A 57,374-nucleotide genomic window follows, 5' to 3' on the forward strand; every position below is an offset into this window, starting at 1 on the left:
GAGACCGTCGCCGCCGTCGAGGCGGCCGGCGGCCGGGCGATCGCGGTCACCGGGGACGTGGCCGACGAGGGCGCCATGGCCGACGCCTTCTCGGCGGTGGAAGAGGCGTTCGGCGGGATCGACGTCGTGGTCCACACCGCCGGTGTGATGACCCTGGCGCCGATCGCCGCATTCGATCTCGACGCCTTCGACCGGCTGATGCGGACCAACGTCCGGGGCGCCTTCGTCGTGGCCCGGGAGGCGGCGCGCCGTGTCCGCGAGGGCGGGGCGGTGGTCACCTTCTCCACCTCGGTGACCCGGCTGGCGTTCCCCGGGTACGCGCCCTACGCGGCGAGCAAGGGGGCCGTCGAGGCGATGACGCTGGTGCTGGCCCGTGAGATGCGCGGTCGGGACGTCACCGTCAACGCCGTCGCGCCCGGCCCGACCGCGACCCCGCTCTTCCTCGAGGGCAAGGATCAGGAGGCGATCGACCGCCTCGCCGCGCAGCCCCCGCTGGAGCGTCTCGGGACACCCGACGACATCGCCGAGACGGTGGCCTTCCTGGCGGGCCCGGGGCGCTGGGTCAACGGGCAGGTCCTCTTCGTGAACGGCGGCATCGCCTGACGCCTCGACTCACCCCGCCCGTCTCGCGCCTGCTCTGCCTCCCCGGTGGCGATCGGGAACACATCGCCCACGATTAAAGTACCAAACGCGCGGTTTATTTATGATCGCAGAGTGGAATGCTCTCCGTGTTCCGGGTCGGCGGGCCCGGTCCCGCGTCGTCCTGTACGGGGTGAGGGAGGGATGCCTGATGGGCACGCAGACGCGAGCGGTGCGCACACGCCGGTCTCTTGTCCGAGCGGCTGCCGAGTTGTTCGCCGCCGAGGGGTACGCGCGGGCTTCCCTTCCCGTCATCAGTGAGCGGGCCGGCGTCACTACCGGCGCCCTGCATTTCCACTTCGCGAGCAAGAGCGCTCTCGCCGGGGAGGTGGAGAGGGCGGCGGCGGACTCCGTGGCGGAACTGGCTGAGCGATGTCGCAGCACGACGGACACGCCGTTGCAGTCCCTGGTCCACACCGCGTGCAGCCTGCTCCTGGCAGTGGTCACCGATCCCGTGATCAGGGCGGGGTTCCGGCTCAGCGGTGATCCGTCCCGCAAGAACGGGACGCAGATACTGCAATGGTGGCGGGCGTGGGTGCACGACCTCATCGTCCAGGCGCAACAGGAGGGGGAGCTCGCCCCGGACGTCTCGGTCGACGCCGCGACAACCGTGATCGTGGCGGCGACGGCGGGGTTCGAGGCGTTGGGCGCGACCGACCGCGACTGGCTCTCGGCGGACCGCGTGACGCAGTTGTGGACCTTTCTCCTGCCATGGCCGACGGGCTCACCGGACCACGTCCCGTTGCTGTCGGGGATCGCTGAGTTCCTGGAGGAACCGTCCGAATAGCCCACGTCCCGTGCCCTGCGGGACGGCCGCTGCGCCGAGGCGGTCGGCCGGTCCGAGGTGGCCCGCCGGTCCGGCGGTGGCCGGCCGGCCACCGCCGGGGCGCGGGGCTGAAGTCGGCCCAGGTGGACGGCGGGTGCCCCCGCCACGTGCTGTTGCCTCTTCGCGTTGACGGCGGCCGCGGTGACGGCCGGCGCGGCGAGGAACATGACCGCGGTGATGGCGAAGGCCGCGGTGCAGCCGTGGGTCAGCGCCTCGCTCGGACTTCCGAGGGAAAGGTATTGCCGACAGTTTCCCGGGTTTCGCAAATCAAGCAGAGCTCTGATCTTCCTGTGCCGGACCGGCCCCCGGTGCGGCCCTTCGTCGACCAGGGGGACCCGGCCTGGATACCTGCTCGTCGTGCGAGCGCTGTCCGGCCGCAGGGGCCTTGACCTCCGCTGGGCGCTCAACCATGCTCGTTGCGGCACGCGAGATGCGTGTCGTAATGAGCAACATCAGTCGAGGTCTCGTACCAGCCGAGGAGTGGCCATGACGCACCAGGTCCGTGCTGTCGTCGCGCGGGGCAAGGGCGCCCCCGTCAGCCTGGAGACGATCATCGTGCCGGATCCCGGGCCGGGCGAGGCGCTGGTGAAGATCGAAGCCTGCGGGGTCTGTCACACCGATCTGCACTACCGCGAGGGCGGCATCAACGACGACTTCCCCTTCCTGCTGGGGCACGAGGCCGCAGGTGTGGTGGAGTCGGTGGGGGAGGGTGTCACCGACGTGGCGCCCGGCGACTTCGTCATCCTCAACTGGCGTGCGGTGTGCGGCCGGTGCCGCGCCTGCCGGCGCGGACGGCCCTGGTACTGCTTCGCCACCCACAACGCCGAGCGGAAGATGACCCTCGCCTCGACCGGGCAGGAGCTGTCCCCGGCGCTCGGTATCGGCGCGTTCGCGGAGAAGACGCTGGTGGCGGCCGGACAGTGCACCAAGGTCGACCGGGCCGCGTCGGCGGCCGCCGCGGGGCTGCTCGGCTGCGGGGTGATGGCCGGCATCGGCGCCGCCATCAACACCGGGAACGTCGGACGCGGTGACAGCGTGGCCGTCATCGGGTGTGGTGGCGTCGGGGACGCGGCGGTCGTCGGGTCGCGGCTCGCGGGCGCCGCGACGATCATCGCGGTGGACATCGACGACCGGAAGCTGGCCACGGCCAGGAGGCTGGGCGCGACCCACGCCGTCAACTCCGGGGAGTCCGACCCGGTCGAGGCGATCCGCGAGCTGACCGGCGGTTTCGGCGCCGACGTGGTCATCGAGGCGGTGGGCCGCCCGGAGACGTACCGGCAGGCCTTCTACGCCCGCGACCTCGCCGGCACGGTCGTCCTGGTCGGCGTGCCGACCCCGGAGATGAAGCTCGAACTGCCGCTGCTCGACGTCTTCGGGCGCGGCGGCACGCTGAAGTCGTCCTGGTACGGAGACTGCCTGCCCTGCCGCGACTTCCCCGTGCTCATCGACCTCTATCTGCAGGGGCGGCTCGATTTGGACGCCTTCGTGACGGAGACCATCGGGCTGGACGAGGTCGAGAAGGCCTTCGACCGTATGCACGGTGGCGAGGTACTGCGCTCGGTGGTGCTCCTGTGATGGCCGGCGCGCGCATCGAACGCCTGGTCACCTCCGGCACGTTCTCGCTGGACGGCGGCACCTGGGATGTCGAGAACAACGTGTGGATCATCGGGGACGACGAAGAGGCGATCGTCGTCGACGCCGCGCACGACGCCGGGGCCATCGCCGAGGCGCTGGGCGGACGCACCCTGCGGGCCATCGTGTGCACCCATGCCCACAACGACCACATCGACGCCGCGCCCGCCCTCGCCGCGCGCACCGGCGCCCCGGTCCTGCTCCATCCCGACGACCTGCCGCTGTGGAAGCAGACCCACCCCGACCGCGCGCCCGACGGCGAACTGGCCGAAGGGCAGGTCCTCGAGGTGGCCGGCGTCTCCCTGGCCGTGCTGCAGACCCCCGGCCACGCGCCAGGCGCGGTCTGCCTCCACGCGCCGGCGCTGACGGCGCTCTTCGGCGGCGACACCCTCTTCGCCGGCGGGCCGGGGGCGACGGGAAGGTCGTACAGCGACTTCCCCACCATCGTCGACTCGATCCGGGACCGGCTGCTCACGCTGCCCCAGGACACCGTCGTGTACACCGGGCACGGGGAGACGACCACGGTCGCCGCCGAGGCTCCGCACCTTCAGGAGTGGCTCGACCGGGGCTTCTGAACCCCCGGCAGACAGAGGGCGACGCGCCCGTTTCCTCGCCCGGCCCGGGGCGAGGAGGCGGGCCGCCTTCGTGTCCCCGGCGCGGGTGGGGGCGACCGCTCGCCGCGTTGCCTATCGCGCACCGCATTGCGTCAGAGGCAACGCCAGGTGCCGAGTTGTACGGCTCGTGAATGCCTTGACAAGGATTCGGGCCGACTTCAGACTGATGTTGCGCTTACCGCAATCCGTTTCGTTATACGCACCGAGGTGTCATGAAGATTCCCGCGTGCCGTCTCGCGGATCTCCCGCGAGGCGAGGCCTTCCGGCTCGACATCGATCCGCCGGTCTCGGTGTTCCATACCGACGACGGCGAGCTCTTCGCCATCGACGACACCTGCACCCACCAGGACGCGTCGCTCGCCGACGGCTGGCTGGAGGGCTGCGAGGTGGAATGCCCCCTGCATGCCTCGAAGTTCGACCTGCGTACCGGCGCCGTCGACGCCCCGCCGGCCAAGCTCCCGGTGCGCACGCACGAGGTCGTCGTCGAGGACGGCGTGATCCACGTCCGGGTGTCGACGGACGCCCCCAACCTGCCGCCCTGTGTCGCGTCCCGGCTCGCCGGGGGTACCGCGTGAGGACCGTGGCCGTGGTGGGCGCCTCGCTCGCCGGACTGTCGGCGGCGCGCTCGCTGCGGAAGCAGGGCTACGACGGACGACTCGTAGTCATCGGTGACGAGCTCCATCGCCCGTACGACCGGCCGCCGCTGTCCAAGGAGTTCCTGGCCGGCACCCTCGGCGAGGCCGACCTGGCGCTGGAGGCGCAGGACGAGGACCTCTGCGCGGAGTGGCTGCTCGGCACCCGCGCCACCGGCCTGGACCGTGCCGACCGTGCCGTGCGGCTGGCCGACGGGCGGGAGGTCCGCGTCGACGGCCTCGTCATCGCCACCGGCGCCGCCGCGCGCAGGCTCCCCGGCTCCGACGGCCTGGCCGGCGTGCACGTCCTGCGGACCCTGGACGACGCCCGCGCCCTGCGCGACGAACTGGCCCGGGGCGGGCGGCTGGTGGTGATCGGCGGCGGATTCATCGGCGCCGAGGTGGCCTCCACCGCCTACGCCCTGGGGCTCGACGTCACGGTCGTGGAGGTGGCTCCGACGCCACTCGCCGGGCCGCTCGGTGCGGCCATGGGCGCCATCGTCTCCGGCCTGCACGCGGATCACGGCGTACGACTGCTGTGCGGTGTGGGTGTCAAGGGGCTGAGCGGGGAGCGGCGTGTGGACGCCGTTCTGCTCGAGGACGGCCGCAGCGTCCCGGCCGACATCGTCCTCGTCGGCGTGGGTGCCTGCCCGGGTGTGGAGTGGCTCGCGGGATCCGGTGTCGAGCTCGACAACGGCGTCAAGTGCGGCGCCGACGGCCGCACCGCCCTTGCCGGGGTGGTCGCGGTCGGCGACTGTGCCAACTGGTACGACCCCCGCGCCGGCGCCCACCGCCGAGTCGAGCACTGGACCGGCGCGCGGGAGCGCCCCGAAGCGGCCGTCGCCACGCTGCTGGCGGGGGGCGCGGTGGCGCCGGGTGTGCCCCGGCCGCCGTACTTCTGGTCCGACCAGTACGGCGTCAGGATCCAGTTCGCCGGTCACGCGGCCGGCGCCGACAGCGTGACCGTCGAGGAAGGCGCCGCGGACGACCGCAACGTGCTGGCCGTCTACCGGCGTGCCGGAGATCCGGTCGCGGTGCTCGGCATGAACCAGCCGCGGCTGTTCACGCGCTGGCGCAAGCAGCTCGCCGCCCCGACGTCTTGACACCGCCCCTGTGGCATCCCCAAGCTGCGGTTGCATATGGCACGCAGCGTTGCTTCATGCACAACGCCGTCCGGAGTCGCTCTTCCCGGCGCGTGAATGTCCCCTCCATGACGTTTCCCGAGGAGTGCCCTGTGACCTCGACCAGTCTGCCGGACAGCCTGATCGCCACCCTCCCCGGCTCCTCCTACACGGATCCGGCGATCTTCGCCCAGGAGCAGGAGCGCATATTCGAGACCATGTGGTTCTGCGTCGCGCGCGCCTCGGAGCTGGCGAAGCCCGGTGCCTTCCGCACCGTCGACGTGGGCCGCGAGAGCATCCTCGTCACCCGCGCGCGTGACAACGCCGTTCGTGCCTACTTCAACGTGTGCCGGCATCGCGGCGCCAAGCTCTGCACCGAGGAGAGGGGCGAGGTCAAGCGCGCCTTCCAGTGCCCGTACCACGCCTGGACGTACGACCTGAACGGCAAGCTCGTCGCGGCGCCCAACCTCACCAAGATGCCCGACGTCGGGCGCACCGAGTACGGTCTGGTCGCCGTGGCGGTGCGCGAATGGCTCGGCTATGTCTGGGTGTGCCTCGCCGAGGACCCGCCCTCCTTCGAGGAGGCCGTCATCGGTGATGTCGTCGCGCGCCTCGGTGACGTGGAGTCGATCGAGCGCTACGGCATCGACCACCTCTCGGTCGGCCGGCGCATCGTCTACGACGTGAAGGCGAACTGGAAGCTCATCATCGAGAACTTCATGGAGTGCTACCACTGCGCCACGATCCACCCCGAACTCACCGAGGTACTGCCCGAGTTCGCCGACGGATACGCCGCGCAGTACTACGTCGGACACGGCGCGGAGTTCGGTGCGGAGGTCCAGGGCTTCACGGTCGACGGTTCCGAGGGGCTGGACCGCATCCCCGGGGTGGCGGACGACCAGGACCGCCGCTACTACGCGATCACCGTCAGGCCGCAGGTCTTCGTCAACCTCGTCCCCGACCATGTCATCTTCCACCGGATGTACCCGGTGGCCGTCGACCGCACGATCGTCGAGTGCGACTGGCTCTACCTTCCGCACGTCGTCGAGAGCGGCAAGGACGTCAGCCGGTCCGTGGAACTCTTCGACCGGGTCAACCGGCAGGACTTCGACGCGTGCGAGCGCACACAGCCCGGGATGAGCTCCCGGATGTACGCCAAGGGCGGGGTGCTGGTGCCCAGTGAGCACCACATCGGCGCGTTCCACGACTGGGTGAACGAGCGCCTGGGCGGCAGCCCCCGGTAGTCGGGCCGGTCAGCCCAGGTAGCCCATCCGGTGACTGATCTCCTGGGCGCCCTTGAGGAGCACCGGGGAGAGCTCGTGCAGCCGCTCCTCGGTGAAGCGGTACGCGGGACCCGAGGCGCTGAGCGCCGCGATGACCTCTCCGTCGCGGTTGCGGACCGGCGCGGCCATGGCGTGCAGGCCGATCTCCAGCTCCTCCAGGGTCCAGGCGTAGCCGCGCTCCCGGGCCTCGGCGAGGTTCTTCTCGATCTTGGTCTTCGCGGTGATGGTGTGGGGGGTGACCTTCTTCATCCCGGCCTCGGCCAGCAGCGCGGCGCGCTCCTTGGCGGGGAGGTGGGCCAGCAGGATCTTGCCGCTGGAGGTGGCGTGCAACGGGGTCAGCTCGCCGACCCAGTTGTGCGCGGTGACCGCGCCGGGGCCGCGCACCTCGTAGAGGTTGATCGCGTAGTGCTCCTGCATGACGGCGATGTTGACCGTCTCGCCGATCTCCTCGGCGAGACGCTCGCACACCGGGCGGCCCTGCTGGGTGATGTCGATGCGGCCGGTCACCGCACCGGCCAGGCGCACGATGCCGAAGCCGAGACGGTATTTGCCGCGCTCGCCCGCCTGCTCCACCAGGCCGCGTGCCTCCAGGGCGCCGAGCAGCCGAAACGCGGTGGACTTGTGCACGTCGATCTCGGCGGCCACCTCGCTGACGCCCGCCTCGCCGCGCTGGGCGAGGATTTCGAGGACGCTGATGGCGCGGTCCACCGACTGCACTCCGCCGGCCTGCGAACTTGTCGATTCGGTGTCTTGGCTGTGGTTGCTCACAGCACAACTATACGCGCAGTAAACAACTCGACCGCAAGCAACGAAGCCGAAACAAAGACCTTGCAAGTTGCGTCGTTCGCAACCTGGTGCGCATGACGCTACCTCTATTAGCATGCCTCGCGTATCTACGGCGCGAGCGAGACGAGGCACCATGGCTCCCCTGCAATACGACTTCGTCATCGTCGGCGGCGGATCGGCCGGCAGCGCACTGGCGAACAGACTCTCCGCCGACCCGGCGAACCGGGTGCTGGTGCTGGAGGCCGGGCGTTCCGACTACCCGTGGGATGTCTTCATCCATATGCCCGCGGCGTTGACCTACCCGATCGGCAGCCGGTTCTACGACTGGAAGTACGAGAGCGAGCCCGAGCCCCACATGGGGGGCCGGCGCGTCTACCACGCGCGCGGCAAGGTGCTCGGCGGCTCCAGCAGCATCAACGGCATGATCTTCCAGCGCGGCAACCCGATGGACTACGAGCGCTGGGCGGCCGACCCCGGCATGGAGACCTGGGACTACGCGCACTGTCTGCCGTACTTCCGGCGCATGGAGAACTGTCTCGCCGCCGACCCGGACGACGAGTTCCGCGGCCACGACGGCCCCCTCGTCCTCGAACGCGGTCCCGCGACCAACCCGCTCTTCGGCGCCTTCCTCCAGGCCACCCGGGAAGCCGGCTACGCACCCACCGACGACGTCAACGGCTTCCGGCAGGAGGGGTTCGCCAAGTTCGACCGCAACGTCCACCGCGGACGCCGCCTGTCGGCCTCGAAGGCGTACCTCAAGCCCGTCAGGAAGCGGCCCAACCTCACGGTCAGGACCCGCGCCCTCGTCACGCGGGTGCTCTTCGAGGGCAAGCGGGCCGTCGGCGTCGAGTACCGGCGCGGCAAGGGCGCACCCCGGCGGGTCCGGGCCGCCGAAGTCATCCTCTGCGGCGGGGCGATCAACTCCCCTCAGCTGCTCCAGCTCTCCGGCGTCGGCAACGCGCGTGAGCTGAGCGCCCTCGGCATCGACGTCGTCCACGACCTTCCGGGCGTCGGCGAGAACATGCAGGACCACCTGGAGGTCTACGTCCAGTACGCCTGTAGGCAACCGGTCTCCATGCAGCCGTACATGGCCAAGTGGCGCGCCCCCTTCATCGGGCTCCAGTGGCTCTTCCGCAAGGGGCCCGCCGCGACCAACCACTTCGAGGCCGGCGGCTTCGCGCGCAGCAACGAGGACGTGGACTACCCCAACCTGATGTTCCACTTCCTGCCGATCGCGGTCCGCTACGACGGCTCCTCACCGGCAGGCGGCCACGGCTACCAGGTGCACGTGGGCCCGATGTACTCCGACGCCATCGGCTCGGTGAAGATCAAGAGCAGGGATCCGCGCGAGCACCCGGCCCTGCGCTTCAACTACCTCTCCACCGAACAGGACCGACGCGAGTGGGTCGAGGCGATCCGGGTGGCCCGCAATCTCCTCGACCAGCCCGCGCTCGCCCCCTACAACGACGGGGAGATCTCCCCCGGCCGGAAGGTGGCGACGGACGAGGAGATCCTCGCCTGGGTGGCGAAGGAGGGCGAGACCGCCCTGCACCCCTCCTGTACCTGCAAGATGGGCACCGACGAGATGTCCGTCGTCGACCCCACCAGCATGCGGGTGCACGGCGTGGAGGGGCTGCGCGTGGTGGACGCCTCGGTGATGCCGTACGTCACCAACGGCAACATCTACGCGCCGGTGATGATGATCGCGGAGAAGGCCGCCGACCTGATCCTCGGCAAGGAGCCGCAGCCGCCGTCGAAGGCCGTGTACTACCGTCACCGCGACGCTCAGCAGCAGGCCGGGTAGACGTTGGCCGGTCCAGGGCTGAGGGCGCTGCTGGAGAGCGTCCGCTACGAGGTGCTGCCCGCGAAGGCGACCGAGGACAAGGTCCTCGCCCATGTCCCGCGCGAGGTCGTCGTCACCGTGACGGCGTCGCCGGTCAAGGGCCTGGAACCGACCCTCGACCTCGCCACCCGGCTCGCGGTGCACGGTTACCGCGTCGTCCCGCACGTGCCCGCGCGGCTGCTGCGCGACGAGGCGCACCTGAAGGAGGTCGCCGATCGGCTGCGCGAGGTGGGCGTGGACGACGTGTTCGTCCCGGCGGGCGACGCCGACCGGCCGGCCGGGGTCTACGACGGGTCGCTGCCGGTGCTGCGCCGGCTGAGCGAGCTGGGCCGGCCCTTCGCCCGGGTCGGCATCGCCGGCTATCCCGAGAGTCATCCGCTCATCCACGACGACATCACCGTGCAGGCCATGTGGGACAAGCGCCGGCACGCCACCTACCTCGTGAGCAACCTCTGCTTCGACCCACGGGTGCTGGGGGACTGGCTCGTCCGGATCCGGCGCCGGGACATCACCCTGCCCGTCCACCTGGGCGTCGCGGGACCCGTACAACGGGCGAAGCTGCTGTCCATGGCGGCGAAGATCGGCGTGGGGGAGTCGACCCGTTTCCTGACCGGGCACGCCTCGTGGTTCCTGCGGTTCGCGGCACCCGGCGGGTACTCACCCGACAGGCTGCTGGCGCGTACCGAGAAGGCGCTCACCGCGCCGTCGGCGGGCGTCGCGGGGCTGCACCTGTTCACGTTCAACCAGATCGCGGAGACGGAACGCTGGCGCCGCGCTGTGCTGGAGCGGCTCGGCGGCTGAGGTGGGTTCAGCGGACCTTGCCGGGGGCTGTGCCCCCAGACCCCCTTCGGCCCTGAACGGGCCTCGTCCTCGAGCGCCGGACGGGCCGAGTCACCTGTGCGGCGCTTGTATACAGAACAGACGAGGGGCGGGGCCGGAAGTCCGGCCCCGCCCCTCGTGTCGTACCGCTCAGCGGAAGACCACCGTGCGGTTGCCGTACACCATGACGCGGCTCTCGCTGTGCCACTTCACCGCGTGCGCGAGCACCTGTGCCTCCACGTCCCGGCCGACCGTGACCAGGTCCCCGGGGCCGAGCGAGTGGTCCACCCTGACCACGTCCTGCTCGATGATCTGCCCCTCGTCCAGGTCCGGGGTCACATAGTGCGCCGTCGCGCCGACGAGCTTCACGCCACGGTCGTAGGCCTGGTCGTAGGGGCGGGCGCCCTTGAAGCTGGGGAGGAAGGAATGGTGGATGTTGATGGCGTGACCTTCGAGCTGCTTGCACAGGTCGTCGGAGAGGATCTGCATGTAGCGGGCCAGCACCACCAGGTCGACCTCCAGGTCCCTCACCAGCTCCAGCAGGCGTGCCTCGGCCTCGGCCTTGGTGTCCCTGGTGACGGGGATGTGGTGGAACGGGATGCCGTACGTCTGCGCCAGGCCCTCGAAGTCCCGGTGGTTGGAGACGATCGCCGGGATGTCGATGTTGAGTGCGCCGGTGCGCTGCCGGAACAGCAGGTCGTTGAGGCAGTGGCCGAACCGGGACACCATGATCAGCGTGCGGGTCGGCGTCGACGCCTCGCTCAGTGTCCAGGTGATGCCGTACGCCTCGGCGACGGGGCCGAATCGGTAACGCAGTGTTTTCACCTGCGCTTCCGGGTCGGAAACGTCGAAGTGAACCCTCATGAAGAAACGGCCCTGCAGTCGATCGTCGAACTGCTGACTTTCCAGGATGTTGCCCGAGTTCCTGACGAGGAAGCCGCTCACCGCGTGGACCAGTCCGGCGCTGTCGGGGCAGGAGAGGGTGAGGACGTACTCACGACCGGGCTGCGGACCAGGGTACTCAGCGGACACAGCGACCTCCGTCAGTGCGTATTGCACAACATGGTGAGCGATACGCAACATGGTCGGCTCGACGCCGCTTTCGGTCAAGGGTGGCCGCACAAGTACCCGCATGGCGAAATCGTCATCCGCCAACCCCTTGACGCAGGTCTGCGATGTTCGTCAAGGTGTTCCACCACAAGCAATTGAATGCATGATGCGCAACGCAGTTCGGGCTGAAGGGCATTGGCGCGTGGCAGACCTGTATGTGGCTGGGGAATGGCGGGACCCGTCGGCCGGTGGGCGCCGGGAGATCCGCTGCCCCGCCGACGGCTCCCTCACCGCGACCGTCTCGGAAGGGACGCGTCCCGACACCGAGGCGGCGATCGCCGCCGCCCGCCGCGCCTTCGACGAGGGACCCTGGCCGCGCACCTCCGAGCGGGAGCGCGGCGCGCTGCTGCTGCGCACCGCCGACATCCTCGAACGCGACGCCAAGGAGTTCGCCCGCGCGGAGTCGCTGGACACCGGCAAACGGCTGGTGGAGAGCGAGTACGACATCGCCGACGTCGTCTCCTGCTTCCGCTACTACGGCGGGATCGGCGGCACCGACGCCGGCCGTGTGATCGACACCGGCCGCGACGACGCCGTCAGCCGCGTCGTCTACGAGCCGATCGGCGTGTGCGGGCTGATCACCCCCTGGAACTACCCGCTGTTGCAGGCGAGTTGGAAGGTCGCCCCGGCGCTCCTGGCCGGCAACACGATCGTCCTCAAACCCAGCGAGCTGACCCCCTCCACCTCGATCCTGCTGATGAGGGCGCTGGCCGAGGCCGGACTCCCGGCCGGCGCCGCCAACCTCGTCCTGGGCACCGGGCCCGAGGCCGGCGCCCCGCTCGCCGAGGACCCCGCCGTCGACATGGTCTCCTTCACCGGCGGCCTGGAGACCGGCAGACGGATCATGGCCACCGCCGCGGCGACCGTGAAGAAGGTGGCGCTGGAACTCGGTGGCAAGAACCCCAACGTGATCTTCGCCGACGCCGACTTCGAGACGGCCGTGGACTTCGCTCTCACGGCCGTCTTCCTGCATTCCGGGCAGGTCTGCTCGGCCGGCGCCCGGCTGATCGTGGAGGACTCGCTGCACGACCGGCTCGTAGACGAGGTCGTCCGCCGCGCCCGGCGGATCCGCCTCGGCGGGCCCTTCGACCCCGAGGCCGAGACCGGGGCGCTGATCTCCGCACAGCACCGGGAGAAGGTCGAGGCGTACGTCGCGGCTGGCCTCGCCGAGGGGGCCGTGCTGCGCTGCGGCGGTGAACGGCCCGACGACCCGGCCCTCGCCGGCGGCTTCTACTATCCGCCGACCGTCCTCGACGAGTGCCGGCAGGACATGCGCGTCGTGCACGAGGAGTCCTTCGGGCCCGTGCTCACCGTCGAGCGCTTCACCGACGAGGACGACGCCGTGCGGATCGCCAACGACACCGAGTACGGACTGGCCGGGGCCGTGTGGACGCAGGACGCGGGCAGGGCCCAGCGGGTGGCCCGGCGGCTGCGCCACGGCACGGTGTGGATCAACGACTACCACCCCTACGTGCCGCAGGCGGAATGGGGTGGCTTCGGGCATTCGGGTGTGGGCCGGGAGCTGGGACCGACCGGCCTGGACGAGTACCGAGAGCCCAAACACATCTGGCAGAACATCCAACCCCGGCCGCAGCACTGGTTCCGCGGCTGAACGCCGAAGAGAGGTCGATCATGACCCCAGCACAGACCGAGGTCCCGCAGCGGCGCGGCGCGCCCGAGGACGCGGACGGTACTCCGGTCATATCCGTGCGCCGGCTGTGGAAGGTGTTCGGGCCCAAGGCCGACCAGGTACCGGACTCGGCGGAGTTGTGCGGCCTCACCCGCCGCGAGCTCATGGACCGTACCGGCTGCACCGCCGCCGTACGCGACCTGAACTTCGACGTCCGCAAGGGCGAGGTGTTCGTCGTCATGGGCCTGTCCGGCTCGGGCAAGTCCACGCTGGTGCGATGTCTGACCCGGCTGATCGAACCCACCGCCGGCGAGCTCGTCTTCGAGGGCGAGGACATCCGCGAAGCGGACCCCCGACGCCTGCGCGACCTGCGGCGCCGCAAGTTCTCCATGGTCTTCCAGCACTTCGGACTGCTGCCGCACCGCCGGGTCGTCGACAACGTGGCCTTCGGCCTGGAGATCCGCGGCATGAGCCGGGCCGAACGCAACAAGCGGGCCCTGGAGGTCGTCGAACTGGTCGGCCTCTCCGGCTACGAGAACTCCTACCCCGACCAGCTCTCGGGCGGTATGCAGCAGCGCGTCGGCCTCGCCCGGGCGCTGGCCGGCAACCCGGACGTGCTCTTCTTCGACGAGCCCTTCTCCGCGCTCGACCCGCTGATCCGCCGCGACATGCAGAACGAGGTCATCCGGCTGCACCACGAGGTCGGCAAGACCATGGTGTTCATCACCCACGACCTCTCCGAGGCGCTCAAGCTGGGCGACCGCATCCTGATCATGCGCGACGGCAAGATGGTCCAGTGCGGCACCGGCGACGAGCTGGTGGGCGCTCCGGCCGACGACTACGTGCGCGAGTTCGTCAAGGACGTGCCGCGCGGCGACGTGCTCACCCTGCGGTGGATCATGCGCCCGGCCGAACCCGACGACGCCCTGGACGGTCCCGAACTGGGCCCGGACGTCGTGGTGAAGGAGGCCACCCGGGCGGTGCTGGCGGCGGACAGGCCGGTCAAGGTCGTGGAGGACGGCAAGCTGCTCGGCATCGTCGGTGACGAGGAGATCCTCGCGGTGGTCGCCGGGCACGAAGGCGGGGCGTGATGGCCGTCGCCCTGGAGAAGTCCGCACCCCTGGCCGGTGTGCGCAAGGCCCGCCGGCGCACGGTGGTGGCCGCGATCCTGGTCGCCTGGCTGCTCCTCTTCGTCGTCCTGCGCGGAAAGCAGACGCTGACCCTGGCGGCGGCGGACCTCACCGACCTGCACCGGTGGTTCAACGACGTCAACGACTCGATCGGCGCGGACCGCAACTCCAACCCGCTGTTCCTCTACTTCTTCAACGAGATCCGCCTGGTCATCGACAACCTGGTGACCTTCATCCAGCACCTGATCTCACAGCCCTCCGCCGGCCGCCCCCTTCCGCAGATCGGATGGCTCGGCGTCGTCGGCATCGTGGGCTACGTCTCCTGGGCCGTGGGCAACTGGCGGGTCGCCCTGCTGGCCGTCGCGGGCTTCACCTTCCTGGGCCTGCAGGGTCTGTGGCAGGAGAGCATGGACACCCTGTCGCTCACGCTCTCCGCGGTCTTCGTGGCGCTGCTGTTCGCGATCCCGCTGGGTGTGTGGGCGGGGCTGTCGGACCGGGTCAACCGGATCGTGACGCCCTTCCTGGACTTCATGCAGACGATGCCGACCTTCGTCTACCTCGCCCCGCTCACCCTGTTCTTCCTGATCGGCGGGGCCTCCGCCACGATCGCCACCGTGATCTACGCGGCACCGCCCGCGATCCGCATCACGGCGCACGCCATCCGTTCCGTGCCGCAGACCACCGTCGAGGCCGCCGAATCGCTGGGCGCGACACGCGGGCAGGCGCTGCTGAAGGTCCTGCTGCCCATGTCCAAGCGGACCGTGGTGATGGGCGTCAATCAGTCGATCATGGCCGCCCTGGCCATGGTGACCATCGCCGCGCTGATCGACGCGCCCGGCCTCGGCAGGACCGTCGTGCAGGCCCTCCAGTCGCTCGACGTCGGAACGGCCTTCAACGCGGGGCTCGCCATCGTCGTGATGGCGATCGTCCTCGACCGGGTCACCACCGCGGCCAGTGCCCGTGCGGAGACGGCCCGGCGTTCGAAGAACCGCTTCCTCAAGTGGCGCAGGCCGCTGCTGGGTGCCGGCGCGGCGGTCACCGCCGTCCTCGTCTATCTGTCGCACACCTATCTCTGGGCGGCGGAGTTCCCCGGCGAGGGCGGCACCGGCAGCTCCATCGCGAGCGCGGCCGACACCGCGACCGGCTGGGCGCAGGACAACCTGTCGGGCCTCACCAACGCCTTCCGCGACGGCATCACCAACGGCCTGCTCAACCCGTTCCAGTCGCTGCTCACCGACTCCCCGTGGTGGCTCGTCGCCGCGGTGCTGATCGCGCTGGGCGCCGTGCTGGGCGGCCCGCGGGCCGGGGTGACCACGGCCGTCTGCCTGGCCCTGCTGGTCGGCACCGGCCTGTGGTCGGACGCGATGACGACGTTGGCGTCGACCCTCGTGGCGACGGTGCTGGTCATGCTGCTGGGCATGGTCCTCGGGGTGTGGATGGGGCGCAGTCCGCTCGTCGACCGGCTGCTGCGGCCCTCGCTGGACGCGGCGCAGGTGATGCCGCCGTTCGTCTATCTCGTGCCGTTCCTGGCGCTGTTCGGCGCGACCCGCTTCACGGCCATCGTCGCCGCGATCGTCTACGCGGCGCCGGTCGCCATCAAGATCATCGCTGACGGGGTGCGGGCCGTGCCCGAGACCACCGTCGAGGCGGCCACGTCCGCCGGGTGCACCACCTGGCAGATCATCACCAAGGTTCAACTGCCGATGTCACGCAGTGCCCTGACGCTCGCGACCAACCAGGGCCTGATCTACGTGCTGTCGATGGTTGTTGTGGGCGGCCTGGTAGGAGCGGGCGCCCTCGGCTACGACGTCGTGGCCGGCTTCTCGCAGGGGCAGCTGTACGGGAAGGGTCTCGCGGCGGGACTCGCCATCGTCCTTCTCGGAGTCATGTTCGACCGGATCACCCAGGCCGCGGCGCGACGCGCGAGCGCTTAAGGAGCACCAGCATGGCAACACCAGTACGACCGTGGAGAACCGGCGTGGCCGGCACAGCCGTCGTGACTGTCGTCGGGCTGACCCTCACCGCCTGTGGCGGCGCCAAGGTCGGTGAGGACTCCGCGGACGCGGGCAGCTCGGGCAAGTGCGGCACCTTCAACCTGGCCGTCAACCCGTGGGTGGGCTACGAGGCGGACGCGGCGGTCGTCGCCTACGTCGCGCAGCACGACCTCGGCTGTACGGTCACCAAGAAGGACCTGAAGGAGGAGATCGCCTGGCAGGGCTTCGGGACGGGCGAGGTCGACGCCGTCCTGGAGAACTGGGGCCACGACGATCTGAAGAAGAAGTACATCACCGACCAGAAGACCGCCGTGGCGGCCGGCTCGACCGGCAACAAGGGCATCATCGGCTGGTACGTGCCGCCGTGGCTGGCCAAGGCGCACCCGGACATCACCGACTGGAAGAACCTCAACAAGTACGCGGCCGAGTTCAAGACCTCCGAGTCCGGCGGCAAGGGCCAGCTGCTGGACGGGGACCCGTCGTACGTCACCAACGACGAGGCCCTGGTGAAGAACCTGAAGCTGGACTTCAAGGTGGTGTACGCGGGCAGCGAGACCGCGCTCATCCAGTCCTTCCGCAAGGCCGAGAAGAACAAGGAATGGGTGATCGGCTACTTCTACGAGCCGCAGTGGTTCCTCTCCGAGGTGCCGTTGGTGAAGGTCGGTCTGCCCGCGTACACGACGGGGTGCGACGCCGACGCCGCGAAGATCGCCTGTGACTATCCCGTCTACGACCTCGACAAGATCGTCAGTGCCGAGTTCGCCAAGTCCGGCAGTCCGGCCTACGACCTGGTGAAGAAGTTCAACTGGACGAACGACGACCAGAACACGGTGGCCAAGTACATCGCGGTGGACAAGCTGACGCCGGACGCGGCGGCCAAGAAGTGGGTGGAGGCCAACCGGGCCAAGGTCGACGCCTGGATCAAGTAACCCGCGTCGGCAGTACGGCCGGAGATGCCCGGCGGGCGGTGTGCACCTGTGTGCGCCGCCCGCCGGGCATTGCCGCGTTTCGGGCTGTTTCCCGACGTCACCGGACCTCTTGACACCCCCTGTCCGCGACAGGCACATTGAGTTGCGCAACCTGAACTATGTTGCGCAGCAAGCAACTCGACTGGTTTTCGATCCGGAGGTGCGGCGATGGCGGGACCCCGAGTGGTGATCATCGGAGCGGGCGTCGTGGGAGCGGCACTCGCGGACGAGATCTCCGCGCGCGGCTGGACCGATGTGACCGTGGTCGACCAGGGCCCGCTCCCCGCGACGGGGGGCTCCACGTCGCACGCCCCCGGCCTGGTCTTCCAGACGAACTCCTCCAAGACCATGACCGAGATGGCCCGCTACACCGTCGAGAAGTTCTGCTCCCTCGACGTCGACGGCCGGCCCTGCTTCCTCCAGGTCGGCGGCCTCGAAGTGGCCACCACCCCCGAACGCCTCGCGGAACTGCACCGCCGCCTCGGCTGGATCACCGCCTGGGGCATCGAGGCGCGCCTGCTCAGCGCCGCCGAGTGCGTCGAGCAGCACCCGCTGGTCGACCCGGACCGGATCCTCGGCGGCCTCCTCATCCCGACCGACGGGATCGCCAAGGCCGTCCTCGCCGTCGAGGCGCAGATCCGCCGGGCCACCGAGCGCGGCGTCACCTTCCTGGCCCGCCACGAAGTGCTGGACGTCCGGCAGAGCGAGGGCCGGGTGACCGGTGTCCGCACCGACCGCGGCGAGATCGCGGCCGACATCGTGGTGTGCTGCGCCGGCATCTGGGGACCGAGGATCGCCCGCATGGTCGGCATGAACCTCCCGCTGACCCCGCTCGCCCACCAGCTCGCCTGGACCGGCCCGGTCCCGGCGCTCGCGGGGCAGACGGAGGAGGCGGTGCGGCCGATCCTGCGCCACCAGGACGCCGACCTCTACTACCGCGACCGCTTCGACGGCATCGGCATCGGTTACTACGGCCACCGCCCGATGCCCGTCTCGGCCGACGACATCCTCTCCGTCGACGAGGCCGACGACATGCCGTCGGTCCTGAAGTTCACCGAGGACGACTTCGCCGACGCCTGGACCGAGACCCGGTCCCTGCTGCCCGCGACGCAGGAGGCCAAGGTCGAGGAGGGCGTCAACGGCCTGTTCTCCTTCACCACCGACAACTTCCCGCTGCTGGGCGAGTCCCCGGACGTCAAGGGCTTCTGGGTGGCCGAGGCGGTGTGGGTCACGCACTCGGCGGGTGTCGGCCGGGCCATGGCCGAATGGCTGGTCGACGGCTTCTGCTCGTCCTTCGACCTGCACGAGTGCGACGTCAACCGCTTCGAGCCGCACCAGCTGTCCCCGGAGTACGTCCTGGCCCGCGACTGCCGCAACTTCGTCGAGGTCTACGACATCCTCCACCCCCTCCAGCCGTCGGGCGACCCGCGTCCGATCCGCACGAGCCCCTTCCACGCCCGCCAGCAGGAGCACGGCGCGTTCTTCCTGGAGGCAGGCGGCTGGGAGCGCCCGCAGTGGTACGAGGCCAACGCGGGACTGGTCGAGGGCCGCAACATCCCCACGCCCGGCGACTGGGCCGCGCAGTACTGGTCGCCCGTCGTCGGCGCCGAGGCACAGGCCACCCGCGAGACCGTCGCGATGTACGACATGACCGCCCTCAAGCGGCTCGAGGTCAGCGGCCGGGGCGCCGCGGACTTCCTGGAGGGGCTGACCACCGGCAAGGTCGCCAAGTCGGTCGGCTCGGTGACCTACACCCTGCTCCTGGACCGGGACGGCGGCATCCGCAGCGACGTCACCGTCGCCCGCCTGGCCCCCGACCTCTTCCAGGTCGGCGCCAACGGCAACCTGGACCTCGACTGGTTCACCCGCCGGCTCCCCGCCGACGGCACGGTGCAGGTCCGCGACATCACCCCCGGCACCTGCTGCATCGGCTTGTGGGGCCCCCTGGCCCGCAAGGTCCTCCAGCCGCTGACGGACGAGGACTTCTCGGGCGACGGACTGAAGTACTTCCGCGCCAAGCGCGCCTACATCGGCTCGGTGCCCGTCACCGCGATGCGGCTGTCGTACGTGGGTGAGCTGGGCTGGGAGCTGTACACCACCGCCGACCAGGGCCTGAAACTGTGGGACACCCTGTGGCGGGCGGCGAAACCGCTCGGCGGCGTCATCGCCGGCCGCGGCGCCTTCAACAGCCTCCGCCTGGAGAAGGGTTACCGCTCCTTCGGCACCGACATGACCTTCGAGCACGACCCCTACGAGGCCGGCGTCGGCTTCGCGGTCAAGCTCGACAAGGGCGACTTCCTCGGCAAGGCCGCCCTGGAGCGCCGCAAGGAGGACGTCCGGCGCAGGCTGACCTGTCTCACCATCGACGACCCGCGCTCGGTCGTCCTGGGCAAGGAGCCGGTCTACGACGGCGACCGCGCCGTCGGCTACGTCACCAGCGCCGCCTACGGCTACACGATCGGCAAGGGCATCGCCTACGCCTGGCTCCCCGCGGAACTCTCCGTCCCCGGGACGGCGGTCCACATCGGCTACTTCGACCGGCGTGTCGAGGCGGTCGTGGCCGAGGAACCGCTGTTCGACCCGACGATGTCCCGCCTCCGTGGCTGAGCGAGCCGCAGGGGCCCCGCGAGGGGGCGTCATTCATCCGCGGCCGCGTCGTGGCCGGTCGCGCAGTTCCCCGCGCCCCTCGGGGCGTTGCGGCTCAGGCTCGTAGGAAGGAGCACGGTCCATGACCGCACATGTGCTTGACGGCGGGGCGACCGCCGCCGGCATCCGCCACGAACTCGCCGACGTCATCGCGCCGGTCCTCCGGCCCGCGCCGGACATGGCCGCACCGCGCGCCCGCACCGAGGCCCTCGCGGCCGAGCACCCGCTCTATCCGCCCCCGCACGACGGAGCTGTCCGATGAGCCCCAGCACCCCCGGCGCCGACCTCCCCGACCACCCCGACCGGCTCTGGCGCAACCCCGAGCCGAGGCGGTCGTACGACGTGATCGTCGTGGGCGGCGGCGGGCACGGCCTGGCCACCGCCCACTACCTGGCGAGGAACCACGGCATCACCAGTGTCGCCGTCCTGGAGAAGGGCTGGCTGGGCGGCGGCAACATGGCCCGCAACACCACGATCATCCGCTCCAACTACCTGTGGGACGAGAGCGCGGGCATCTACGAGCACGCCCTCAAGCTGTGGGAAGGACTGGCGGAAGAGCTCGACTACCCGATCCTCTTCTCCCAGCGCGGCGTGCTGAACCTCGCCCACAGCCTCCAGGACGTCCGTGACAGCGTGCGCCGGGTCGAGGCCAACCGGCTCAACGGCGTCGACGCCGAGTGGCTCGACGCCGAGCAGGTCCAAGAGGTCTGCCCGATCGTCAACATCTCACCCGACGTGCGCTACCCTGTCCTCGGCGGCACCTACCAGCCGCGCGCCGGCATCGCCAAACACGACTACGTCGCCTGGGGATTCGCCCGCTCCGCGGACGCCGCCGGCATCGACATCATCCAGAACTGCGAGGTCACCGGCCTGGACGTGGCCGGCGGCCGGGTGGTCGGCGTACAGACCACGCGCGGACCCATCGCCGCGGGCAAGGTGGCCCTGTGCTCGGCCGGCCACACCTCGGTCCTCGCCGCCATGGCCGGCATCGAACTCCCCATCCAGAGCCACCCGTTGCAGGCCCTGGTCTCCGAGCTCCTGGAGCCGGTCCACCCCACGGTGGTCATGTCCAACGCCGTCCACGTGTACGTCAGCCAGGCACACAAGGGCGAGCTGGTGATGGGCGCCGGCATCGACGCGTACAACTCCTACACCCAGCGCGGCGCCTTCCACATCATCGAAGAGCAGATGTCCGCCGCCCTGGAACTCTTCCCGGTCTTCGCCCGCGCCCACGTGCTGCGCACCTGGGGCGGCATCGTCGACGTCAGCCCGGACGCCTCGCCGATCGTCGGCCTCAGCCCGGTCGACAACCTCTACCTCAACTGCGGCTGGGGCACAGGCGGTTTCAAGGCCACCCCGGGCGTCGGCTGGGTCTACGCCCACACCATCGCCCACGACACCCCCCACCCCCTCAACGCCCCCTTCTCGCTCGAACGTTTCACCACCGGCGCGCTCGTCGACGAGCACGGCGCGGCCGCGGTGGCCCACTAGGGAGCCGAACGATGCTGCTCATTTCCTGCCCGTGGTGCGGGCCCCGCGACGAGGCCGAGTTCCACTACGGCGGCCAGGCACACGTGCCCTACCCCGAGGACTCCGCCGCCCTCACCGACGAGGAGTGGGCGCGCTACCTCTTCTTCCGCGACAACCCCAAGGGCCCGTTCGCCGAACGCTGGAGCCACGCGGCGGGCTGCCGCAAGTGGTTCAACGCCGTACGCGACACCTCGACGAACGAGGTCCTGGCGGTGTACCGGCCGGGTGAGGAACGCCCGGCCACCCTGCAGCCCCGGCCGACTGTCTCGGCCCGTCCGGCCACCGGGCCCGCTGCCTCAGCCCGTCCGGCCGCTTCGGAGCCGGGTCCGGCCGTCCCAGCCCGTCCTGCGTTCGAGGACGAGGCCCCTTCAGGGCCGAACGGGGGCCGGGGGGCGGTGCCCCCGGCACGGTCGGCGAGCCAACCGCACCGCCTGGCCACCGGTGGCCGCGTCCACCGCGACCAACCCCTCACCTTCACCTTCGACGGCACCGAGTACCAGGGCTGCCGAGGTGACACCCTCGCCTCCGCGCTCCTCGCCAACGGCGTCATCGCGACCGCGACCAGCATCAGACTCGGCCGCCCCCGCGGCATCTTCTCCGCCGGCGTGGAGGAACCCAACGCCGTCATCCAGATCGAGGAACCCTTCCCCGAGCCGATGCTCCCCGCGACGACGGTCGAGCTGTACGACGGCCTCGTCGCGACCAGCCTCCCCGGTCAGGGCCGCCTGGCCACCGCACCGGACACCGCCCGCTACGACGCCGTGCACGCCCACTGCGACCTGCTGGTCGTCGGCGCGGGTCCGGCAGGCCTCGCGGCCGCGGCGGCCGCAGCACGGAGCGGCGCCCGCGTCATCCTCGCCGACGACCAGCCGGAACCCGGCGGCAGCCTGCTCGGCACCGGCGACCACCTCGACTGGGTGGAGGCGACGCGCGCCCAGCTCGAAGCCGCCCCCGAGGTACGCGTCCTGCCGCGCACCACCGTCTTCGGCCACTACGACGACAACCACCTCCTCGCCGTCGAGCGCCGCACCAACCACCTCGGCGCCGAGGCCCCGGAGCAGGTCTCCCGCGAGCGGGTCTGGCGGATCCGCGCCCGGCGCGTGGTCCTCGCGACCGGCGCCCACGAGCGCTCGCTGGCGTTCGGTGACAACGACCGCCCCGGCGTGATGCTGGCCGCCTCGGCCCGGACGTACCTCCACCGGTACGCGGTACTGCCCGGCCGGCGAGCGGTGGTGTTCACCACCAACGACAGCGCCTACGCCGCCGCGCTCGACCTCGCGGCGGCGGGAGTGGACGTCGCGGCGATCGTCGACACCCGGTCCGAGCCGGGGGAGTGGGCCGAGCGCGCCCGGTCCGCCGGGCTGGTGGTGCTGGCCGGACACGCGGTCACGGACACCCGGGGCGGTACCCGCCTCACCGCCGTCACGGTCGCCCCGTACGGCGAGTCAGCGGAACAGCGGGGGGCGCCCGACCAGCGAGCCGCGCCCGAACAGCAAGCCGCGCCCGGACAGGAAGTCGATCCGCAACAGCAAGTCGATCCGCGACAGGAGGAGTTCGCCGCCGACCTGCTCCTGGTGTCCGGTGGCTGGAACCCCGTCGCGCATCTGTTCAGCCAGGCGGGCGGCAAGCTCCGCCACGACGACATGCTCGGCACGTTCGTTCCCGACACCTGCCGTCAGGCCGTGGAGGTCGTGGGCGGTGCGAACGGGGTCTTCGATCTCGCCACGGCCCTCGCGCAGGGCGCGGCGGCCGGCGCCCGCGCGGTCGAGGCGGAGGGCCACCCCGCCGAGGCGCCCGCCCTCCCGGCCGTCGCCGCCGCGCCGCACACCCCGCCCATGCGGGTGTTCGCCGTCCCGACCTCCACCGGAGCGCCCCGGTTCGTCGACCTCCAACGCGATGTCACGGTCGACGACCTGGCGCGGGCGACCGGGGCGGGCCTGCGCTCGGTGGAGCACACCAAGCGCTACACCACGGCCGGCACCGCCAACGACCAGGGCAAGACGGGCGGGGCGCTGGCGAGCGGGATCGTCGCCGAACTCCTCGGCGTGGACATCTCGGCGCTCGGCCTGCCCACGTTCCGGCCGCCGTACGTCCCCGTGTCCTTCGCCGCGCTCGCCGGCCGCGACCGCGGCGCGCTGTCCGACCCGATCCGCACGACCGCCGTCCACGCGTGGCATGTCGCGCACGGCGCCCTCTTCGAGAACGTCGGCCAGTGGAAGCGGCCCTGGTACTACCCGCGCGACGGCGAGGACATGCAGGCGGCCGTGCTGCGCGAGTGCGCGGCCGCACGGGAGGGCGTCGCCTTCATGGACGCCTCGACCCTCGGCAAGATCGACGTACAGGGCCCGGACGCCGCCGTCTTCCTCGACCGGCTCTACACCAACGTGATGAGCACCCTGAAGGTCGGCATGATCCGCTACGGGGTCATGTGCCGCCTGGACGGCATGATCTTCGACGACGGAACGGTCATCCGCCTCGCCCTGGACCGCTTCCTGGTCACCACCACCACGGGCAACGCGGCCGCCGTACTGGACTGGATGGAGGAGTGGCTCCAGACCGAGTGGCCCGAACTCCGCGTCCACTGCACCTCTGTCACCGAGCAGTGGGCCACCGTCGCCCTGGTCGGCCCGCGTTCGCGCGAGGTGCTCGGCTCGCTCGCGCCCCGGCTGGCCGTCGCCAACGACGACTTCCCGTTCATGGCATGGCGGGACACGACGGTCGCGGGCATCGACGCGAGGGTGTGCCGGATCAGCTTCTCCGGTGAACTCGCCTACGAGATCAACGTGTCACCGTGGGAGGCCCTCGCCCTGTGGGAGGCGCTGTACGAGGCGGGCGCCCCGTACGGCATCACGCCCTACGGCACGGAGACCATGCACGTCCTGCGGGCCGAGAAGGGCTACCCGATCATCGGCCAGGACAGCGACGGCACCGTCACCCCGCAGGACCTCGGGATGGGCTGGGCGGTGTCGAAGAAGAAGCCCGACTTCATCGGCAAACGCTCGTACGCCCGCGCCGACACCGTCCGCGCCGACCGCAAGCACCTGGTGGGCCTGCTCCCCGAGGACCCGGGGACCTTCCTGCCCGAGGGCACCCACCTGGTCGCCGACGGTGTGCTGCCCGCGCCGCCCGTCCCGATGCTCGGCCATGTCACCTCCAGCTACCGCAGCGCCGCCCTCGGCCGTACCTTCGCGCTCGCCCTGGTCAAGGGCGGCCGGAACCGTATCGGCGAACGTCTCTACGCGCCCGTGGGCGACCGGCTGGTGCCGGTGACGGTCGCAAGCCCCGTCCTCTACGACCCCGAGGGAGCCCGCCGCGATGGCTGACACCGCTTCGACCGCACGGCAGCGCAGCCCCCTGGCGCATGCCGCCGACCGCCTCGCCGCCGCGACGCGCTCGTCAGGGGGCGCCGTCCGCCTGGCCGAAGTCCCCTTCCTGGCCCAGCTGAACGTCCGCCTCGACGCCAAGAGCCCGGCGGCGGACGCCGTCGGACTCGCCCTGGGGCTTCAACTGCCCCTGGAACCCGACACCGCCGTGCGCGGAGGGGACCTGCGCGCGGTATGGCTCGGACCCGACGAGTGGCTGGTGGTGGGCCTGCCCGGCACCCTGCGGGACCTGGAGGGCCGGATCCGCTCGGCGGCCGGGGACGCGCCCGTCTCCGTCACCGACGTGTCCGCCCAGCGCACCACCGTCCTGGTCGGCGGACCGCGCGCGCGTGACCTGCTGTCCCACGGCTGCCGGCTGGATCTGCACCCGCGCGCCTTCGGCCCCGGCCGGTGCGCCCAGACGACGCTGGCCCGCACCCAGGTCGTCCTGGTGGCCCGCGACGAGCCCCGGGCGGGCTTCTGGGTGCTGGTGCGCTCGTCCTTCGCCGACCACCTGACGAACTGGCTGCTGGACGCGGCCGCGGAATACGGGTGAGCGCCCACAGGTGAACGCGTACGGGTGCCTGGTCCGGCGTCCGGCGTCAGGCGTCAGGCGTCCGGCGCCGTGTGGACGCGTTCCCCCGCCACGAAGGTCTGGAGGACCCGGGTGGCCGCGATCTGCTCGGGCGGGCCGGTGAACGGGTCCCGGTCGAGGACGACCAGGTCGGCGGCCTTGCCGACGGTGATGCTGCCGGTCAGGTCGTCGCGCCGGAAGTGGGACACCGGGTGGCTGTCGAGCGGCGGCCGAGGGGTGCGCCGCGGCGGCTTTCGAGCTGTCGGTGAAGACGGTGACCGGGTTGGCCTACCCCTTGCGGCGCGGGACGTAGCAGTAGGCGCAGGCCATCGCGCAGCCGTTGGAGGCGCCCGGTGCGATCCGGTCGGCGCACCGGCCGTTGGCACGCGTCCTCGGTGACTTCCGCTCGCCGAGGACGAGCGTCTCGCCCTTGACACGCACCCAGCGCGCGACGTTGCCTTCGTTGCCTTGCAGCCCCGGGACGCCCCAGTGGGACTCGACCTCGACCAGCCGCGCGCGGGGAAGCCGGGCGATGATCTGCCGCCCGCGCGGGGAGGCGGCGGCCGCGGGTTCGGCGTGGATCTCCCGTACGGGCAGCAGTCGCCGCGCGGCGTCGGAGTCACGGAAGGACGGCCGGCCGGTGCGCACAGGGAGCTCGGGGCCGCTGGCGTCGAGCCCGAACAGGGCGTCGGAGCCGTCGGCCGGGTCGGCGGACGGGGAGTGCATGCGCGTTCCGGTTCTGCTGGAGCGGGACTGAACGGATCACACCGACGAGTCCGCACCGCCCAGCTTTACGGCGCACGTCAGCGGGACGCCGTCCCCCGGGCGTGGGTCGCGAGGCGGTCCGCGAGCGCGATCACGAGGTCGCGCAGTTCGTCGGGGCGCTCGATGGTGAACGGCCGGTCGAGGCAGGCGAGTACCGGCGGCAGCCAGTCGAGTCGCTCGGCGCGCAGTTCGACGAGCAGCCAGCGCTCGGTCGCCGGATCCGCGCCCGCCGCGGAGGCGGGATCCGACACACGCGCGACGCTCGCGGGAAGCCGGGCGCGGACCTGCTCGACCGTCCCGTGGATCCGCAGGGTCACCTCGTGCCGGTACGCCGCCGTGGCGAACCCGGACAGGACACGCTGCGCCGGGTCCGGTCCGGCGGGTTCCTCGAACGACCCGGGCAGGGTCCGCGCGTCGGTGAGGCGGTCGAGTCGGAGGGTGCGCTCCTCACCGATCCCGGGGTCCGTGCCGGTGACGTACCACCTGCCCTCGTGCGCCACCACCCCGTACGGGTGCAGCGTGCGGTCGCTGCGCCGGCCGCCGCGGTCGGTGTACCTGACCGAGACCGGTCGGCGGTGATGTACCGCGTCGGCGAGGGTGAGCAGCACCCCGGCGTCGGGGGCGGCGAACCCGCCGGGAGGTTCCGTGAAGGCGAGGGATGCCAGGACCGTGTCGAGCCGGCGGGCGAGGCGCTCGGGCAGCACACGCCGGATCTTGGCCGCCGCCGTCTCGCTCGCGGTGGCTGTCGCCGTCGTCAGCCCCGCTCGGCGGCCGGCGACCAGGCCGAGCAGTACGGCGATCGCCTCGTCGTCGCCGAGCATGAGCGGAGGCAGGCGGTAGCCGGGTGCGAGGCGGTAGCCGCCGTAGCGGCCGCGCACCGACTCGACGGGGACGTCGAGGTCGATCAGCTGGTCCACGTACCGCCGCACGGTGCGTCCGTCCACGCCGAGCCGGTCGGCGAGTTCGCGCATGGTCCGGGTGCCGCCCGACTGGAGCAGTTCCAGGAGGGTGAGGACGCGGCCGGTGGGTCGGGACATGATTCGACCCTAGCGCGCATAGTGGACCGATTCTGTCCACTATTCGTTCTAGCGTGCGAGGCGCAACGGCTTCAGAAGCAAGGAGAACACCATGGACTTCGTCTCGATCCGGATCATCACCGGCGACGTCGCACGCCTCGTCGCGTTCTACGAGAAGGCAACCGCGGTGCCGGCGACGTGGTTCACCGAGGACTTCGCCGAACTCAGGACGCCCAGCGCCACGCTCGCCATCGCCGGCACCCGTACGGTCCCGCTGTTCGCGCCGGGCTCGTCCCGTCCCGCCGACAACCACAGCGTGATCCTCGAGTTCCTCGTCGACGACGTGGACCGCGTGCACGGCAGCCTGACCGGCTTCGTGACCGACTTCGTCAACGAGCCCACCACCATGCCCTGGGGCAACCGGTCGCTGCTGTTCCGCGACCCCGACGGCAACCTCGTCAACTTCTTCACCCCGGTCACCCCGGCGGCGATCGCGAAGTTCGCCCCGGACGACCGGGTGACACCGGCGTCGTGAGGCGGCGCATCGGCAGCGGGAGACCGCCGAGCGGGACGCGGACGCGGCTCCCCGGGCCCCGCAGGCGGCCGCGGCCCGTTATTCGGCCGTCACGAACCGCAGACGGCGCCGGACACGAGGCGGGGCGCTCCTGCGGGCCCGGATCTCCTGGACGACGGCGACGATGACGATCACGCCCCAGCCCAGCGAGAACATCCCGGTCTGCTCGTCCGAACCGAGGGCCAGCCAGCCGACTCCCAGGCCGCCCAGGGTCAGGCCGGCCGCCGCCGCGAGCGGCGAGGGACGCCGCCGGCTCAACGCGCGGACGAGACAGAGCGCGGCGAGGGCGAGCGCCGGCATGGCGAGGATCTCGATGTTGTCGTGCGCGGTGTAGTCCTGGCTGACGTCGGCCTGCGCGGGATCGTACCCGCCGCTGTAGTCGTCCTCGAAGGGCCGGTAGCCGGAGGAGTCGGCCGGCAGCTCGTGGTACGCGCCGTAGGAGGTGTCGTAGTAGTAGAGGGTGCTGAAGTCGGATTCCGTGACCGAGGTGTAGTCGTGGTCGTCGACCCCGCCGCCGACCGCGACGCTCGCCATCACCAGGGCTCCGGCCCCCCACCACAGCAGGGTCGAGGTGACGGGAAGCCAGCGGAACAGGGCGAGCCCGAGTACGACGGCGGCCACCCACACACCGACGAGCTCGTCGGACGCGTCCGCGTACGCGTCCTGGTAACCGATGGTGACGACGCCGGAGACGACGATGCCCAGCAGGGCGACGATCCTGCCGGTGGTGATCGTGAACCGCCGCTCGCCGGGCGAGGACGACCGACCGCCGCCGCTCGGCGGCGCGGTGTACGGCGTCCGGGAGCCACCGTCCGCGGCGCCGGCCACGACCGGGTCTACCGGCCCACCGGGAGGCGGGACGGCGGGCCTGGGCGGCGTCAGCGCGGTACGGGTCTCCTGTTGCGCCGGCGCCGTGTGCCCGGGCCCCGCCTTGGTGTCGGCCTTCGTGCGCGCGGGCGGCACGGCGGGCGCGGGCGGCGCGCCCGGGGCCGGGGCGGCGGTCCGCGGCTTCGGAGCGGCCGCGGGGGAGCCGAGCGCGGTGAGGGTCGCCGCCAACGCGTCCCGCAGCTCCGCCGCGCTGCCGAGCCGCTGCTCACGGTCCTTCGCCAGGGTCCGGAGCACGAGGTCGTCCACCACGGCCGGGATCTGCGGGCGCAGCCGGGAAGGCGCGACCGGCTCCTGGCTGATGTGCTGGTGCATCACCGCGAAGGGGGAGTCGCCGAGGAACGGGGGGCGCCCGGTGAGCAGTTCGTAGAGCAGGCAGCCCGTGGAGTACTGGTCGGAGCGGCCGTCCACCGGCCGGCCCGTGAGCTGCTCGGGGGAGAGGTAGGCGGGGGTGCCGACCGTCATGCCCGTCGCGGTGAGGCGGGTGGTGGTCTCCGCCACGACCTTGGCGATCCCGAAGTCCAGGACTTTGATGCCGCCTTCGGACGTCAGCATGACGTTGGACGGTTTGATGTCGTGGTGGATCAGGCCCTGGGAGTGGCTGTGGGCGAGGGCGTCGGCGCTCCGAGCGCGCGGGCGACCGGGGTGTTCGAGAGCCGCCGTCCAGGAATTCCCGCCTGCCGCCGGGAGCGCGGGAGATAGCCTCGGCGCTGCCATCGTCCGACGGGGAGGGGATAGGGGTATGCAGGGTCAGGACTGGACGAAACGTGCGGGAGAGCTGTTCGAAGCGGCGATGTTCGGCGGGGACATGTCCGCGCTGGACCGGTCCGATGACGTGCTGGACGCGGCCGAGGCGTCGCTTTCCATGGCGCGGGGCAAGGTGCTTCACGTTCGCTTCCTCAACGACCGTGAAGAGAACGGCCGGGAACTGGTGCTGTTCGAGCGTGCGGCCGAGTTGTACGAGCGTCTGGGGGACGCCTCAGGTGAGGCGGACGCGTTGTTCTGGGTGGGCTGCTGGCACCAGGTGGTCAAGGGTGACGGGGCCACCGGCAGGCCGTACTTCGAACGGTCCTACGAGCTGGCGAAATCCGTCGACGACCGGATGACGATGTCCTATGCGATTCGTCATCTCGGCTTCGCCGACAAGGACGCGGGCCGCTTCGATCAGGCCCGCGAGCGGCTGACCGAATCGGTGACTCTGCGCCGGCAGATCGGCTTCAGGCCCGGCGAGGCGGCCGGCCTGGTGGCACTGGCCTACCTCGCGGCCGAAACCGGCGACCCATCGGCGGCGTTCCGCCACCTGGACGAGGCGCAGTCGGTCGCCGAGAGCTGCGGCGCCAAGGCCGTGTCGGGATGGATCGAGCAAGCCCGCACGGTCATCCGTTCCTAGCCCCGAGTCCGCTAAGCGGTCGGGTCGTTGGCCTGTTCGTGGTGCGTCGTGCGCCGGTCGGTCTGCAGGACGAAGAACAGGAAGCACAGGAAGCGCGGCTTGGCCGCGACGGCTTCGGGGAACAGCTCGCGGGCGGCTGGATCAGGCTCTGGCTCGCTGATGACTGTTATCCGGAAGCCTGCCGCGGTGAAGGCCTCGGTCATCGCGTGCAGCGGCCTGTGCCAGAGACTCATCAGGGCGCTCTGTCCGCCCATGGTCCATTCTTCGGTCCAGTTGGTGGTGTCGAAATACCTGTACTCGGCCTCGCGGCCGGCCTGGCGGTGCATGAGGTCGATGGCAAAGGGATGGTCGACGGACGCGATCAGCCGACCGCCGGGCTTGAGTACGCGTCGCAGCTCGGCCAGCGCCGGCCCCCAGTCCTCCAGGTAGTGCAGCACCAGGGACGCGACGACGTCGTCGAACGTGTCGTCGGGGTAGGGAAGCCGGCTGCCCAGGTCGGCCACCTCCAGGTCCGCGCCGTCACCGAGCCGCCGCCGGGCCAGCTCCAGCATTGCGGCGCTCGCGTCGAAGCCGCTCACGATGGCGCCACGGTCGCGCAGCGCCGCGAACAGCGGCCCGGAGCCGCAGCCTGCGTCGAGGATCCGTCGGCCGGCCACGTCTCCGGCGAGGGCCAGCATCGCGGGCCGCTCGTAGTAGGCATTGATGAGGTTGGTTTCGTTTTCGGCCGTGTACGCCTCGGCGAAGCTGTTGTAGTCGTTGACCTTCGGCGGATCCACAGTCACCGTGGACGGCGAGGTGGGCCCGGTGGGGCTCGCGTGGTCTTGGTGCTCGTCAGAAATCATGGTGCGGGAGACGCGTGCCGCATCAGCTCGGTTCCTGGCCGCTCCCGATCGTCCTCACATCCTTGAAGATCCAACGAGTCGTTCGGTCAAGCGTCATGACCACCGCTATGTCATGTCGGCCTCAGGAGCAGCCGCTCGGTCGGCCGTCCGCGGCGGCTTCCCCGTCGATGTGCGCCCGCCCATCAGCCGGTGCGCCTCGGCCGCGTCCGCGAGCGGGAACTCCGCGGCTATCGGGAGGCTCACGGCGCCGTCGGAGACCGTGCGGAGGGCGCGCTCGGCGAGGGCGCGCAGCGCCTCGGGCGCGGACCGGGCCGGCCCCAGGATGGAGCCGCCGACCGAACGGCCCTGTACGGCGCCACCGAGACCCGGATCACGGGCCCCCGAGCCGGCAGGATTCGATAAGGTGTTCCATTTATGGGGGATGACAGGTTAGGGTCATTCCGAACGATCTTGCACGGAGGTGCCCCGGATGGAGAACACCGCGTCCGCCCGCCGGGGGCGTCCCCCGGGGCCCCGGACCGCAGAAGGAGAGCTGACGAACCGCCAGTCGGCCATCGTCCGCTACATCACGGAGTCGGTCGAACGGCAGGGCTACCCGCCGTCGATGCGGGAGATCGGCCAGGCCGTGGAGCTCGCCAGCACGTCCTCGGTCGCTCATCAGCTGATGGCCCTCGAACGCAAGGGCGTGCTCTACCGGGATCCGCAGCGCCCCCGCGCGTACCGGGTCCGGCCCTCGTGGGCGCCCGACCTGGGCGGCAGGAGCGAGATGCGGGTGGACGTGCCGCTCGTCGGGCGGATCGCCGCCGGCGCCCCGCTGCTCGCCGAGGAGATGGTCGAGGACGTCTACGCACTGCCCCGCCAAGTCGTCGGCGACGGCGACCTGTTCGCCCTGACGGTCTCCGGCGACTCCATGATCGACGCGGCGATCTGCGACGGCGACATCGTGACCGTGCGCCGCCAGGACAGCGCCGATCACGGGGACGTCGTCGCCGCGCTCCTGGACGACGAGGCCACCGTCAAGGTGCTGCGCCGGCAGGACGGGCAGGTGTGGCTGATGCCCCGCAACCCGGCCTACGCGCCGATCCGCGGCGACCAGGCACAGATCCTCGGCAAGGTCGTCGGCGTCCTGCGCCTGCTCTAGGGACGCTTCTTTTGGATCAGCCCGGGTCCGCGGCGCCCGGCACGGCACCTCGCGGCGTTGCCGCTGGACCCGCGTACACCCGGTACGCGGATCATGCTCCGCCTTTGCGGTGCACCGCACCGGACACCGCGCCCTGATCCGACCCGATCCAAAAGAAACCGCCCTGGGGCGGGCGCCGTGCGCGTGGTGTCCACGCTGGACGGCGCCCGACAGTCCGCCGGCCCGTGGTCCGGCCCGGCAGTCCGGCGCCCTACAGCCCGGCGACCTTCGCGCTTGCCGACAGCTCGTAGACGAGGGTGACGGTGCGTCGGCCGCCGGGTGGCAGGGCCAGGCTCCAGCAGGCGATGCCATCGGCGTCGACCGTGTCGGGGGCGGGAGAGCAGGCCTCCTTGCGCAGCCGTACCTCCACCGCCGAGACCTCGGAGACCGGGATCCGTTCGCGCAGGACGATGACCCGTTCACCGTGTTCGCCGGGGGAGGAGAACCGGGACACGTGGAAGCGGACGGTACGGGTGACCACGGTCCGCTGGGTGAGCGTGGCGGTGTCGCGGGTCTCCTCCGTGTGCCGGACGACTCGGTGGTCGTCGCGGCTGCCGTAGGCGAGTTCGACGGGGGCGTGCGGAGCGGTGAAGTCCAGGGTGCCCCGGCCGGTGAATCCGCTGCCGCGGATCAGGTCGACGGGTCCGGCGAGCAGTGCGTGGCCGGACCGGTTGTCGAACCGCGCCACCTGGGTGACCAGCGGGGACAGCTCGGGTGTGCAGGCGTACTCGATGCGCGCGGTCGTGGCGAAGGAGGAGAGCGGCACCCGGTGGGCGCGGCCGTCCGCGGGCACGGAGACCGGCGCGGGGGAGTTGAGCACCCGTACCTCGTCGCCGTCGTCCACTCCCGGCAGGCCGAGCACCGGTGCCGGACCGAGGTCCGCGATCTCCTCCTCGCGCAGTTCGACGTCGACGGTGCGGCGCTCCGCGGAGGTGCGGTCCTGGAGCGTGAGGCGGTCCTCGTCCAGCCGGGGTGGCTCGGTGGACTGGGCGGAGCGTGCCGTCGACAGCGTCAGCCGTACGTCGGACCAGTCCTCGCCGGTGCGCTGCCAGACCATGGCGTCGGTCTCCAGCGTGAGGGAGTCGCCGTCGAGTACCGCCCGGTAGGCGGGCCGCCACAGCGCACACGGGGTGAGGTGGCTGATGCGCAGGCCGGCCGGTCCTGCGGCCGTGGCGTCGACGGTCAGTTCGATGTGGCCGGCCAGTTCGGCGGGTTGTTCCTCGGCGAGGTCCATGACCCGCCGGGCCTCGGCGAGTTCAAGACCGAGCACCGCCGACCGGGCTTCCACGGCGCGCAGTTGCTCGCCGCGGGCGTCGCGTTCGTCGTCCACCCGGTTCAGTTCGCGGGTCCAGCGGAGCCCTTCGGACTCTCCGGAGCCGGCGCCTTCGCCGATCTCCCGCAGCAGATCGGCGGCGAGGCGGCCCAGCGCGTCGACGCGGGCGTGCAGCCGGTCGCGCCGACGCCCGAGGACGAGCAGTTCCTCTTCGAGCGTGTGCACGCGGTGACGCAGGGCGGAGTCGTCGTCGGCGGGACGCGGTCCGCGCGGCGTCCAGTCGCGGACGATCCGCACATCGAGCACGGTCGCCGGGTGTTCGGCGGTCAGCTCGGCGTGGAGCGTACGGTCGACGGCCAGCGCGCTGACCGGCCCGAGACGCAGCCGTTGGACTCCCGCCTCCAGGTCGAGCACGGTGGTGCGCTCGATGTGGGCGCGGTCCTCCAGACAGGTGACGGCGGTGACGGGGAGGGGAATCGGCTCCGGTGCCATGGACATGGGGTGTGTCAGCTCCTGCGGTTGCCGCCGGCCAGCGTCTTGGCGGACGCGATACGGATCTCGTAGCCGCCGTCGAGGGCGGTGGTGGCGCCGGCGGGCAGGTCCACCCGCCAGACGCGGGTGCCGGGTGCGTGCTGCTCGAGGCCCGCGCCGTCCCGGGGCGTCGTCCAGTCGGCCCGTTCCTCGATCCGGATGTCCGCGTCGGAGGTGACCGGGACCCGCTCGCGGACCTCGACGGTGACGGGCTCGCCGAGCTGGTTGGCCAGCTCCACGTGGACGCGGTGGTCGAGCACCGTGGTGCTGCCGCGCAGCCCCGAGGTCGACTCGTGCAGGTTCGTACGGCGGGTGACCCGGACGCCCTGGGCCGGACCGAGCCCCACCCGGCACTCACCGCCCGGGGCGAGCGTGGGCAGCGCGGTGGTCAGCAGGAAGTCGTCGCCTGCGGTGACCTCCACCGGGCCGGCCAGCAGCGCCTGGTCGGTGGAGTTGGAGAGCACCAGCGTCGCGTAGACGGTCTGTTCCACGGACGGCACACAGAGGTACTCGGTGCGCAGACCGATCGGGATCTCGCCGACGGTGACGGTGTGCCAGGTGCCGTCCGAGGGGATGTCGGCGCGGGCCACCGCGTCGAAGCGGTGGTCGAAGGAGCCTGCCGACTCGCGGGGCCGCACGGCGTGTCCGGGCAGCGGCAGTGCCGTCACCGCCTCGGCGCGGCGGCGGTACTCGGCCGCCACCGGGTCGAAGGGGGAGTCCGGAAACAGCCGGCCCCGTCGATCGCCCTGCTCGTCGGGGCCGCACAACACGAGCGCGGTGTAGTCGAGTTCGGCGCCGCTCGGCCGGGGTGGGCCGGCCGCCGGCGCGGCAGGCCGCGGCGCTGCGGCGCCGCCGGGGGCCGCGGGTCCCGGGGGTGGCGCCGCCGCCCGTGCGGGGGCAGTCGGGGAAGCCATGGCGGCGGGCGCCGCGAGGGGCATGCTGCGGGCTCGCGGCCTGCCGCCCGGTCGCGCCGGGACCGGCTGCGCGGACTCGTTCGACCCGGCGCCGAAGGGCTGCGGGTATGCGCTGCCCGCGCTGCCCGGTGGAGGCACAGGGGGCGGTGCGCCGTAGGCGGGCGGGGCCGCGGCGAGTGACTCGCCGTACCCCTGCGGTGCCGCCGGCATGGGGGGAATCGGACCTGGGGCGGAGCCGACCGACGCGGCCACGGCGAGGCGGCCGCCCCCGGGAGTGGGGTGAGTGGCGGTCCTGGCCGGCCGCAGGGGTGCCACGTCGTACCCGGCGAACAGGTCGGCCAGGCCCGTCGGAGGCTCACGCCAGCCCGATGGCGGAGGCGCGGGCTGACGGCGTCCGATCCGCAGGGAGCGGAGCCTGGGCAGGTCGGTACGGCGCCGTAGGTCGGCGGTGGCCAGGGCGATGCGCACACCGGTCCAGTCCTCGCCGGTGCGCTGGGCGACCGAGGCGCGCAGCACCAGACGGCCGCTGCTGTCGTCCTGACGGTAGGTGAGACGGTAGGTCGGCACCCAGACCGCGCCCGGCACGCCGTACTCCAGTTCCACTTCCGCGTCACCGCTGCCGTCGAGGGTCAGAACCGCCGAGACGGTGGTCTCCACGTGCGTCGCCGGCGCGTCGGTGGAGGCGCGGGCGAGCCGGTCGGCGGCCACGCAGTGGGCGTGGTCGGCGTGGGCCAGCGCCTCCTCCAGTTCGACGAGACGGGTGTGCAGGCCGGCCAGCCGCTCGTCGACGAACTCGGCGAGCTCCAGCCACGCGTCGACCGGGGTGCGGCGGTGCGGGTCATCGCGCCTGCGGGCCGGCGGGATCGGCCGGAGCCCCTTGACCTCCTCGATCAGGATCAGCTGCCGGTCCCGGCGCCCCTGCGCCGCCGCGCGCTCGTCGAGCAGCCGCTCCACCTCGCGCCGCAGGGATTCGGGGGCGGTCGCGGCGAGCGGCTCGGCCTCGACCTCCACCCGGGCCTCGGTGACGCGTACCCCGGTGGTGCCGGTGACACGGGCCCGCAGGGATCCGGGGTCCAGTGAGCGGGGCAGTCCTGTCACCCGCACCCGGCCGTCCGGCGGCACGCTGCCCGAGGCCAGGCGGCGGCAGACCGCGCCCTGGGCGTAGACCACCACCGAATCGAGGGTCGAACCCCACCTCTGTGCCGTCCGAGCCGTCATGTGCCTCGCCCCCCGCCGCGTCCGTGCTGAGCGAAGCCTACGCGGAGCGGCGACGGACCTGGTCGAACGGGCGGGAACACCGCAGTCTCGCACCGCGGCGAACTCCCGGCAGGCCGCGTGGGTCCCGCTCCCGAGAAGTCCGTGCTCCTGCGGCCGCCGACGGGACAGTGCCGGTCGGCAACGGCCGCCTGTCCGTCCTCGCGCCGGGCGGGTCCGGCCACCTGCGCCGGACTCTCGAGCTGCCCGGTTCGGCGCGCGTGGGCGACGCGTGCGCGACCGCGTGTCTCTCACCGCCCGGCCGGGCGAAAGGGGCGGAATCGTCGGGGGACGACGGCCCCGGGACGCTGCGGTCGCCGTAGCGGTCGCCGAGCTGGGCGAGACGGTCCGTTTCGCCGAGAACGCGGAGGTGGGCGAGGCGGGCGAGGTGGGCCAGGTGGATTCGACTCCGGCAAGCCTTCGCGGCGGCACAGTCGGCGGTGCCGGGCGCGGCCGGACCCCGGCTGTCACCAGTCGTGTGCCCGTTCATTCGATATTTGCACAAGTCGCATATGCAATGTGTGCTTATAAATTGGCGTTCTGGTGACTCGGAGCCCCTCACCTGCCGCAGTGCGCGCCGGTGAGGGACCCTTCGCCTGCGGCGAACAGCCGCTCCGCATCACCCCGAGGAGTGACCGTGAGCGTTCGTATCGGAGTGGAGGAGGAGTTCCACGTCCTGGAGGTGGAGAGCGGGCTGCTCGTGCCGCGCGCCAATTCGCTCCTGCGACGCCTCCCTGGGCGTACCTTCACCACCGAGCTGCACCAGTCCAGCGTGGAGTCGAACAGCGAGGTGCACACGTCCCTCGACGATCTGTACGCCGACCTCGCATCGACGAGACGGCAGCTCGACGCGGCCGCCTCTTCGCTGGGCCTCGCGGCGGTGGCCGCCGGCGCCGCGCCACTCGCGGCGGCGGCGGCCGCGCACCCCACCGCCGGCGCGCGCTATCGCCGCATGGTCGAGGACTACCGCACCGTCGCCGACGAGCAGCTCATCTGCGGTGCCCAGGTCCATGTGGACGTTCCCGACCGCGACACGGCGGTGCGGGTGATGTGCGAGGTCTCCGGCTGGCTGCCCGTGCTGCTCGCGCTCTCCGCCAGTTCGCCGTTCTGGCAGGGAGCCGACACCGGGTACGCGAGCTGGCGCACCATGCTCTGGCAGCGCTGGCCCACCGCGGGCCCGGTCGGCTGCTTCGCGAGCGCGGACGAGTACGACGCGACGGTGCGCGACCTCGTCGGGTCCGGGATCATCAGCGACGCGGGGATGATCTATTACGACGTACGCCCCTCCTCGCACCTCCAGACGCTGGAACTGCGCATCTGCGATTCCTGTCCGCGCGCCGAGACCGTCGTGCTCGTCGCCGGGCTGTTCCGCGCGCTGGTCGCCGAGGCCCGCGAGCGGCTCGGGGCGGGCGGTGGTCCCGGCTGCGAAGGCCGGCACGAGTGGCTGCGCGGCGCCTCCTGGCGGGCGGCCCGGTCCGGGCTCGAAGGAGGTCTGGTGGATCCCGGGACCCACCAGGAGGCGCCCGCCGGGGAGGTCGTGCGCACCCTGCTCGCCCGGCTGCGCCCCGCCCTGGAGGCGGACGGCGACTGGGAGACCGTCCGCTCGTTGGCGGAGGAGGCCCTCGCCGACGGGAGTGCGGCGCGCCGCATGCGCCGTGTCGCGGAGGAAGAGGATCTGCTGGCCTGTGTCGACATGCTGATCGCCGAGACCCGCGGCGAACGCTCCCCCAACAGGGCGGCCGCCCGCCGCGGGAACCCTTCGCCCGCCACCGGTGTGACAGACCCCTCCCAACGGTTCGCGCGCCCGCTGACCCGCAGGTGAGTCGCCATGGCCACGGACGAACCATTCCCCTGCGCCGACCGCCCGGTACACACGTACCGGCGGTCGGCCCACGCCCAACGAAACGGAGGCGGCACATCATGTGCGGTCTGAGCGGGGAGATCCGCTTCGACGGTCACCGACCCGATCTCGCGGCCGTCGAGCGCATGAGCGAGCGGCTCGCCGCCCGTGGTCCCGACGGCCGGGGAATCTGGACGAGAGGCGCGGTGGCGCTCGGGCACCGGCGACTGAAGATCATCGACCTGTCGGACCTCGCGGCGCAGCCGATGACCGACACCCGCGCCGGGCTCACCGGAGTCTTCAACGGCTGTGTGTACAACTACCGGGAGCTGCGCGAGCAGCTGCGGAGCCTGGGACACCGGTTCACCACGACATCCGACACCGAGGTGGTGCTGAAGGCCTACCGGCAGTGGGGCACCGCCTGCGTGGAGCGCTTCTACGGCATGTTCGCCTTCGCCCTCGTCGAGCACCGGTCCGGACGCGTGGTGCTGGGGCGCGACCGGCTCGGGATCAAGCCCCTGTACCTGGCACGGACGCCGGGGCGGCTGCGGTTCGCGTCCTCCCTGCCCGCCCTTCTCGCCGCCGGCGGGGTGGACACCTCACTCGATCCGGTCGCCGTCCACCAGTACCTGAGCTGGCACGCCACGGTCGCCGCCCCCCGGACCGTCCTCGGCGGGGTGCGCAAGCTCCCGCCGGCCACCGTCCGGGTCGTCGAACCGGACGGCACCCATCACGACCACCGCTACTGGCAGCCGTCCTACACGCGCCGGGCCGAGTACGCGGCGATGGGCGCGCACGACTGGCGCGACGCGATGCTGGAGGCGCTGCGTACGGCCGTACGGCGACGGATGGTCTCCGACGTCCAGGTCGGCGTCCTGCTCTCCGGCGGCCTGGACTCCAGCCTGATCGTCGCGCTGCTGGCCCAGGCGGGACAGCGGGACCTGATGACGTTCAGCGTGGGGTTCGAGTCGGAGGGCGGTGAGGAGGGCGACGAGTTCCGGTACTCGGACCTGGTGGCCCGGGAGTTCGGCACCGACCACCGTCGGCTGATGGTTCCCTCCGACCGGGTCTCGACGGCCCTGGACGGTGCCGTCGCGGCCATGAGCGAGCCGATGACCAGCCATGACGTGGTCGCGTTCTATCTGCTGTCCGAGCAGGTGTCCAAGGAGGTGAAGGTCGTGCAGAGCGGGCAGGGCGCCGACGAGGTGCTCGCCGGCTACCACTGGTACCCGCGGCTCGCCGAAGCCGCCCGCGCGGACGCGGCCGGGCGCTACGCCGACACGTACTTCGACCGCCCGCACGCCGATCTCGAGCGGATCCTGGAACCCGGCATGCTGCCCGGCGACGACGTCTCGGGCCGTTTCGTCCGGGAGCACATGGCGGTCCCCGGAGCCGAGACGGCCCTGGACGCGGCCCTGCGCCTGGACACGCACGTGATGCTGGTCGACGACCCGGTCAAGCGGGTCGACAACATGACCATGGCCTGGGGGCTGGAGGCCCGGGTGCCGTTCCTCGACCACGAGCTGGTCGAGCTGGCCGCGGCCTGCCCGCCGGAACTCAAGCTGGCCGACGGCGGCAAGGGCGTCCTGAAGGCGGCCGGCCGTCAGCTGCTGCCCCGTGACATCGTCGACCGACCCAAGGGCTACTTCCCGGTCCCGGCGATCAGGCACATGGCGGGCCCCGTCCTGAAGCGGGTACGCGAAGCGCTCGAGGCACCCGAGGCGAGGCGCCGCGGCCTCTTCCAGGAGTCCTACGTGTCCCAGCTCCTCGAGGCGCCCGACGAGCACCGCACCAGACGGGGAGCGAACGCCCTGTGGCAGATAGCGTTGCTGGAGACATGGCTTCAGACGCACGGCATCCCGTGAGTGGCGCGCCGAGCGCGGCGGCGGCCCCGGGCGGCGACCCGGTCGCCCAGGCGCCCCCCGACACGCGGACGGCGGACGCGCGTGGCACCGCCTTCGCGGCCGCCCCGGCCCCGGCGCAGGTCCCCCTGCCCGCGGCGAGCGGTCCGCGGGACGCCGTGACGCGGCTGCGCTCTCACGGCTGCTGGTATCCCTCCGCCCACCCCGACGGCTCCGAGGCGGCCTTCATCTGCGACCGGGGCGGCGTCCCCCAGCTGTGGGCCGGGCCCCTCGACGGGGACGAGGTGCACCTCCTCGACTCCTTGCCGGACCCGGTCAAGGAGGTCTCCTGGTCACCGGACGGCCGCTGGATCGCCTACACCACCGCACCGGGCGGTGGCGAACACACCAGGGTGCTGTGCGTACGTCCCGACGGCACCGGCCGCCGCGTGCTGGCCGGGGCCGACCCGGGCCATACCGCCCACCTGGGCTGCTGGGCGCACGACGGCTCGGCCGTCGCCGTCACGCTCGCCGCGCCGGGCGACGGCACGCACCACAACGGTGCGGGACCGACCCGCGCCGACGCCGCCCGGCCGGCCAACTGGGCCGACCGGGACGGCCGGGCGACCCTCCTGGGCGGAACCCCGTACGACACGGCACCGGGACCGGGGCGGACCGTGACAGCGGCCGACGCCCCGGAGCCCCCGGTGCCGTCGGTCCGTCCCGACGGCGGTCTGTCGGCCTACCTGATCGATCCCGACGGTCTGGCGTCCGCCGTCCTCCTCGCCACGGAGACGCACGCCGCGACCCTGCGGGTGTGCGACATCAGCCGCGACGGCGCTCTCGTGCTGCTGCGCCGGGGGCCGCGAGGACGGCGGGAGGCCGTCGTCCGGCGCACGGCCGACTCGGCCACGACGTGCACCGTGCCCGTCGCCGACGGCGATCCGTGGATCGGACGGTTCTCCCCCGACCGGCGGACGCTGTGGCTGCGCAGCGACGCCGAACGCGAGTACGCGGCACTCCTCGCCGTCGCCCTCGGCACCGACGGCCGACCGCACGGCACGTCCGTCATGGCGGAACGGCAGGACAGCGACCTCGACCTCCTGGCGTTCTCCCACGACGGCCGCACCGCCGCACTGTCCTGGAACGAACGGGGCGAGAGCCGCCTCGAACTCGTCGAACCCCTTCCGACGCGGCGGGCCCCCTACGGCCCGCTGCCCACGACGACCGTCCCCCTGCCGCACGAGGTCGTCACCCGCGTCGAGAGGGCCGGCCCGCGCGGACTGCTGCCGGCGCTGTCCGGCTCCCAACGCCGCCCCGGGGTGTGGTGGGCCGCCGAGGGCGTGTCCCTGATGCGTACGCCCTGGTCCTCCCGTGACGGGGACGCCACCGCGCCGGGCCGCCGGCCCGTACGCCCCGTCCTCCTGCGGCTCACGGCGCGGGACGGGCTGCCCCTGAGCGGCTGGTACTACCGGGCGCCGGGCCGGGCTCCGGGTGACCCGGCGCCCTGCGTGATCCACCTGCACGGCGGGCCGGAGGAACACGAACGCCCGGTCTTCAGCCCGCTCTACCACGAGCTGACCGGGCGTGGGCTGGACGTCTTCGCCCCCGACGTCCGAGGCTCATCGGGGCACGGCAGATCGTTCGTCGACGCCGACCTGGGCGCCGGACGCTTCGCCGCGCTGGACGACGTCGCGGACTGCGCGGCCCACGCCGTGCCCGCGGGCCCCGCCGACCCGACCCGGCTGGCGGTCATGGGGCGCTCGTACGGCGGTTACCTGACGTTCGCCTCCCTCGTACGGCACCCGGATCTGTTCCGCACCGGCGTCGCCGTCTGCGGCATGTCGGACCTCGCCACCTTCTTCGCCGGTACGGAGCCCTGGCTCGCCGAGTCGGCGGCCCACAAGTACGGCCACCCCGAGCGCGACCGCGAACTGCTGCGGGAGCTCTCGCCGATGACCCGCATCGACGCGCTGCGCGTCCCCCTGCTCGCCGTCCACGGCGAACACGACACCAACGTGCCGCCGGGGGAGTCCGAGCAGTTCGTGCGGGCGGCGCGCGACCGAGGCATCCCGGCCGAACTGCTCACGCTGAGGGACGAGGGGCACGACTTCCTGCGCGCGGACAACCGGCGGCTGTTCCGCCGGACCGCCGCGGACTGGCTGGAACGCCACCTGACCGGCTGAGCCGCCCGGTCGGCAGCCCTGTGACCCGAGTGTCCTTGCGGTCCTGACCGCGGTACGAAGACCGCCGCGGCACCTCGCCCGGGCTCGGCCCGCGCCCACTGACCGTCAGGGCGGCCGCCCAGCTAGGCGCGTTCCGAACTCGGCTCGGCGGTGCCGTCAGAGGGGGCTCTGGCCTTCGTGTGGAGGACCTCGCGGGCCTGCTCCGCGGCGCGGGTTATGCCTTCGGCGACGAAGTCGACGAAGCGGGCGATGTTCTCGAGGCGGGCGGCGGCCGGGGTGTCGGAGCCGAGGACCCCGACGCCCTGCCGGGCGGCCTCGGCGAGCAGGGCGCTGGACCGGGCACTGGCGATCGTCGACTGATAGAAGACGTCGTCGTCGACGAGGTAGCGCTCGCGGCGGCCTTCGTCCCGTTCCCGGCCGATGAGGCCCTGGCTCTCGAGGAACGCGACCGCTTTGGAGACGGACGCCGGGCTGACCTCGAGGCGCTGGACGAGCTCGGACGCGGTCAGGCTGCCCGCGTCGGTCGTGTAGAGGCAGGTCAGCACCCGGGACATCATCTTGGGCAGGCCCTGCCCCATGAGGAGGGTGGTGAACATCTCCTCGTACTCGCGCACGGCCTCGGCGTCACGTCCGTGGGCCGGCGCGGGCGCCGCCCCCCGGGGAGCGGCCTGCCTTCGCCGGTGGGTGCGGCGTTCGGTCGCGTGGTGGGCCAGGTCGGCGCGGTAGGCGGTGGGGCCGCCGTTCCGCATCACCTCACGTGTGATCGTCGAGGTCGGACGATCGAGACGTCTGGCGATCTCCGCGTAGGCGAGGCCGTCGGCCAGTCCCAGCGAGATCTGCTGGCGTTCCTGCTGGGTGAGTCTGCCTCCCGGCATTGCGATCTCCTTCGTGCGCCGTGGTGTCGCCAGCATAGCGTTCACTTTCTATCCATTGCAACGAAAGACCTGCTCTCGTTGCATTGAATTCCAAACCATTGCAACGATTTATAAGCCTTGAACTGCAACTATGCTGATCACGTGCAACGAAGATGTTGATGGATCGGTGAATGCAACGTAGCTTTTCCGGTGTAAGAAACAACGGACCGAAGGAGAGCACGATGCACAAGTTCGAGACCCCCGCCCCGATCGCCGCCGTCCTCGACATCCCCGCGGGGCGCATCCGGTTCATCGCCGCCGACCGGGCCGACACCACCGTCGAGGTCCTGCCCGCCGACGCCTCCAACGGCCGCGACGTGAAGGCCGCGGAGCAGGCCCGGGTCGAATACGGCGCCGGCGTCCTGCGGATCGAGGCCTCGGCGCAGAACCGGATCCTCGGCGACTCCGGATCCATCGAGGTGACCATCCAGCTGCCCGTCGATTCCAGGGTCGAGGCGAAGGCGGCCAGCGCCGAGTTCCGGGGCGTCGGACGGCTCGGCGACGTCGTCGTCGAGGGCTCGCACGGCGCGATCAAGATCGACGAGGCCGCGAGCGCCCGCCTCACCCTGCTCGCCGGTGACGTCGCGGTCGGCCGGCTCAACGGCCCCGCGGAGATCGGCACCAAGAAGGGCGACATCCGGATCGCCGAGGCGGTGCGCGGCACGGTCGTGCTGCGCACCGACGCCGGCGAGGTCTCGGTCGGCGCCGCCCGCGGAGTCTCCGCCTCTCTGGACGCCGGCACCGGCTACGGCCGGATCGACAACGCGCTCAAGAACACCGACGGCGCCGCCGACCTGAACATCCACGCGACCACCGCCTACGGCGACATCATCGCCCGCAGCCTCTGAGGGGGCATTCGCCATGACCGGCCCGGCCGTCGCGGCGAACGGGCCGCGGAAGGCACCCTGTCGCGCGGGACGGGCCGTGGCGGGCGGAGCTGCACGTGTCCCAGGGCCCGGATCGGGAGCCGGTATCCGCTGGGGCGGACGTCCCGGTCCGCCGGCCGGTCCGGCGAGGAGGCCCCGAACGTCTCGCGGTGCGCCACGAGAGGGAGGGCGCGGCCCGGCGCGGCTCGCGGCCGTGTACGGCTCCGCGCCCCCGGGGCGGGGGTGGCCCGGGGGCGCGGAAGGCGAGGGACCGCGGCGTTCAGGAGTTCAGGCGCGCAGCAGGAGCTCCAGTTCGGCCGGGCGCATGCCGGGGTCTGCGGGTGTGCTCGGCGCGTCGTCCAGTTCGAAGGCCCACCGGTGCGAAGGCGCGCAGCCGAAGGTCAGCTCGGAGATCATCGGGAGGAAGAGATCGGCGCTGTCCGCGCAGTCCCAGATCAGCGCCAGCCCCTCCCGGCCCGCCACCGGGTCGTCGATCCACTGACCGTCCCGCAGGCCGGGGTATTCGCCGGCGAGCGAGACCGTGGCCCCCGGACCGAAGCCGGTCTCTTCGGACCTGACCGTCCGGGCGGTGCCGGACGTGGCACCGCGTGTCCCGTCCCACCAGGCGATGACGACATGCATGGGGCCTCCCTGTGCAGAGTGTCTGTCGTGCGCGATGTCGCGGTGTCCCCGTTGACACCCGTGCATGGCTCCGGTGCCGGCCGGGTGGGCCGGTCACCGGGTCAGAGCTGGGAACCGCCGGTGGCGTCGACGACCTGGCCGGTCACCCACCGCCCGTCGTCGGAGGCGAGGAAGGCGACCACGTCGGCGACGTCCTCGGGGCGTCCCACGCGGCCGAGGGCGGACAGTTCGGCGGCCGACCGCTCGGCGGCCTCGTTGCCCCGCAGCCAGGAGGCGTTGATGTCGGTGTCGATGATGCCGGGGGCGACCGAGTTGACCGTGATGCCGCGACCGCCGAGCGACTTGGCGAGGGTCAGGGTGAACGCTTCGATGGCCCCCTTGGTCATGGCGTAGGCGATGATGTCGGTCAGCGCTATCCGCGTCGCCCCGGAGGAGACGTTGATGATCCGGCCGCCGTTGCGCAGGCGCTTGAGCCCCTGCTGCGCGAGGAAGAAGGGCGCGCGCATGTTGACCGCGACGGCCTCGTCGAACGCCTCGACGGTGGTCTCCTCGATCTCGCCGCGCGGTGTGATGCCCGCGTTGTTGACCAGGATGTCGAGGTCGGCGGCGTCGGAGTGCTCCAGGGCCTGGCGGTCGTAGGCCGCCCAGAGGGTCTCGACATCCCCGGCGACACCCAGTTCGGCGTGGACCGCGAACGCGGCGCCCCCGTGCGCGCGAATGGCGGCGACCACCTCCTCGGCGGCCTCCTGGTTACGGCCGTAATGGACGGCCACGAGCGCCCCGTCCCGCCCCAGCCGCTCGGCGATCGCGCGTCCGATACCCCGGCTGCCGCCTGTCACCAACGCCTTCTTGCCCGTCAGTGTGCCCATGACCTTCTCTCTGTCCCGGATTTATGTAGCGATGACTACGTTTTGACTGTAGCACGAATTCCGTAGCGATCGTTGTAAAATTCCTTCATGACGACGACGAGGCGCGGGCGACCGCGGAGTTTCGACCGGGACGCGGCACTCGTCCAGGCCACGCTGCTCTTCTGGCAGCACGGCTACGAGGGCACGTCCGTCTCCGACCTGACCGCTGCCATGGGGATCTCGCCGCCGAGCCTGTACGCGGCGTTCGGGGACAAGCGCACGCTCTTCGTCGAGGTCGTCGACCGCTACGGCGACACGTTCGGAGCGTTCATGAACAAGGCGCTCGACGACGCGAGCGACACGCGCACGGGGTTCGCCAGGATGCTCGAGGAGGCGGCCGTGTCCTATACGGACCCGCACCACCCCGCGGGGTGCCTGGTGATCACCGCGGCGACCAACTACTCCACCCAGACGGCCGACATCAAGGAGGATCTGCGCGAGCGCCGGGTGGCGAACGTGCGGTCCTTCGAGGGGCGACTGAACACGGCCAGGGCCGGCGGTGCGCTCCCCGAGGGAACGGACACGCGGGCTCTGGCCGTGTACTTCGCCGCGGTCGTCCAGGGCATGTCCCAGCAGGCCCGGGACGGCGCCAGCACCGCGGAACTCCGGCAGGTGGCCCGGTTCGCCATGGCCGTCTGGCCGGAGCCCGCCTCCTGATACGCCCATGGCGGGCACCGTCGTGCACGCGGCGGCCGGTCAGGGCGGTTCGTGGCGGCGCGGCCGGCCGGGCCTGTCGTCCTCGGCCCGGCACAAGCGGGCCACCACATGCGCGTACCGCTCGTCGAACCTCAGCGTCCTGAAGGACAGGTCGAGTTCGCGGTCGAGTGTCCGGCCGGCCCGGGTCCACAGGCGCAGGCCCGCCTCGGTGGCAGCCAGCCGGCTGATCCTGCGGTCGCAGGGCCAGGCCACCCTGGTCGCCCAGCCCGAGCTCTCCAACTGCGTCAGTGACCGGCTCGCCGCCGAAGCGCTGACGCTCAGCCGCCGGGCGACGTCTCCGACCGTCACCGATCCGGGGTGTTCGCACGCCAGCACCCCGAGCGCCATCAGCGAGGTCAGACCGACGCCGTGACGACGCGTCAGGGTGCGGTCCAGCTGTCCCTCCAGCCACGCGAACATCGTCGCGACCCGTTCCCACAGCCGGGCGACGTCCTCCGTGGCGGTCTCACGGCCGGCGCTGTCGTGCGGCTCACTCACGGCTTCGTCTTCCTCGGTTCCGGGTCCCGTGTCCCCGCCCCTCCCGGCGGGAGCCGCCGAGCACCCCGGTCAGGGCAGCAGCAGGAGCTTGCCCCGGACGCCGCCGGCTTCGAGGAGACGGTGCGCCTCACCCGCCTCCTCGAAGCCCAGCTCCTTCGCGGAGCGCACCCGCAGTTCTCCCCGGTCCACGAGGGCGCCGAGCGCGGCAAGACCCTCCCCGTCCTGCTCCACGTACGAGACGCTCACCTGGACACCCCGTTCCGCTTCCGGCACCCGGGTGGGCACGACGGAGACCACGCGTCCACCGTCCCGTACCGCGGCGACGGCCCGCGGCAGGCCCGCCGTCTCCAGCAGGCCGTCGACGGCGCCGGACGCGAGCGTCGACGCGTCCGCTCCCACGACCACGCGAGCCGCGCCCAGCGCACGGGCCTGTTCGATGTCCTCGACGGACCGGACATGGGCCACCACGGTCAGTCCACGCAGCCGGGCGAGCTGCACCGCGAGCCCGCCGACCGAGCCGACGGCGCCGGTGACCAGCAGCGTGGCGCCCTCGGGCAGGGCGAGGGCGCCGAGCGCCTGCCAGGCGGTGAGGCCGGCCAGCGGCAGCCCCGCGGCGGCGGTCAGCGGGACGGAGACGGGCGCGGGGGCCACGATGGCGGCGGGCAGGCCGACGATCTCGGCGTAGGTCCCGCGACCGGTGGCCATCTGGGCGGACATCGACACGACCCGGTCGCCCACGCCGATACCGCTGACCCGGTCGCCCACGGCGATGACCGTGCCCGCCACGTCCCAGCCGAGGACCATCGGCGGGTGGAACGCGCCGTGTGCGCTGTGCAGGCCGGCGCGGGTCTGGAGGTCGACGGGATTTACGGCGGCCGCAGCGGTACGGATGAGTACGCCGTCCGGGTCCGGGGCGGCCGGCTCACGGAGGTCGGAGACCGCCAGTTGCTCGGGACCGCCGTACGTCGTGAGGACTACCGCACGCATGGTGCTCGCTTTCTCGAGGTTCGAAGAGTTCGCAGGTCCGGGGGCCGGCCGGGTCGCCGACCGGACCGGAGCGGCCCCGTCCGGAGCGCCACCGGATCGGGGCCGCGAGGACCGAGGGGGAGGGGGAGCCGGTCAGGACGGGAGCAGCTCGGGGACGCGTGGCGGCAACCGATCGGTGACGGCGGTGGCCAGCGTCCGCACGGTGATCAGCCGTACCGGGTCGCGCCCCGCTGTGAGGTGCGCCGTGCAGCCGTGCGGGAGGAGCACCAACTGCCCGGCTCTCAGGCTGTGTTCGCCGGAGGACGCGCGCAGGTGGAGCTCACCCTCGAGCACCAGGACGGCCTCCTCCACCCCGTGCCGCGGGGTCGCCGCCAGAACGGCGGCGGGCGCGAGCAGCCAGTGCTCCACCGACTCGCACTCGCTGTGCAACATCCCCCGGCGCACCAGGGACGTCCAGTCGGCCCCCGAGCCGGTGCCCGTGGTCGTGCGCACCGCCTCACCTGTCGTGGTGATGATCACGACGCCTCCGCGGAGAGCCGGGGCAGGGCCAGCGTGACGACCAGCAGCCGCAGCGCAGTGCGCGCCTCGAAGCGGGTGAGCGTGTCCGCGCCCAGGGTCACGCAGGTGTCCGCCGAGAGATCCGCCGCGGTGCCGTCGGCGGCCGTGGCCCGGCCCTCGCCGCTGTGCACGAACACCGCGAGTTCCGCGTCCTGCCTGCCCAGGGCGGTGCGCTGACCGGCGTCGAGGTCGACGGCCTCGATCTGGCGCAGGGGGCCGGTGAAGACGCCGTCCGTGGAGACGGTGCGTTCCTTGAAGAGGTCGTGGATCACTGCGTCGCCCATGGCGGGAACTCCCGGTGTGAGATCGGCTCCGGCCAGGACCGCGTCGGTGCCGGGTGAGAGGGTCTCGATGACCCACCAGTCGAGGTCGGTGTCCCCCGTGTTGCGCAGCCCGTGCACGTTCCCGGGCGCGGTCAGGGCCAGTGAGCCGGGTCCGACGCGCTGGGGGGCGCCGTTGAACAGGAACTCCCCGTGACCTTGCAGGATCAGATAGATCTCCTCGGTACGGGTGTGGCGGTGTTCACCGCTCAGGCCGCCCGGCGGGATGGAGGCCCACTCGACGGCCTCGGTGGGGGAGTCGAGCTGACGGCGTCCGGCGAAGCACTTCCAGTGCGTGCGCCCGGCGGCACCGTGGACGCCGTGCACCGTCGCGGCGCCCGCCACGGTCCCGATCGAACGGAAGGCGTGCAGGCGGGAGTCGGGCGGGCCCGCCGCCCGGTCGTCGGTCTCCCCGGGGTGAGCGGTGGGGGCGGTCGTCACCGGGACACTCCCGCGACCAGCCCCGCGAGGGCCTGGGCGGCGGCCCCGAGTTCGGCCTCGGTGACGTCGTTGACGAAGACCGCGCTGCCGATGCCGACCGGCAGGGGCAGCCGCTGTTTTCCGTCACGGTGGCGGACGGTGTCCCGCAGCGCCTCACCGAGCCGTTCGGGTGTGCACAGCGGGTGCCAGGCCGGCAGGCCGAGCCGTGCCATCACATCGAGGACGCGGTCGCGCTGGTAGGCGCTGACGAGTCCGCGGTGCTCGGCCATCACGGTGGTCAGAGCCATGTCGATGGCCACGGCCTCGCCGTGCAGCAGGGCGGGCAGGGCGTGCATCTCGATGGTCGGGCTGAAGGTGTGGCCGTAGTCGACGACCCGTTCCAGCACCTTCTCCCAGAGGTTGGGCTGAAGTTCCTCCAGCATGCCCTGGATGGCCCGCTCGACCACCTCGGTCGCGGGGTCGAGATGCAGCCCGCGGGCCGCGAGGCGCTGGTCCACCGGGACGTCGGCCGGGGTGGGACCGCTGGCCGACGCGCTCTGCAGTTTGGTGCGCAGGACGTCGGCGCCGTGCTGCTCCAGCAGGTCGAACAGGCGGGCGTCCTTGATCAGGGCGATCTTGAGGATCTCGGCCAGGCCGTTGCTGATGTGCCGTGCGTCGAGCGTGGCCAGGAACGAGCGGTCGAGCAGTGTGCGGTCCGCCGGGAAGTAGGTGCCGAGCCGGTTCTTGTGGCCGTTGTGGTTGACGCCGGTCTTGGCGCCGACTCCCGCGTCCACCAGGCCGATCAGGGTGGTGGGGATGCGGATGAACGGCGTGGAGCGGCGGTACAGGCTGGCGGCGAAGCCGACGATGTCCATGAGGACGCCGCCGCCGATGGCGATGACGGGTTCGCGCCGGCGGTCGACGCCGAACGCGTCGAGGGCCTCGGTGACCTTCAGTACGGCGCCGACCGACTTGTGCGTCTCGCCGTCGTCGAGCACCAGCACCTGGTGCTCGACACCGTGGTGCTCGAAGTAGGCGCGGATGCGCTCACCGTAGAGGGAGTCGACCACGCGGTCGGTGACGACGAAGCGCCGCCGTCCGGTGCCCGGGGCGTCCTCGAGGATGGTGGAGTTCTCGGGGTCGAGCAGGTTCTCGCAGGCGCGTATCTCGTACTGGACCGGGTTGCTGGTCTGGACCGACCAGTGGGTGACCGGGTTTCCCACCGCGAAGAGACCGTCGTTGTTCCGTGTGGTCTGCGTTTCTTGCTGCATCAGGCTTCCGCCTCCGACGAAGAGTCTCGGTTCGGGTTCGTCGCGAATCTGGTCGGGGCAGCTTGTTCTGGTATCCGCGCGGCGAAGCCCTCCGGGCCGCCTGCGCAGGATCCGGCCACCGCATCGTGGCCTGCCCCCGTCGCCGTCACCGACCCTGACACAGAGTTCATTGCGCACGCAAGGAATACTCGGATCCGTCCGGTTGGTATCCGGCCAGGGGGCACCTGTCGAGGTGCGATGAAAGCGCAATTACCTGCGGTATTCCGAAACGGGAGACGGTTCGGGATGGCCTGAACCATGCGCCCGATGCTTGTCACCGCAAGGAGCCGGCCCGCTGAGGGCCGTGCGGACGGGGCGGCCGGACAGTGAAAAGCCCCCCGCCGGCGTTCGGCAGGGGGCGCGACGACGCCGCCGGGCTCAGCGCTCGCGGGTCGGGGCGTAGCGCAGCCTGGCGACGACCGAACTGGTCCTGCTGTCCATGGACGCGACTTCCAGCGCCATGCCGACCTCGCGGCGGAAGAGACTGCCTATGTCCGCGACCATGGTCCGGCCGGCCTCCGTGACCCGCACGACCACGCCTCTGCGGTCCGTCGCGTGGGCCCCCCTCTCGACCAGCCCACGGCTCTCCAGGCGCTGGACGGCGCGGGTGGCCGACGACTGGTTGAGGCCGAGGAGCTGGGCGAGTTCGTTCATGCGGATGCCTGCCGGGTCACCGTTGCTCAGCGCGCGCAGGGAGAGGAAGTCGGTGAGGCCCAGCTCGAAGTCCTCGGAGAGCCGTCTGTCCAGTGCGGTGCCGACTTCCGCGACGAGAACCGACAGTTGACTCCATAGCTCGACACTGTCTTCCTTGCGCGTTCGCATGATGTCGCCTTCTTCAGGATGCTCGAAGGATCTCCCCGCCGCCGAAGAGCCCTGCCGGGCGCCGTGCGGGGGAGGGAGGCACGTCAGGTCCCATGACAGCCGAGCCGTACCCAGAGTACGAGGACGTGGCAGTCAAGGAAACCCTCGCGTACGCAGGCTTTTAGATGTCCGCACATGGAGACGTGTGGCTCCATGACTCGGCGACCATACGGCGGATCGCCTGCGATCTGCATCGGCGCAGGTCGGAAGGGGTGAAGCCAATAGCGCCCAACGGACATGGGGAGAGATTTTCCTTGCGCACGCAATGACATTCCCCTACTGTCGCCCTCGGTCCGGCACCTGGTCACGAGCAGGTGCCGGAGTCCGAGCATTCGTGTGCCGCGCGGTGCCCAGCACCGGGCGCACTCGTCCAAGGGGGAATCGTGCTCAACGTATCCACGGCGGCCACGTCCACACCGGTGCTCGCCGGTCTGCCCACCGCGCGGGCCGTGGACCACTACGCCTTCACCGTCCCGGACCTCGACGAGGCCATCGCCTTCTTCACGGGCGTACTGGGCGGTGAACTCTGTTACCGGGAGGGTCCCGTCGAGGACCCCACCGGCGACTGGATGACCCGGAAGCTGGGCGTGCACGCACGGGCACGGGCCCAGGTCGCCCTGGTCCGGCTCGGCCCGTACAGCAACCTGGAGCTCTTCCAGTACACCGCGCCGGGGCAGATCACCTCCCCGCCCGGCCCGAACGACGTCGGCGGTCATCACCTGGCCCTGATGGTCGCGGACCTGGACGCGGCGGAGGAGCACCTGCGCCGGTCGGCCACCGTCCGCCTCGGTCCGCCGGACGCCCTCGCCGTGACCCGTCGGTGGTTTCTCACCCCGTGGGGCATGCTGCTCTCGCTGCGCGGACCGGGCCGACGCAACGACCGTGCCTTCGTCCCCGCCGCGACGCCCTACGTCAACATCAGTGCCAGTGCCAGTGCCAGTGCCAGTGCCAGTGCCGGTGCCAACGCCGTCGAGCGTTCGCTGGGCCTGCTGGGCGTGGAACACGTGAGCTACACCGTCGCCGATCTCACCGCCGCCACCGCCTTCTTCACGGACGTCCTCGGAGCGGAACCTGTGGAGAGCCCGCAGCACCCGGCGGACCGGTCGCAGGGGCACTGGCCCCCCGGTACCGAGCACTCCCGCAGGACACTGCTGCGCACCGGCCCGACCGCCAACTGTGAACTGATCCAGAGCGGAACCGGCGCGCTGCGGTCGAGGCCCCCGCGCAACAGCGACATCGGGGGCCATCACCTGGCCTTCTACGTCGACGACGTGGACGCGGCCGCCGCCCATCTGCGCGAGCAGGAGGGCGTGGAGCTGATGGGCGAGCCGGAGACGATCACGCACGGTCCGATCGCCGGCGACCGCTGGCTCTACTTCAGCACCCCGATCGGCATCCAGATGGAGATCATCAACATGCCGGACGGCTCCCTGCCGTACGAGGAGTCGACCCCGGCGCGACGCGCGACGCCGGCCGGCCTGCGCTGGCACGACCGTCCCTGACCGAAGTCGTGTTCCCGCTCCGCATCGGGTCCCGACCGGAGCACCGGCCCGGCACACCAGCACACCTCGACACACCTCGACACATCTCGACCATCCAGGGGGAATCCGCATGGGAACGCTCGTCCCGTTAGCCACCCGTCCACTCGGGCCGCTGCCCAGGGCGGTGGCCGACACGACACTCTGGCTCGACTGCCGGCGCACGCCTGCCGAGGAGGCCGCCCGGTCCTGGGCCGAAGCCGCGCAGACGGTCGGTGACATGCTGCCGCCGGTCGGCGACGTCAGCTCGGAGGGCCGCCGGACCGCGGGCGGCACGGTCGTCGCCGGTCCCGTCCACGGGCCCGCCGAGTTGCGGCGTGTGATGCGGGGGCTGCTGGCCGGCGCCCCGGCCACACCCGCGCCCGGCCCGCGGGACCGCGCCGTCGCCGTCGAGTACTCCGTCCCGGCCGTCGACGCCCTGGTCAACGCCGGCCTCGACCGGATCGGCGGCTGCGAGGCCAAGGCCATGCGGTTCCGCGCCGGAGTCGCGGGAGCCCACCTCCTGTACGACATGGTGCGGCGCGACCTGCGTTCCCCGGACTGGGCCCGCGCCGCGGCGCGCGGCATCCCGGCGCCGTACCTGCTGTGGTCCACCGCGCCCGTTGCAGGCCCGGACCGGGGAGCCGAGTACGCCGAGCGGTGTCTGTTTCCCGGGACGGCCGTGGCGCTCTCGCCCGCCGCCCTGCGGACGTTCGTGGAGCGCGATGCCGTCACCGGACCGACCGCGCTCGATCTCGTGGAGGCCCGCCGCGTCGTCGGCATCCTCGACTGGTTCGGCATCCGCTTCGACACACTCGTCGGCGCCAAGGCTCCGGCGACCGGCTGACACCACCGGAACGCCCGCCCCGCCCCGCCCCGCCTGGCGCCCCCGGCGCGGCCCGGCGATCGGGCGCGCCCTCCGCTCACACGTCGTCCCACCATGGCAAGGACTCACCCATGTCTTCACGCATGTCTTCGCCCGCCGGACCGCCCATCACCTCCTCCGCCCCCTCATCGCCCGACGCGACCGAGAAGGCCCCGGCCGCCCCCGCCCTGCCCGCCGTCACACCCCCCGCCGCGCGCAAGTCCGTGCACCGGCGGTCCTTCCTGTCCGGTACGGCCGTCGCGGGCGGCGCCCTCGCCGCCACCGCCGCCGGGATCGGCCCCGCCACCGCGGCCGCGCCAGCCCGCGCCGACGCTTCCGTGGCCCGGCCCGCCGTCACCGTGCGTCCCTCGGACCGGCGTTACACGGACCTCCGGCGCGGCACCAACCAGCGCTGGGTCGGCAGCCCCGACCAGATCGTCCTGGCCACCTCCACCGGCGACGTCGTACGGGCCGTCCAGCAGGCGGCCGACTCCGGCCTGCGGCTTGCCGTTCGCAGCGGCGGCCACTGTTACGAGGACTTCACCACCCACCAGGAGATCGCCGTCGTCCTCGACCTGTCCCGCATGGACGACATCTCCTACGACCAACGCCGCCGGGCGTTCTCCGTACAGCCCGGCGCAGCCCTCGGCCGGGTCTACGACCGCCTCTACAAGGGCTGGGGCGTCTACCTCCCGGCCGGCAACTGCCCCACCGTCGCGGCGGGCGGGCACATCCAGGGCGGGGGCTACGGCTCCATGAGCCGGCGGGACGGGCTCGCGGTCGACCACCTGTACGGCATCGAGATCGTGATCGTACAGGCGGACGGCACCGCCCGCGCCGTCATCGCCACGCGCGAGCCCGACGACCCCCACCGCGAGCTGTGGTGGGCCCATACGGGAGGCGGCGGCGGCAACTTCGGCGTGGTGACCCGCTACTGGCTGCGCTCCCACGACGCCAGGGGCGACGATCCGAGCGCGCAGCTGCCCACCCCGCCGCGCGAGGTGTGGCTGAGCGAGGTGGCCTGGCCCTGGGAGCAGCTGACCGAGGCCCGGTTCAGCCGGCTGATGTGGAACCACGGCGAATGGCACACCCACAACAGCGCCCCCGACTCCCCGTACTCCGCGCTGTTCAGCCAGCTCAAGCCGTTCCACAAGTCGAACGGAGCGGTGGTGCTCGACTCGCTGGTCGACGCCGGCGCCCCCGGCGCCGAGCGGATGCTCCAGAACTACATATCCGAGGTCGGGGCCGGTCTCGGCATCCAGCCCCAGGTCCGCCAGTACCGGCGGGTTCCCTGGCTGCACGCCACCCAGTGGCCCGGCTTCACCGGCCCGGACCCCACCGTCAGGTTCAAGGGCAAGTCCGTCTACGCACGGCGCACCTACACGGACGCCCAGATCGCCGCGGCCCACCACCACCTGACCCGCGACGACTTCCACAACCCGAGCGCGCTGCTCATGATCGCGTCGTACGGGGGTGCGGTGAACCGTGTCGCCGCCGCCGACACCGCCGTGCCGCAGCGGGACTCCGTACTCAAGTACCAGGTCGTCTCCCTGTGGAACGACGCGGCGGACGACGACGCCAACATCGCCTGGGTCCGGGAGTGCTACCGCGACATGTTCGCCGCTACCGGCGGTGTGCCGGTGCCGAACGAGACCAACGACGGATGCTTCGTCAACTACGCCGACGTCGACCTCGGCGACCCCCGATGGAACACCTCCGGCGTGCCGTGGCACGACCTCTACTACAAGAACGGCTACCGACGGCTCCAGAGGGTCAAGGCCACCTGGGACCCCACCGGACAGTTCCGGCACGCCCAGTCGATCCGGCCCGCCTGATCACGTCGGCCGGCCGGCGCCACCGGTCCGCCCGCCGGCGCCCCTGGCACCCGCCCCCGCCCTGCCACCCTTCCGCCCACACACTTCGAGGTGATCCTCGTGTCCGTCGACTCCGCCGCGCCCGGGAACTCGTCCCGGCTGCCCTCGCTGACCGGGATGCGGTTCTTCGCCGCGTTCCTGGTCTTCCTGTTCCATCTGTCGCTGCTCGACGCCTACTCCACCCCCGACCCGGGCCACGGACCGTTCGCCTCCGCGCTGAAGAACGGCGGCTGGGCGGGCGTCACCTTCTTCTTCATCCTCAGCGGCTTCGTCCTGGCCTGGTCGGCCCGGGACAACGACACCACCCGAGCCTTCTGGGGGCGGCGACTGGCCAAGGTCTACCCCAACCATGTCGTCACCTTCTTCTTCGCCCTCGCCATGTACGCCTACGCCTCGGCGACCTGGGGGCGCGGCGTCCCCAACCTCCTGCTGCTCCAGGCGTGGATACCGAAGGACGACGTCTTCTTCAGCATCAACAACCCCAGCTGGTCGCTCTCCTGCGAGCTGGTCTTCTACCTGCTGTTCCCGCTGCTGCACCGCGCGGTGCGGCGGATCCGTGCCGAGCGGCTGTGGTGGTGGGCGGCCGGCACCGCCACGACGATCGTGCTGCTGCCGCTGCTCGTCCGACTGGTCCCCACCGGTGAGACGTTCGGGCCGAACCACGCCAACTCTCCGCTGTACGGCCACTCGATCACCCAGATGTGGCTCGTCTACATCTTCCCGCCGCTGCGCGTGCTGGACTTCCTGCTCGGCATCCTGATGGCCCGGATCGTGCTGTCCCGCCGGTGGGTCGGCCTCGGCGTGCTGCCCGCACTGGCGCTCACCGTGGCGGCGTACGCGTTGAGCCTGCGGGTGCCGTTCCTCTTCTCGCTGAACGCGGTCGTCGTGATCCCGTTCGCGCTGCTCATCGCCGCCGCGGCGGCACGTGACGCGTCGGGGCGGGGCACGGCGGTCGCCGGACGGGTGTGGGTGTGGCTGGGCGAAGTGTCCTTCGCCTTCTACCTGATCCACCAGGTCCTGCTGTCCTTCACCCAGGAACGGCTCGGCTTCCGGGAGACGGACTCGCTCGCCGCCGCGATCGGCGTGGCCGCGCTCGTCGCCGCGGTGAGCCTGCTGCTGGCCTGGCTGCTGTACGTCGGCGTCGAGCGACCCGCGGTGCGGGCCTGGGCGCGCCGAGCGCGGGCGGCCCGGACACCCGCGGCGCCGGCGGCCGTCGGATCCCCGCGGGACGACAGCGACCGGCCCGTCACCGTCGGCACCACCTGAGAGCTCACGTTCCCGTCGCACACGTCGATGCGCGGCGACGGCCACCAAGGAGATCCCATGCCGCTTCCCGTCCTCGCGATGATGCTCTGCACCTTCTGTATCGGTACCGCCGAGAGCGTCATCGCCGGCATCCTGCCGGCCATCGGGCACGACGTCGGCGTCTCGCTCACCTCCGTCGGCCTGCTGATCAGCGTGTACGCCGTCGCGGTGGTCATCGTCGGCCCGTTGCTCACGGCGGTCACCGGCCGGCTCCGCCGAGCGCTGCTCATGCCGGGCCTGATGGCCGTGTTCATCCTCGGCAACGTGCTGGCCGCACTCGCCCCGGACTTCCGGTGGCTGGTCGTCGGGCGGGTGGTGAGCGCACTGGCCCACTCCACCCTGATCGCCGCCTTCGTGGCGGCGGCACGGGACATGGCGCCCGCGGGCCGACGGGCCGCGTGGGGGGCCAGGATCACCCTGGGTATCGGTCTGTCCAGCGTCGTCGGCGTCCCGGCCGGCACTCTGATCGGAAACCTCTTCGGCTGGCGCGCGACCTTCTGGGCGCTCGCCGCGCTGAGTCTGGCAGCCACCCTCCTGCTCGTGTGGCGCGCGGTGCCCGAGGCCCGGCCGGTGACGCCCGACCACGGGCGGACAGCTCCCGGTGCCGCCCGGCCGCGGTTCGTCCTCCCCGGCCCCCTGCTGCTCGTCGCCCTGGTCATCATGCTCGGCACGGGAGGCGTGTTCGCCCTCTACACCTACGCGTCGCCCTACCTCACGCAGGCCGCGGGGTTCGGCCCGCAGGCCGTCACCGTGCTGCTTCTGCTCTACGGCGCGGGCGGCATCGTCGGCAACACGGCGGGCGGCCGGGCAGCCGACCGCTCCCCGTACGCGGCGGTGCTCGTCACCCTGGGCGCGTCCACGGCAAGCCTGCTGCTGCTCGCTCTGCTGCCCGGCAGCCGATGGGCCGTCGCCGTCCTCTTCTGCCTCCTCGGAGCCGCCTACTTCGGCACGATTCCGGCGCTCAACACCCAAACCGTCACGACCGCCGGCACGACGTCGCCGACGATGGCCCTGACCATCAACAACTCGGCCTTCTGCGTGGGGATCGCGCTCGGGAGCTGGCTCGGGGGCTTCCTGCTGGCCCACGGCCACTCGCTGCCCTCGGTGGCCGCGGCCGGGGCGACGCTGACAGCGGCGGCCGCACTGCTCGCGGCCGCCTGCCCCGGCCGTCGGCACAGCCCTGCGGCCACCACACCCGGGGGC

General features: G+C 71.8%; 47 protein-coding genes and 3 pseudogenes (2 of these 50 only partly in view). 31 read left to right on the top strand and 19 right to left on the bottom strand.

The window, feature by feature from the left end; genetic code table 11:
• The 7 genes from QQM72_RS11195 to QQM72_RS11225 all read left to right on the top strand — a co-directional run.
• On the top strand, positions 1-603 hold the 3' portion of the coding sequence (locus QQM72_RS11195) for an SDR family oxidoreductase (protein WP_314220679.1). It extends 132 nt beyond the left edge of the window; only the last 603 of its 735 coding nucleotides appear in the window; the start codon falls outside the window, past its left edge; the stop codon is at positions 601-603.
• Positions 604-790: 187 nt separating this feature from the next.
• Positions 791-1,426 carry a ScbR family autoregulator-binding transcription factor gene (locus QQM72_RS11200; protein ID WP_314220680.1) on the top strand — a complete coding sequence of 212 codons (636 nt, stop codon included), beginning with the start codon at positions 791-793 and terminating at the stop codon, positions 1,424-1,426.
• A 525-nt stretch (positions 1,427-1,951) separates the two neighbouring features.
• Positions 1,952-3,040, top strand: coding sequence for an S-(hydroxymethyl)mycothiol dehydrogenase (locus QQM72_RS11205; RefSeq protein ID WP_314220681.1), 1,089 nt, complete (start codon positions 1,952-1,954; stop codon positions 3,038-3,040).
• Complete coding sequence (locus tag QQM72_RS11210) at positions 3,040-3,672, top strand: MBL fold metallo-hydrolase (RefSeq protein WP_314220682.1); 633 nt, start codon at positions 3,040-3,042, stop codon at positions 3,670-3,672. The genes QQM72_RS11205 and QQM72_RS11210 overlap by 1 nt, the downstream gene beginning before the upstream one ends.
• Before the next feature lie 251 nt (positions 3,673-3,923).
• The gene (locus QQM72_RS11215) at positions 3,924-4,286 is read left to right on the top strand and encodes a bifunctional 3-phenylpropionate/cinnamic acid dioxygenase ferredoxin subunit (protein WP_057604517.1); all 363 of its coding nucleotides are present in this window, start codon (positions 3,924-3,926) and stop codon (positions 4,284-4,286) included.
• Positions 4,283-5,446 carry an NAD(P)/FAD-dependent oxidoreductase gene (locus QQM72_RS11220; RefSeq protein WP_314220683.1) on the top strand — a complete coding sequence of 388 codons (1,164 nt, stop codon included), beginning with the start codon at positions 4,283-4,285 and terminating at the stop codon, positions 5,444-5,446. The genes QQM72_RS11215 and QQM72_RS11220 overlap by 4 nt, the downstream gene beginning before the upstream one ends.
• Positions 5,447-5,577: 131 nt before the next feature.
• Positions 5,578-6,708 (top strand): aromatic ring-hydroxylating oxygenase subunit alpha, encoded by a 1,131-nt coding sequence (locus tag QQM72_RS11225; RefSeq protein WP_314220684.1) that lies wholly within the window; start codon positions 5,578-5,580, stop codon positions 6,706-6,708.
• Positions 6,709-6,717: 9 nt separating this feature from the next.
• On the opposite strand, the gene QQM72_RS11230 is transcribed toward QQM72_RS11225, so the two are convergent.
• Positions 6,718-7,464 (bottom strand): IclR family transcriptional regulator, encoded by a 747-nt coding sequence (locus QQM72_RS11230; RefSeq protein ID WP_314220812.1) that lies wholly within the window; start codon positions 7,462-7,464, stop codon positions 6,718-6,720.
• A gap of 202 nt (positions 7,465-7,666) precedes the next feature.
• Here QQM72_RS11230 and betA point away from each other — a divergent pair, with 202 nt between their 5' ends.
• Together betA and QQM72_RS11240 are read left to right on the top strand one after the other, a co-directional pair.
• Entirely contained in the window at positions 7,667-9,337 is a 1,671-nt protein-coding gene (gene betA, locus QQM72_RS11235; RefSeq protein WP_314220685.1) for a choline dehydrogenase, read from the top strand.
• Positions 9,338-9,340: 3 nt separating this feature from the next.
• Positions 9,341-10,177: a methylenetetrahydrofolate reductase gene (locus tag QQM72_RS11240; protein ID WP_314220686.1), complete on the top strand. Its 837-nt coding sequence runs from the start codon at positions 9,341-9,343 to the stop codon at positions 10,175-10,177.
• Positions 10,178-10,345: 168 nt separating this feature from the next.
• Here QQM72_RS11240 and purU read toward each other — a convergent pair whose 3' ends face one another.
• Positions 10,346-11,227, bottom strand: coding sequence for a formyltetrahydrofolate deformylase (purU, locus tag QQM72_RS11245; RefSeq protein WP_314220687.1), 882 nt, complete (start codon positions 11,225-11,227; stop codon positions 10,346-10,348).
• A gap of 220 nt (positions 11,228-11,447) precedes the next feature.
• On the opposite strand from purU, the gene QQM72_RS11250 reads away from it, so the two are divergent.
• The 9 genes from QQM72_RS11250 (at position 11,448) to QQM72_RS11290 (ending at position 25,121) form a co-directional block, all read left to right on the top strand.
• Complete coding sequence (locus QQM72_RS11250; RefSeq protein WP_314220688.1) at positions 11,448-12,917, top strand: aldehyde dehydrogenase family protein; 1,470 nt, start codon at positions 11,448-11,450, stop codon at positions 12,915-12,917.
• A 20-nt stretch (positions 12,918-12,937) separates the two neighbouring features.
• Entirely contained in the window at positions 12,938-14,026 is a 1,089-nt protein-coding gene (locus QQM72_RS11255; protein WP_314220689.1) for a quaternary amine ABC transporter ATP-binding protein, read from the top strand.
• A complete protein-coding gene (locus QQM72_RS11260; RefSeq protein WP_314220690.1) occupies positions 14,026-15,999 on the top strand; it encodes an ABC transporter permease in 1,974 nt (657 codons plus the stop codon). Before QQM72_RS11255 ends, QQM72_RS11260 begins: the two co-directional genes overlap by 1 nt.
• An 11-nt stretch (positions 16,000-16,010) precedes the next feature.
• A complete protein-coding gene (locus tag QQM72_RS11265; protein WP_314220691.1) occupies positions 16,011-16,988 on the top strand; it encodes an ABC transporter substrate-binding protein in 978 nt (325 codons plus the stop codon).
• A 207-nt stretch (positions 16,989-17,195) separates the two neighbouring features.
• Entirely contained in the window at positions 17,196-19,634 is a 2,439-nt protein-coding gene (locus tag QQM72_RS11270) for a GcvT family protein (RefSeq protein ID WP_314220692.1), read from the top strand.
• Positions 19,635-19,755: 121 nt separating this feature from the next.
• Positions 19,756-19,935 (top strand): hypothetical protein, encoded by a 180-nt coding sequence (locus QQM72_RS11275; protein ID WP_314220815.1) that lies wholly within the window; start codon positions 19,756-19,758, stop codon positions 19,933-19,935.
• Positions 19,932-21,164 carry a sarcosine oxidase subunit beta family protein gene (locus tag QQM72_RS11280; protein ID WP_314220693.1) on the top strand — a complete coding sequence of 411 codons (1,233 nt, stop codon included), beginning with the start codon at positions 19,932-19,934 and terminating at the stop codon, positions 21,162-21,164. The genes QQM72_RS11275 and QQM72_RS11280 overlap by 4 nt, the downstream gene beginning before the upstream one ends.
• 11 nt (positions 21,165-21,175) lie before the next feature.
• Positions 21,176-24,526, top strand: a complete 3,351-nt coding sequence (locus tag QQM72_RS11285) for a sarcosine oxidase subunit delta family protein (protein ID WP_314220694.1) — start codon at positions 21,176-21,178, stop codon at positions 24,524-24,526.
• Positions 24,519-25,121 carry a sarcosine oxidase subunit gamma gene (locus tag QQM72_RS11290; protein ID WP_314220695.1) on the top strand — a complete coding sequence of 201 codons (603 nt, stop codon included), beginning with the start codon at positions 24,519-24,521 and terminating at the stop codon, positions 25,119-25,121. Before QQM72_RS11285 ends, QQM72_RS11290 begins: the two co-directional genes overlap by 8 nt.
• Positions 25,122-25,174: 53 nt before the next feature.
• On the opposite strand, the pseudogene QQM72_RS11295 reads toward QQM72_RS11290, so the two are convergent.
• From QQM72_RS11295 to QQM72_RS11305, 3 genes and pseudogenes are all read right to left on the bottom strand, one after another.
• Positions 25,175-25,330, bottom strand: a pseudogene (locus QQM72_RS11295) (amidohydrolase family protein); the annotation flags it as partial.
• Between the two features lie 19 nt (positions 25,331-25,349).
• Positions 25,350-25,865, bottom strand: a pseudogene (locus QQM72_RS11300) (spore photoproduct lyase family protein); the annotation flags it as partial.
• Positions 25,866-25,942: 77 nt separating this feature from the next.
• On the bottom strand, positions 25,943-26,941 hold the full coding sequence (locus QQM72_RS11305) for a helix-turn-helix transcriptional regulator (protein WP_314220696.1): 999 nt from the start codon (positions 26,939-26,941) through the stop codon (positions 25,943-25,945).
• Positions 26,942-27,032: 91 nt separating this feature from the next.
• Between QQM72_RS11305 and QQM72_RS11310 the strand changes: the two genes are divergently transcribed.
• On the top strand, positions 27,033-27,455 hold the full coding sequence (locus QQM72_RS11310) for a VOC family protein (protein WP_314220697.1): 423 nt from the start codon (positions 27,033-27,035) through the stop codon (positions 27,453-27,455).
• A gap of 78 nt (positions 27,456-27,533) precedes the next feature.
• Here the strand turns inward: QQM72_RS11310 and QQM72_RS11315 are convergent, their stop codons facing one another.
• Complete coding sequence (locus QQM72_RS11315; RefSeq protein ID WP_314220698.1) at positions 27,534-29,096, bottom strand: protein kinase domain-containing protein; 1,563 nt, start codon at positions 29,094-29,096, stop codon at positions 27,534-27,536.
• Positions 29,097-29,121: 25 nt separating this feature from the next.
• Here QQM72_RS11315 and QQM72_RS11320 point away from each other — a divergent pair, with 25 nt between their 5' ends.
• On the top strand, positions 29,122-29,769 hold the full coding sequence (locus QQM72_RS11320; RefSeq protein WP_314220699.1) for a tetratricopeptide repeat protein: 648 nt from the start codon (positions 29,122-29,124) through the stop codon (positions 29,767-29,769).
• 11 nt (positions 29,770-29,780) lie between these two features.
• Here QQM72_RS11320 and QQM72_RS11325 read toward each other — a convergent pair whose 3' ends face one another.
• Complete coding sequence (locus QQM72_RS11325) at positions 29,781-30,611, bottom strand: class I SAM-dependent methyltransferase (RefSeq protein WP_314220700.1); 831 nt, start codon at positions 30,609-30,611, stop codon at positions 29,781-29,783.
• Positions 30,612-30,716: 105 nt separating this feature from the next.
• Positions 30,717-30,959: pseudogene (locus tag QQM72_RS11330) on the bottom strand (zinc-binding dehydrogenase); the annotation flags it as partial.
• A 121-nt stretch (positions 30,960-31,080) separates the two neighbouring features.
• Between QQM72_RS11330 and lexA the strand changes: the two are divergent.
• Positions 31,081-31,752: a transcriptional repressor LexA gene (gene lexA / locus QQM72_RS11335; protein ID WP_314220701.1), complete on the top strand. Its 672-nt coding sequence runs from the start codon at positions 31,081-31,083 to the stop codon at positions 31,750-31,752.
• Between the two features lie 250 nt (positions 31,753-32,002).
• On the opposite strand, the gene QQM72_RS11340 is transcribed toward lexA, so the two are convergent.
• The gene (locus tag QQM72_RS11340) at positions 32,003-33,562 is read right to left on the bottom strand and encodes a DUF4139 domain-containing protein (protein ID WP_314220702.1); all 1,560 of its coding nucleotides are present in this window, start codon (positions 33,560-33,562) and stop codon (positions 32,003-32,005) included.
• 8 nt (positions 33,563-33,570) lie between these two features.
• On the bottom strand, positions 33,571-35,727 hold the full coding sequence (locus QQM72_RS11345) for a DUF4139 domain-containing protein (protein ID WP_314220703.1): 2,157 nt from the start codon (positions 35,725-35,727) through the stop codon (positions 33,571-33,573).
• Between the two features lie 673 nt (positions 35,728-36,400).
• Here QQM72_RS11345 and QQM72_RS11350 point away from each other — a divergent pair.
• From QQM72_RS11350 to QQM72_RS11360, 3 genes are all read left to right on the top strand, one after another.
• Positions 36,401-37,585: a carboxylate-amine ligase gene (locus tag QQM72_RS11350; protein WP_314220704.1), complete on the top strand. Its 1,185-nt coding sequence runs from the start codon at positions 36,401-36,403 to the stop codon at positions 37,583-37,585.
• Positions 37,586-37,683: 98 nt separating this feature from the next.
• Positions 37,684-39,468 (top strand): N-acetylglutaminylglutamine amidotransferase, encoded by a 1,785-nt coding sequence (locus QQM72_RS11355; protein WP_314220705.1) that lies wholly within the window; start codon positions 37,684-37,686, stop codon positions 39,466-39,468.
• Positions 39,441-41,630, top strand: coding sequence for a S9 family peptidase (locus QQM72_RS11360; protein ID WP_314220706.1), 2,190 nt, complete (start codon positions 39,441-39,443; stop codon positions 41,628-41,630). Before QQM72_RS11355 ends, QQM72_RS11360 begins: the two co-directional genes overlap by 28 nt.
• 122 nt (positions 41,631-41,752) lie before the next feature.
• Here QQM72_RS11360 and QQM72_RS11365 read toward each other — a convergent pair whose 3' ends face one another.
• Positions 41,753-42,505 (bottom strand): helix-turn-helix domain-containing protein, encoded by a 753-nt coding sequence (locus QQM72_RS11365; protein WP_314220707.1) that lies wholly within the window; start codon positions 42,503-42,505, stop codon positions 41,753-41,755.
• A 221-nt stretch (positions 42,506-42,726) separates the two neighbouring features.
• Between QQM72_RS11365 and QQM72_RS11370 the strand changes: the two genes are divergently transcribed.
• A complete protein-coding gene (locus QQM72_RS11370; protein ID WP_314220708.1) occupies positions 42,727-43,392 on the top strand; it encodes a DUF4097 family beta strand repeat-containing protein in 666 nt (221 codons plus the stop codon).
• A gap of 306 nt (positions 43,393-43,698) precedes the next feature.
• Here QQM72_RS11370 and QQM72_RS11375 read toward each other — a convergent pair whose 3' ends face one another.
• Positions 43,699-44,052 (bottom strand): hypothetical protein, encoded by a 354-nt coding sequence (locus QQM72_RS11375; protein ID WP_314220709.1) that lies wholly within the window; start codon positions 44,050-44,052, stop codon positions 43,699-43,701.
• A gap of 101 nt (positions 44,053-44,153) precedes the next feature.
• Positions 44,154-44,921, bottom strand: coding sequence for an SDR family oxidoreductase (locus QQM72_RS11380; protein WP_314220710.1), 768 nt, complete (start codon positions 44,919-44,921; stop codon positions 44,154-44,156).
• Positions 44,922-45,008: 87 nt separating this feature from the next.
• Here QQM72_RS11380 and QQM72_RS11385 point away from each other — a divergent pair, with 87 nt between their 5' ends.
• Positions 45,009-45,617 carry a TetR/AcrR family transcriptional regulator gene (locus QQM72_RS11385; RefSeq protein ID WP_314220711.1) on the top strand — a complete coding sequence of 203 codons (609 nt, stop codon included), beginning with the start codon at positions 45,009-45,011 and terminating at the stop codon, positions 45,615-45,617.
• Between the two features lie 39 nt (positions 45,618-45,656).
• On the opposite strand, the gene QQM72_RS11390 is transcribed toward QQM72_RS11385, so the two are convergent.
• The 6 genes from QQM72_RS11390 to QQM72_RS11415 all read right to left on the bottom strand — a co-directional run bounded on the left by QQM72_RS11390 (position 45,657) and on the right by QQM72_RS11415 (position 50,571).
• Positions 45,657-46,154 (bottom strand): MarR family transcriptional regulator, encoded by a 498-nt coding sequence (locus QQM72_RS11390; protein ID WP_314220712.1) that lies wholly within the window; start codon positions 46,152-46,154, stop codon positions 45,657-45,659.
• Between the two features lie 69 nt (positions 46,155-46,223).
• Complete coding sequence (locus QQM72_RS11395; protein ID WP_314220713.1) at positions 46,224-47,141, bottom strand: NADP-dependent oxidoreductase; 918 nt, start codon at positions 47,139-47,141, stop codon at positions 46,224-46,226.
• 132 nt (positions 47,142-47,273) lie between these two features.
• The gene (locus tag QQM72_RS11400; protein ID WP_314220714.1) at positions 47,274-47,660 is read right to left on the bottom strand and encodes a cupin domain-containing protein; all 387 of its coding nucleotides are present in this window, start codon (positions 47,658-47,660) and stop codon (positions 47,274-47,276) included.
• The gene (locus QQM72_RS11405) at positions 47,657-48,460 is read right to left on the bottom strand and encodes a cupin domain-containing protein (RefSeq protein ID WP_314220715.1); all 804 of its coding nucleotides are present in this window, start codon (positions 48,458-48,460) and stop codon (positions 47,657-47,659) included. Before QQM72_RS11405 ends, QQM72_RS11400 begins: the two co-directional genes overlap by 4 nt.
• Positions 48,457-49,710, bottom strand: a complete 1,254-nt coding sequence (locus QQM72_RS11410) for a sedoheptulose 7-phosphate cyclase (RefSeq protein WP_314220716.1) — start codon at positions 49,708-49,710, stop codon at positions 48,457-48,459. Before QQM72_RS11410 ends, QQM72_RS11405 begins: the two co-directional genes overlap by 4 nt.
• A gap of 417 nt (positions 49,711-50,127) precedes the next feature.
• Positions 50,128-50,571 carry a MarR family winged helix-turn-helix transcriptional regulator gene (locus QQM72_RS11415; RefSeq protein ID WP_314220717.1) on the bottom strand — a complete coding sequence of 148 codons (444 nt, stop codon included), beginning with the start codon at positions 50,569-50,571 and terminating at the stop codon, positions 50,128-50,130.
• Between the two features lie 422 nt (positions 50,572-50,993).
• Between QQM72_RS11415 and QQM72_RS11420 the strand changes: the two genes are divergently transcribed.
• The 5 genes from QQM72_RS11420 to QQM72_RS11440 form a co-directional block, all read left to right on the top strand.
• The gene (locus QQM72_RS11420) at positions 50,994-52,112 is read left to right on the top strand and encodes a VOC family protein (RefSeq protein ID WP_314220718.1); all 1,119 of its coding nucleotides are present in this window, start codon (positions 50,994-50,996) and stop codon (positions 52,110-52,112) included.
• 163 nt (positions 52,113-52,275) lie between these two features.
• Entirely contained in the window at positions 52,276-52,974 is a 699-nt protein-coding gene (locus QQM72_RS11425) for a beta/alpha barrel domain-containing protein (protein ID WP_314220719.1), read from the top strand.
• Positions 52,975-53,084: 110 nt separating this feature from the next.
• Positions 53,085-54,827 (top strand): FAD-binding oxidoreductase, encoded by a 1,743-nt coding sequence (locus QQM72_RS11430; RefSeq protein ID WP_314220720.1) that lies wholly within the window; start codon positions 53,085-53,087, stop codon positions 54,825-54,827.
• A gap of 99 nt (positions 54,828-54,926) precedes the next feature.
• The gene (locus QQM72_RS11435) at positions 54,927-56,132 is read left to right on the top strand and encodes an acyltransferase family protein (protein WP_314220721.1); all 1,206 of its coding nucleotides are present in this window, start codon (positions 54,927-54,929) and stop codon (positions 56,130-56,132) included.
• 57 nt (positions 56,133-56,189) lie between these two features.
• On the top strand, positions 56,190-57,374 hold the 5' portion of the coding sequence (locus QQM72_RS11440) for an MFS transporter (RefSeq protein WP_314220722.1). Its footprint extends 54 nt past the window's final position; the window shows 1,185 of its 1,239 coding nt (coding positions 1-1,185); it begins with the start codon at positions 56,190-56,192; its stop codon lies beyond the right edge, outside the window.

Origin of the sequence: Streptomyces zaehneri (assembly GCF_032248645.1) — a bacterium.
GTDB lineage: Bacteria > Actinomycetota > Actinomycetes > Streptomycetales > Streptomycetaceae > Streptomyces > Streptomyces coriariae.

What these genes read in the sequence shown, in the direction of transcription:
- QQM72_RS11290 (WP_314220695.1), top strand. Translation starts at nt 24,519, where the DNA reads ATGGCTGACACCGCTTCGACCGCACGGCAGCGCAGCCCCCTGGCGCAT.
- QQM72_RS11210 (WP_314220682.1), top strand. Translation starts at nt 3,040, where the DNA reads ATGGCCGGCGCGCGCATCGAACGCCTGGTCACCTCCGGCACGTTCTCG.
- QQM72_RS11305 (WP_314220696.1), bottom strand. Translation starts at nt 26,941, where the DNA reads ATGTCCCGACCCACCGGCCGCGTCCTCACCCTCCTGGAACTGCTCCAG.
- QQM72_RS11215 (WP_057604517.1), top strand. Translation starts at nt 3,924, where the DNA reads ATGAAGATTCCCGCGTGCCGTCTCGCGGATCTCCCGCGAGGCGAGGCC.
- QQM72_RS11370 (WP_314220708.1), top strand. Translation starts at nt 42,727, where the DNA reads ATGCACAAGTTCGAGACCCCCGCCCCGATCGCCGCCGTCCTCGACATC.
- QQM72_RS11430 (WP_314220720.1), top strand. Translation starts at nt 53,085, where the DNA reads ATGTCTTCACGCATGTCTTCGCCCGCCGGACCGCCCATCACCTCCTCC.
- QQM72_RS11355 (WP_314220705.1), top strand. Translation starts at nt 37,684, where the DNA reads ATGTGCGGTCTGAGCGGGGAGATCCGCTTCGACGGTCACCGACCCGAT.
- QQM72_RS11280 (WP_314220693.1), top strand. Translation starts at nt 19,932, where the DNA reads ATGAGCCCCAGCACCCCCGGCGCCGACCTCCCCGACCACCCCGACCGG.
- betA (WP_314220685.1), top strand. Translation starts at nt 7,667, where the DNA reads ATGGCTCCCCTGCAATACGACTTCGTCATCGTCGGCGGCGGATCGGCC.
- QQM72_RS11385 (WP_314220711.1), top strand. Translation starts at nt 45,009, where the DNA reads ATGACGACGACGAGGCGCGGGCGACCGCGGAGTTTCGACCGGGACGCG.
- QQM72_RS11255 (WP_314220689.1), top strand. Translation starts at nt 12,938, where the DNA reads ATGACCCCAGCACAGACCGAGGTCCCGCAGCGGCGCGGCGCGCCCGAG.
- QQM72_RS11270 (WP_314220692.1), top strand. Translation starts at nt 17,196, where the DNA reads ATGGCGGGACCCCGAGTGGTGATCATCGGAGCGGGCGTCGTGGGAGCG.
- QQM72_RS11375 (WP_314220709.1), bottom strand. Translation starts at nt 44,052, where the DNA reads ATGCATGTCGTCATCGCCTGGTGGGACGGGACACGCGGTGCCACGTCC.
- lexA (WP_314220701.1), top strand. Translation starts at nt 31,081, where the DNA reads ATGGAGAACACCGCGTCCGCCCGCCGGGGGCGTCCCCCGGGGCCCCGG.
- QQM72_RS11285 (WP_314220694.1), top strand. Translation starts at nt 21,176, where the DNA reads ATGCTGCTCATTTCCTGCCCGTGGTGCGGGCCCCGCGACGAGGCCGAG.
- QQM72_RS11265 (WP_314220691.1), top strand. Translation starts at nt 16,011, where the DNA reads ATGGCAACACCAGTACGACCGTGGAGAACCGGCGTGGCCGGCACAGCC.
- QQM72_RS11320 (WP_314220699.1), top strand. Translation starts at nt 29,122, where the DNA reads ATGCAGGGTCAGGACTGGACGAAACGTGCGGGAGAGCTGTTCGAAGCG.
- QQM72_RS11315 (WP_314220698.1), bottom strand. Translation starts at nt 29,096, where the DNA reads ATGGCAGCGCCGAGGCTATCTCCCGCGCTCCCGGCGGCAGGCGGGAAT.
- QQM72_RS11340 (WP_314220702.1), bottom strand. Translation starts at nt 33,562, where the DNA reads ATGTCCATGGCACCGGAGCCGATTCCCCTCCCCGTCACCGCCGTCACC.
- QQM72_RS11410 (WP_314220716.1), bottom strand. Translation starts at nt 49,710, where the DNA reads ATGCAGCAAGAAACGCAGACCACACGGAACAACGACGGTCTCTTCGCG.
- QQM72_RS11205 (WP_314220681.1), top strand. Translation starts at nt 1,952, where the DNA reads ATGACGCACCAGGTCCGTGCTGTCGTCGCGCGGGGCAAGGGCGCCCCC.
- QQM72_RS11310 (WP_314220697.1), top strand. Translation starts at nt 27,033, where the DNA reads ATGGACTTCGTCTCGATCCGGATCATCACCGGCGACGTCGCACGCCTC.
- QQM72_RS11275 (WP_314220815.1), top strand. Translation starts at nt 19,756, where the DNA reads ATGACCGCACATGTGCTTGACGGCGGGGCGACCGCCGCCGGCATCCGC.
- QQM72_RS11325 (WP_314220700.1), bottom strand. Translation starts at nt 30,611, where the DNA reads ATGATTTCTGACGAGCACCAAGACCACGCGAGCCCCACCGGGCCCACC.
- QQM72_RS11360 (WP_314220706.1), top strand. Translation starts at nt 39,441, where the DNA reads ATGGCTTCAGACGCACGGCATCCCGTGAGTGGCGCGCCGAGCGCGGCG.
- QQM72_RS11200 (WP_314220680.1), top strand. Translation starts at nt 791, where the DNA reads ATGGGCACGCAGACGCGAGCGGTGCGCACACGCCGGTCTCTTGTCCGA.
- QQM72_RS11365 (WP_314220707.1), bottom strand. Translation starts at nt 42,505, where the DNA reads ATGCCGGGAGGCAGACTCACCCAGCAGGAACGCCAGCAGATCTCGCTG.
- QQM72_RS11415 (WP_314220717.1), bottom strand. Translation starts at nt 50,571, where the DNA reads ATGCGAACGCGCAAGGAAGACAGTGTCGAGCTATGGAGTCAACTGTCG.
- QQM72_RS11395 (WP_314220713.1), bottom strand. Translation starts at nt 47,141, where the DNA reads ATGCGTGCGGTAGTCCTCACGACGTACGGCGGTCCCGAGCAACTGGCG.
- QQM72_RS11345 (WP_314220703.1), bottom strand. Translation starts at nt 35,727, where the DNA reads ATGACGGCTCGGACGGCACAGAGGTGGGGTTCGACCCTCGATTCGGTG.
- QQM72_RS11380 (WP_314220710.1), bottom strand. Translation starts at nt 44,921, where the DNA reads ATGGGCACACTGACGGGCAAGAAGGCGTTGGTGACAGGCGGCAGCCGG.
- QQM72_RS11260 (WP_314220690.1), top strand. Translation starts at nt 14,026, where the DNA reads ATGGCCGTCGCCCTGGAGAAGTCCGCACCCCTGGCCGGTGTGCGCAAG.